General features: G+C 71.2%; 42 protein-coding genes and 2 pseudogenes (2 of these 44 only partly in view). 28 read left to right on the top strand and 16 right to left on the bottom strand.

The annotated features are described in order from the left end of the window. Positions 1–258 carry the final stretch of a pectate lyase gene (locus tag ACIRRY_RS14665; RefSeq protein ID WP_403972056.1) on the top strand. The gene continues 537 nt to the left of window position 1, outside the view, so the window shows 258 of its 795 coding nt (coding positions 538–795); its start codon lies beyond the left edge, outside the window; its stop codon occupies positions 256–258. Positions 259–322: 64 nt separating this feature from the next. Here the strand turns inward: ACIRRY_RS14665 and ACIRRY_RS14670 are convergent, their stop codons facing one another. After that, positions 323–1,078 carry a PaaX family transcriptional regulator C-terminal domain-containing protein gene (locus tag ACIRRY_RS14670; protein WP_403972058.1) on the bottom strand — a complete coding sequence of 252 codons (756 nt, stop codon included), beginning with the start codon at positions 1,076–1,078 and terminating at the stop codon, positions 323–325. A gap of 74 nt (positions 1,079–1,152) precedes the next feature. Between ACIRRY_RS14670 and ACIRRY_RS14675 the strand changes: the two genes are divergently transcribed. After that, positions 1,153–2,820: an acyl-CoA dehydrogenase family protein gene (locus ACIRRY_RS14675; RefSeq protein ID WP_403972060.1), complete on the top strand. Its 1,668-nt coding sequence runs from the start codon at positions 1,153–1,155 to the stop codon at positions 2,818–2,820. Positions 2,821–2,906: 86 nt separating this feature from the next. Further along, positions 2,907–4,936 (top strand): annotated as a pseudogene (locus tag ACIRRY_RS14680) (HEAT repeat domain-containing protein). A gap of 78 nt (positions 4,937–5,014) precedes the next feature. On the opposite strand, the gene ACIRRY_RS14685 reads toward ACIRRY_RS14680, so the two are convergent. Next, positions 5,015–5,608, bottom strand: a complete 594-nt coding sequence (locus ACIRRY_RS14685) for a hypothetical protein (protein ID WP_403972062.1) — start codon at positions 5,606–5,608, stop codon at positions 5,015–5,017. Positions 5,609–5,822: 214 nt separating this feature from the next. Between ACIRRY_RS14685 and ACIRRY_RS14690 the strand changes: the two genes are divergently transcribed. From ACIRRY_RS14690 to ACIRRY_RS14705, 4 genes are all read left to right on the top strand, one after another. After that, complete coding sequence (locus ACIRRY_RS14690; RefSeq protein ID WP_403972064.1) at positions 5,823–6,974, top strand: WD40/YVTN/BNR-like repeat-containing protein; 1,152 nt, start codon at positions 5,823–5,825, stop codon at positions 6,972–6,974. A gap of 133 nt (positions 6,975–7,107) precedes the next feature. Continuing rightward, a complete protein-coding gene (locus ACIRRY_RS14695; protein ID WP_317882255.1) occupies positions 7,108–7,785 on the top strand; it encodes a uracil-DNA glycosylase in 678 nt (225 codons plus the stop codon). Then, positions 7,782–8,771, top strand: a complete 990-nt coding sequence (locus tag ACIRRY_RS14700) for an N-acetylglucosamine kinase (RefSeq protein WP_403972066.1) — start codon at positions 7,782–7,784, stop codon at positions 8,769–8,771. The genes ACIRRY_RS14695 and ACIRRY_RS14700 overlap by 4 nt, the downstream gene beginning before the upstream one ends. 105 nt (positions 8,772–8,876) lie before the next feature. Then, entirely contained in the window at positions 8,877–9,800 is a 924-nt protein-coding gene (locus tag ACIRRY_RS14705; RefSeq protein ID WP_403972068.1) for a sirohydrochlorin chelatase, read from the top strand. Between the two features lie 108 nt (positions 9,801–9,908). Here ACIRRY_RS14705 and ACIRRY_RS14710 read toward each other — a convergent pair whose 3' ends face one another. Both ACIRRY_RS14710 and ACIRRY_RS14715 read right to left on the bottom strand, forming a co-directional pair. Then, positions 9,909–10,943: a lactonase family protein gene (locus tag ACIRRY_RS14710; protein ID WP_403972070.1), complete on the bottom strand. Its 1,035-nt coding sequence runs from the start codon at positions 10,941–10,943 to the stop codon at positions 9,909–9,911. A 354-nt stretch (positions 10,944–11,297) separates the two neighbouring features. Beyond that, a complete protein-coding gene (locus ACIRRY_RS14715) occupies positions 11,298–12,791 on the bottom strand; it encodes an FUSC family protein (protein WP_403972072.1) in 1,494 nt (497 codons plus the stop codon). Positions 12,792–12,961: 170 nt separating this feature from the next. On the opposite strand from ACIRRY_RS14715, the gene ACIRRY_RS14720 reads away from it, so the two are divergent. From ACIRRY_RS14720 to ACIRRY_RS14740, 5 genes are all read left to right on the top strand, one after another. Continuing rightward, positions 12,962–13,438: an Lrp/AsnC family transcriptional regulator gene (locus tag ACIRRY_RS14720; RefSeq protein WP_403972074.1), complete on the top strand. Its 477-nt coding sequence runs from the start codon at positions 12,962–12,964 to the stop codon at positions 13,436–13,438. Positions 13,439–13,501: 63 nt separating this feature from the next. Then, complete coding sequence (locus tag ACIRRY_RS14725; protein ID WP_403972076.1) at positions 13,502–14,185, top strand: HAD family hydrolase; 684 nt, start codon at positions 13,502–13,504, stop codon at positions 14,183–14,185. A gap of 79 nt (positions 14,186–14,264) precedes the next feature. Beyond that, positions 14,265–16,484 (top strand): hypothetical protein, encoded by a 2,220-nt coding sequence (locus ACIRRY_RS14730; protein WP_403972078.1) that lies wholly within the window; start codon positions 14,265–14,267, stop codon positions 16,482–16,484. Between the two features lie 201 nt (positions 16,485–16,685). Beyond that, entirely contained in the window at positions 16,686–17,366 is a 681-nt protein-coding gene (locus tag ACIRRY_RS14735; protein WP_403972080.1) for a class I SAM-dependent DNA methyltransferase, read from the top strand. A 54-nt stretch (positions 17,367–17,420) separates the two neighbouring features. After that, positions 17,421–19,223: a SpoIIE family protein phosphatase gene (locus ACIRRY_RS14740; RefSeq protein WP_403972082.1), complete on the top strand. Its 1,803-nt coding sequence runs from the start codon at positions 17,421–17,423 to the stop codon at positions 19,221–19,223. Between the two features lie 32 nt (positions 19,224–19,255). Here the strand turns inward: ACIRRY_RS14740 and ACIRRY_RS14745 are convergent, their stop codons facing one another. Further along, complete coding sequence (locus ACIRRY_RS14745; protein WP_403972289.1) at positions 19,256–20,737, bottom strand: MFS transporter; 1,482 nt, start codon at positions 20,735–20,737, stop codon at positions 19,256–19,258. A 224-nt stretch (positions 20,738–20,961) separates the two neighbouring features. Between ACIRRY_RS14745 and hutH the strand changes: the two genes are divergently transcribed. Beyond that, positions 20,962–22,647 carry a histidine ammonia-lyase gene (hutH, locus tag ACIRRY_RS14750; RefSeq protein ID WP_403972084.1) on the top strand — a complete coding sequence of 562 codons (1,686 nt, stop codon included), beginning with the start codon at positions 20,962–20,964 and terminating at the stop codon, positions 22,645–22,647. Beyond that, the gene (locus ACIRRY_RS14755; protein WP_403972086.1) at positions 22,644–23,543 is read left to right on the top strand and encodes an amidohydrolase; all 900 of its coding nucleotides are present in this window, start codon (positions 22,644–22,646) and stop codon (positions 23,541–23,543) included. The genes hutH and ACIRRY_RS14755 overlap by 4 nt, the downstream gene beginning before the upstream one ends. 22 nt (positions 23,544–23,565) lie before the next feature. Here ACIRRY_RS14755 and ACIRRY_RS14760 read toward each other — a convergent pair whose 3' ends face one another. Both ACIRRY_RS14760 and ACIRRY_RS14765 read right to left on the bottom strand, forming a co-directional pair. Then, entirely contained in the window at positions 23,566–25,026 is a 1,461-nt protein-coding gene (locus tag ACIRRY_RS14760; protein ID WP_403972088.1) for a glycoside hydrolase family 76 protein, read from the bottom strand. A 34-nt stretch (positions 25,027–25,060) separates the two neighbouring features. After that, entirely contained in the window at positions 25,061–26,674 is a 1,614-nt protein-coding gene (locus tag ACIRRY_RS14765) for a glycoside hydrolase family 27 protein (RefSeq protein WP_403972090.1), read from the bottom strand. Between the two features lie 204 nt (positions 26,675–26,878). On the opposite strand from ACIRRY_RS14765, the gene ACIRRY_RS14770 reads away from it, so the two are divergent. Continuing rightward, positions 26,879–28,060, top strand: coding sequence for a glycoside hydrolase family 76 protein (locus ACIRRY_RS14770; RefSeq protein ID WP_403972092.1), 1,182 nt, complete (start codon positions 26,879–26,881; stop codon positions 28,058–28,060). Positions 28,061–28,064: 4 nt separating this feature from the next. Here ACIRRY_RS14770 and ACIRRY_RS14775 read toward each other — a convergent pair whose 3' ends face one another. From ACIRRY_RS14775 to ACIRRY_RS14790, 4 genes are all read right to left on the bottom strand, one after another. Then, on the bottom strand, positions 28,065–29,096 hold the full coding sequence (locus tag ACIRRY_RS14775) for a LacI family DNA-binding transcriptional regulator (RefSeq protein WP_403972094.1): 1,032 nt from the start codon (positions 29,094–29,096) through the stop codon (positions 28,065–28,067). 92 nt (positions 29,097–29,188) lie between these two features. Then, positions 29,189–30,487: an ABC transporter substrate-binding protein gene (locus tag ACIRRY_RS14780; protein WP_403972096.1), complete on the bottom strand. Its 1,299-nt coding sequence runs from the start codon at positions 30,485–30,487 to the stop codon at positions 29,189–29,191. Between the two features lie 58 nt (positions 30,488–30,545). Then, on the bottom strand, positions 30,546–31,457 hold the full coding sequence (locus ACIRRY_RS14785; RefSeq protein WP_403972098.1) for a carbohydrate ABC transporter permease: 912 nt from the start codon (positions 31,455–31,457) through the stop codon (positions 30,546–30,548). Next, a complete protein-coding gene (locus tag ACIRRY_RS14790) occupies positions 31,441–32,310 on the bottom strand; it encodes a carbohydrate ABC transporter permease (RefSeq protein ID WP_403972100.1) in 870 nt (289 codons plus the stop codon). Before ACIRRY_RS14790 ends, ACIRRY_RS14785 begins: the two co-directional genes overlap by 17 nt. A 322-nt stretch (positions 32,311–32,632) precedes the next feature. On the opposite strand from ACIRRY_RS14790, the gene ACIRRY_RS14795 reads away from it, so the two are divergent. From ACIRRY_RS14795 to ACIRRY_RS14825, 7 genes are all read left to right on the top strand, one after another. Beyond that, positions 32,633–33,979 (top strand): glycoside hydrolase family 125 protein, encoded by a 1,347-nt coding sequence (locus ACIRRY_RS14795; RefSeq protein WP_403972102.1) that lies wholly within the window; start codon positions 32,633–32,635, stop codon positions 33,977–33,979. A gap of 400 nt (positions 33,980–34,379) precedes the next feature. Then, complete coding sequence (locus tag ACIRRY_RS14800; protein WP_403972104.1) at positions 34,380–35,915, top strand: acyl-CoA carboxylase subunit beta; 1,536 nt, start codon at positions 34,380–34,382, stop codon at positions 35,913–35,915. A gap of 79 nt (positions 35,916–35,994) precedes the next feature. Next, positions 35,995–37,737, top strand: a complete 1,743-nt coding sequence (locus tag ACIRRY_RS14805) for a fatty acyl-AMP ligase (RefSeq protein WP_403972106.1) — start codon at positions 35,995–35,997, stop codon at positions 37,735–37,737. Then, complete coding sequence (locus ACIRRY_RS14810) at positions 37,734–41,681, top strand: acyltransferase domain-containing protein (RefSeq protein ID WP_403972108.1); 3,948 nt, start codon at positions 37,734–37,736, stop codon at positions 41,679–41,681. The genes ACIRRY_RS14805 and ACIRRY_RS14810 overlap by 4 nt, the downstream gene beginning before the upstream one ends. Before the next feature lie 9 nt (positions 41,682–41,690). Further along, positions 41,691–42,680 carry an alpha/beta hydrolase gene (locus tag ACIRRY_RS14815; RefSeq protein ID WP_403972110.1) on the top strand — a complete coding sequence of 330 codons (990 nt, stop codon included), beginning with the start codon at positions 41,691–41,693 and terminating at the stop codon, positions 42,678–42,680. Between the two features lie 122 nt (positions 42,681–42,802). Then, positions 42,803–44,032 carry a PucR family transcriptional regulator gene (locus tag ACIRRY_RS14820; protein WP_403972112.1) on the top strand — a complete coding sequence of 410 codons (1,230 nt, stop codon included), beginning with the start codon at positions 42,803–42,805 and terminating at the stop codon, positions 44,030–44,032. 139 nt (positions 44,033–44,171) lie between these two features. Further along, entirely contained in the window at positions 44,172–44,813 is a 642-nt protein-coding gene (locus ACIRRY_RS14825) for a cutinase family protein (RefSeq protein ID WP_403972114.1), read from the top strand. A 78-nt stretch (positions 44,814–44,891) separates the two neighbouring features. Here ACIRRY_RS14825 and ACIRRY_RS14830 read toward each other — a convergent pair whose 3' ends face one another. The 4 genes from ACIRRY_RS14830 to ACIRRY_RS14845 form a co-directional block, all read right to left on the bottom strand. Then, entirely contained in the window at positions 44,892–46,661 is a 1,770-nt protein-coding gene (locus tag ACIRRY_RS14830) for a hypothetical protein (RefSeq protein ID WP_403972116.1), read from the bottom strand. A gap of 120 nt (positions 46,662–46,781) precedes the next feature. Further along, complete coding sequence (locus ACIRRY_RS14835) at positions 46,782–47,216, bottom strand: OsmC family protein (RefSeq protein WP_403972118.1); 435 nt, start codon at positions 47,214–47,216, stop codon at positions 46,782–46,784. An 86-nt stretch (positions 47,217–47,302) separates the two neighbouring features. Then, complete coding sequence (locus ACIRRY_RS14840) at positions 47,303–49,216, bottom strand: N-acetylmuramoyl-L-alanine amidase (protein WP_403972120.1); 1,914 nt, start codon at positions 49,214–49,216, stop codon at positions 47,303–47,305. A 141-nt stretch (positions 49,217–49,357) separates the two neighbouring features. Then, positions 49,358–53,149: a hypothetical protein gene (locus ACIRRY_RS14845; protein WP_403972122.1), complete on the bottom strand. Its 3,792-nt coding sequence runs from the start codon at positions 53,147–53,149 to the stop codon at positions 49,358–49,360. Between the two features lie 148 nt (positions 53,150–53,297). Between ACIRRY_RS14845 and ACIRRY_RS14850 the strand changes: the two genes are divergently transcribed. Further along, positions 53,298–53,765, top strand: a complete 468-nt coding sequence (locus ACIRRY_RS14850) for an RICIN domain-containing protein (protein ID WP_403972124.1) — start codon at positions 53,298–53,300, stop codon at positions 53,763–53,765. 346 nt (positions 53,766–54,111) lie between these two features. On the opposite strand, the gene ACIRRY_RS14855 is transcribed toward ACIRRY_RS14850, so the two are convergent. Continuing rightward, positions 54,112–54,534, bottom strand: a complete 423-nt coding sequence (locus ACIRRY_RS14855) for a YjbQ family protein (protein WP_403972126.1) — start codon at positions 54,532–54,534, stop codon at positions 54,112–54,114. 122 nt (positions 54,535–54,656) lie between these two features. Between ACIRRY_RS14855 and ACIRRY_RS14860 the strand changes: the two genes are divergently transcribed. The 5 genes and pseudogenes from ACIRRY_RS14860 to ACIRRY_RS14880 all read left to right on the top strand — a co-directional run. Next, the gene (locus tag ACIRRY_RS14860; RefSeq protein WP_315986669.1) at positions 54,657–54,740 is read left to right on the top strand and encodes a putative leader peptide; all 84 of its coding nucleotides are present in this window, start codon (positions 54,657–54,659) and stop codon (positions 54,738–54,740) included. A 127-nt stretch (positions 54,741–54,867) separates the two neighbouring features. Beyond that, positions 54,868–55,761 carry an ABC transporter permease gene (locus tag ACIRRY_RS14865; protein WP_403972128.1) on the top strand — a complete coding sequence of 298 codons (894 nt, stop codon included), beginning with the start codon at positions 54,868–54,870 and terminating at the stop codon, positions 55,759–55,761. Beyond that, positions 55,734–56,501, top strand: a complete 768-nt coding sequence (locus tag ACIRRY_RS14870) for an ABC transporter ATP-binding protein (RefSeq protein WP_403972130.1) — start codon at positions 55,734–55,736, stop codon at positions 56,499–56,501. Before ACIRRY_RS14865 ends, ACIRRY_RS14870 begins: the two co-directional genes overlap by 28 nt. Before the next feature lie 69 nt (positions 56,502–56,570). Continuing rightward, on the top strand, positions 56,571–57,596 hold the full coding sequence (locus ACIRRY_RS14875) for an ABC transporter substrate-binding protein (protein WP_403972132.1): 1,026 nt from the start codon (positions 56,571–56,573) through the stop codon (positions 57,594–57,596). A 1-nt stretch (position 57,597) separates the two neighbouring features. Then, positions 57,598–57,671, top strand: a pseudogene (locus ACIRRY_RS14880) (LLM class flavin-dependent oxidoreductase); it runs 1,068 nt beyond the window's last position.

The raw sequence follows: 57,671 nt of genomic DNA on the forward strand, positions 1-57,671 counted from the left end.
AAGACGCAGTACAAGCGCACGATCAACCTCAACACCATCGAGGCGACCTACAAGGGCAGCCGGATCGTCGGCATCAACACCAACTACGGCGACAGCGCGACCCTGAAGGCCATCACGATCGTCGGGGACACCAGCAAGAAGATGATCCCCTGCCAGAAGTACATCGGGAACAACACGGGCGCGGAACCGACGACCAACGGCACGGGTGCGGACGGGACTTATTGCAAGTACGCGTCCTCGGACATCACGTACAAGTGAGCCCCCCACGGTGACGGCGGCCGTACGAAGCGTCCCCGCACGGCGCTTCGCACGGCCGCTCCGGCTACGCCGGGTTCCCCAGCACGGCCGCGATCAACTCCCGTCGGTGGCGGGTGTATGCGGTGCGCAGGGCGGGGCCCGGCCAGTCGGCGGGCAGGAGTTCGGGGGGCAGGACGGGGTCGGCGAGCAAGTGCCGTACGGCGGCGGCGAGTACGGTGAAACGGTCGGTCGGGCGGTCCGCGGTGGCGGTGATCCGGTCGAGCAGCGTCTCGGCCGTCTTCGCCCAGGCGTCAAGTGGCCAGAGGTTCCCGGCCAGTTGGCGGGCGGGCCCCTCGGGGCGGGTGGTGAAGTGCCGGGCGACCGAGCCGAGTTCGTCCGGTCGGGGCCGTAGCAGATTGGCCGGGCGGAGCCAGACTCCCTCGCGGAGTTCCGCTAGCCGAAGGGCGGTCAACTCGCCACGCAGTTCGGCGCGTTCGGCGGGGCCGCGGCCGGTCGCGGTGACGACGGTCATCTCCCAGTCGCCGTCCCAGGGACGGGTCTCGGGGTGCACTGCGGCGTCCTGGCGGCGCTGGCGTTCCAGCAGCCGGTCGCTGAGGCGGTAGACCGCGTCCGTGCTGCGCAGGTCTCCGGCGGCCACCATCCGGCTGAGCGCGGCCCGCAGGGTGGAACCGGCCACGCCGAGCGGTTCGACCGCGCGCAGCAGATCCCGTACGGGCAACTCGGGCGGATGCGTGCCCAGCAGCAGGCTGAGGACGACCGACCGCGCGGACAGCGGGCGCAGGTTCGCCTCGCCGGGCCCTTCTGACACGTTCATGCGCATGGCCTCGTACTCTACGTGGCGATTCTCTTGTTACATCATTGATGCGACCGTTGAAATAGTGCAACACTGAGCGTATGGCCCAGACACTCGCGCACATGTCGCCGCAGCCGCTCAACGCCACGCACGACGTCACCAACCAGCCCCCGCCGCTGACCCCGTACGACGCCTCCGAGGACGCGGCCCTCCTTGAGGGGCTGCGCCGGGAGGGCGCCGGCTGGGCGGAGGAGGACGTACGGCGGCTCGGAAGGGCGGCGGGCAGCGAGGAGGCGCAGGAGTGGGGTGAGCAGGCGAACCGGCACGAACCGGAGCTGCGCACGCACGACCGCTACGGCAACCGGATCGACGAGGTCGAGTTCCATCCGAGCTGGCACCGGTTGATGGGCACCGCCGTGGCCGAGGGGCTGGCCGGCGCGCCCTGGGCGGACGAGCGTCCCGGTGCCCATGTGGCCCGTACCGCAGGGGGGTTGGTGTGGGGACACACCGAGGCCGGGCACGGCTGCCCGACCTCGATGACGTACGCCGCCGTCCCCGCCCTGCGCGCCACGCCCGAACTGGCCGCGGTCTACGAGCCGTTGCTGACCAGCCGGGTGTACGACCCGGTCCTGCGCGTGCCGACCGAGAAGCGCGGGCTGCTGGCCGGGATGGGGATGACGGAGAAGCAGGGTGGCTCCGACGTCCGGACCAACACCACGGCGGCCACCCCCACCGCCGAACCGGGTGTGTACACCCTGCGCGGACACAAGTGGTTCACGTCGGCGCCGATGTGCGACGTCTTCCTCGTCCTGGCGCAGGCCCCGGGCGGGCTGTCGTGCTTCCTGGTGCCGCGCGTGCTGCCCGACGGCAGCCGCAACGTGTTCCGTATCCAGCGGCTGAAGGACAAGCTGGGCAACCGCTCCAACGCGTCCTCGGAGCCCGAGTTCGACGGGACCGTGGCCTGGCTGGTCGGTCCCGAGGGGCGGGGCGTCAAGACCATCATCGAGATGGTCAACTGCACACGTCTGGACTGCGTGATGATGTCGTCGACGCTGATGCGCAAGACGCTCGTCGAGGCGGGCCACCATGTGCGCCACCGCGGCGCGTTCGGCGCCCGGCTGCTCGAACAGCCGCTGATGCGCAACGTGTTGGCCGATCTCGCGCTGGAGTCGGAGGCGGCCACGACGCTCACCCTGCGGCTGGCGGGCGCGGCGGACCGTGCGGTGCGCGGGGACGACGCCGAGTCGCAGTTCCGCCGGATCGCCACCGCCGTCGGCAAGTACTGGGTCACCAAGCGCGGCCCGGCCTTCACGGCGGAGGCCCTGGAGTGCCTCGGCGGCAACGGCTACGTCGAGGACTCGGGCATGCCCCGCCACTACCGCGAGGCTCCCCTCCTCTCCATCTGGGAGGGCTCGGGGAACGTCAACGCCCTCGACGTACTACGGGCGTTGACCCGCGACCCCGGCACGGCGGAGGCACTGTTCGCCGAACTCGCCCTGGCCCAGGGCGCGGACGCCCGCCTGGACACGGCCGTGACCCGCTTGAAGTCCCGACTCGCCGAGGCTACCGAGACGGGCGCCCGCCGCCTGGTGGAGCAGATGGCCCTCACTCTTCAGGCCTCCCTCCTGGTACGGCACGCCCCATCCGCCGTCGCCGACGCCTTCTGCGCGACCCGGCTGGCCGGCGACTGGGGGCACGCCTTCGGCACCCTTCCCGACTCCGCCGACCTCGACTCGATCCTCGCCCGCGCTCTGCCCGAAGGAGATTGACCCTCGGTCACCTCCCGATTCCGCTTCGTTGTCAGTGGTGTGGTGCAGACTCGCAATCGGTTGGCACCGCGCCTGGGGAGGACAACGTGTTCACGGGGATCGACGAGATCGACTGGGCCTCGCTGCGGCATGCGTACGGCAGCGCGGCGGACGTGCCCGGACTGCTCCGGGGACTGGCCTCACGGGACCCGTCGAGCGGGCGGACGCGCTCGACGGGATGTACGGCGCGGTACACCACCAGGGGATCGTGTACGACTCGACGCTCGCCTGCGTTCCGTTTCTGTACACGCTCGCCGCTTGCCAAGAGGTCGCGGACCGGGGCGGGTTGGTGGAACTCCTGGTCAGCATCGGACGAGGGCACGGTCCTGCGGAGGCGGCAGCGGATGCCGCCGTCCGCGCGGGGGCCGAGGTCTTCGCCGCGCTCCTCGGCGACCGGGACTCCGCCGTGCGCCGGGCGGCGCCCGAGGCCCTCGTCCGGTTCCTCGACCAACCCCCGCGCGTGCTGGGCCTGTTGCGGCAGCGCATCACGGTCGAGCGGGACGACCGGGTACTGCTCGCCCTCGCCGAGAGCCTCGGCCTGTTCGTACGACAGCACCCGTCCCACTCCGCCGAGGCGCTGGACACCCTGCTGATGCTCGGCACTCCGCCGTACGACCCCGGTCTACGGCTCGCCGCACTCGGTCAACTCGCGGGCTGCGCACCGGATCTGCTCCCCGCCGACCTGGTCCCGACCGTCGTCGAGCTGCTCGGGGAGCGGTCCGAGCAGCGCCGGTCGGGCCGCTCGACCGGGGACGGGACCGACGGCCCGGACACGGACACCCTCGCGGGACGGTTACGGCGGCTGCGGCCCTCGGACGAGGAGGGCGCGCTGCTGCTGCGGACGCTGCACACCGCGCTCGGCGGGCGGGTGAACGACCGGATCGCCCTGCTGGAAGGGCAGTTGAGCAGCCCGGACGCGGCCGACCGGTGCAACGGGGTGTGGATGTCGGCCGGGTTGTTCCGCGAGTGGCGGGCCGACTACACGGCACCCGTCGAGCTGATCGGTGCCCAACTGGGCGCGGGAGAGCACCCGTTGTCGTTCGGCGCGGTGGAGTCGGACCGGTTGCGCGACGCGGCGGTGTCGGTCCTGGGGGATCTCTTCCACCTGGCCGCGCCTGCCGCCGACCATCTCCACACTCTGGTGACCGCACGCCCCGACCTGTGGGTGCACCGCTGGGAACGCCGGCCCCCGACCCTGGGCGGTCCGCTCAAGTCCCTTGCCCGCAGCGGCGATCCACGGGCGACGCAGGTGCTGGCCCAGGTGCTCGCGCAACCGGTCGTGCCCGATGATCTGGGGCGCGTGATCGTCCACCTCGGCCGCTCCGCCGCACCGCTCGCCCCGGCGCTGCGACACCGGCTCGGCCGGGTGCCCCTCGACTCCCCCGAGACGTACGACCGTGCCGTACCGCTGCTGTCTGCGCTGACCGCGCTGGCCGATCGGGAGGCCGTGCCGGAGGTGGTGCGGTTGGTGCGCGGGGTGGGGGACGGGGTGCGGTCGAGGCACCGGGTCGTGGCGGCGGCGGTCCGGGCGCTCGACGTGTTCGGGGGTGAAGCGGAGGGGGTCGTAGCGGTGCTGCGGGGGTTGTTGGAGTCCGAGTGCGCCGGGCCGGCCGCCGGTGCTCTGTGGTCGGTGGAGGGGGATGCGTCGGCCGTACTGCCGGTGCTGGTACGGGAGTTGGCGGGGCCGGACGCGCAGCGGCGCCGGGCTGGCGCGGAGGCGGTGGCGCGGTTGGGGGCGTCCGGGCGGGCCGCGGCGCCCGGGTTGTCGCGGATGGTCGAGGCCGAGTGCGTGTGGGAGCGAACGGCGGGCGCGGCTGCGCTGTGGCGGGTCACCGGGGAGGTGGAGAGGGTGCTTCCGGTGCTGCGTTCGGCCTGGGTGGAGCATCCGGAGGTGCGGGGCGTTGTCGCCGCGTGTCTGGTCGACATGGGGGCGGCCGGGGCGCCTCTGCATGATCTGGTGGTAGCCGAACTCGCCGCTCCGCGACGGCATTTGGTGCGGTCGGGCGGGCACGGGAGTCAGGACGTACCGGCGGACGAGCGGTTGCTGGAGGTGTGCCGGGCGGTGGGGGCGGAGTGAGACGGGGCAAGCAGGTCGAGGGCCCCTGTATGCGGTTTCGCATGCCAGGGGCGCTCGGACGACTCCGGGCCGGGGTGTTCAGCCCGTCTTGCGCCCCCACAGCGGGCCGAAGCGTGCCCACTCCTCGTCCCACTGGTCCATGCGCCGGCGTTCGAGGCGGATGCGCAGGGCTCGGGCGCTGATGAACGGGACGGCCGCCGCGCCCAGTCCCAGGAGCGTGCCGATCAGTACGGCCCGCAACTGGGCCTGTGCGGCGCTGGCGGGCTTGGTGACCAGGTGTCCCTGCGGGTCGGTCCAGACCGTCACCGGAGTGCCGATGCCGCTGCCGGAGGGGACGCGTATCTGGCCGGTGTGCGAGGAGCCGTCCACGGCCGTCCAGCGGACCTTCGCCCAGAACGGTTCGCCGCTCGTCCCCTGGGAGTTGGCCGGGGCGGGGCCGGGCGCGTTCTGGGTCACCAGGGCGACCACGGGTTTCCACTCGACGCGTTCCTGGGCGAGCTCGTGTTCGACGGAATGCGTCGCGGTCAGACCGGCGAGCACACCGACGAGGACGGTGACCAGCCAGGCGCCGAGCACGATCCACGACTCCACCGCATCGGCACGGCGCTTGAGCGGATTGCGCCGCCATCGCCACAACCACACCTTCGGAACCCTCGGACCTCGGAACGCCATCGAAGGCATCCTCCTCATGAACGCACTGACATGCCGAACCGCCCTCCCATACGGGAGACGCCTCCTCGATGCTCAGGACGAATACCCCGACTCGACGTTCCCACGACTGCCCGGACTCGCGCAGGCACTTCGCGTGAGACCCCAGCGGATGCGCCCCTGAAGCCAGTTCCGACGCTCTGACCTGCGGTGATTCCGACTCCAGGGGTGACTGTCAGTGGTGGGGTGCAGACTGGCTGGTGATGGGGGCAAAGTCGCCAAAAACACGGTGGAGGTGGCCGGCATGACGGAGGTACTGCTCGCGGTGGGCACGCGAAAAGGCCTGTTCATCGGGCGTAGGCGGGGTGGGGTATGGGAGTTCGACGAGAGTCCGTACTTCAACGCGCAGGCGCTGTATTCGGTCGCCGTCGACACCCGCGGCCCCACACCGAGACTGCTGGCGGGTGGTGACAGCTCTCACTGGGGTCCGTCCGTGTTCCACTCCGACGACCTGGGCCGCACCTGGGCCGAGCCGGCGCAGCCTGCGGTCAGGTTCCCGAAGGACACCGGGGCTTCGCTGGAGCGGGTGTGGCAGTTGCACCCGGCGGCCGCCGAACCCGACGTGGTGTACGCGGGCACGGAGCCGGCCGCGCTGTTCCGCTCCGAGGACCGCGGCGAGAGCTTCGACCTCGTCCGCCCCCTCTGGGAGCACCCCACGCGTTCGCGATGGGTGCCGGGCGGCGGCGGAGAGGGACTGCACACGGTCCTGACCGACGAGCGCGACCCTCTGGCCGTGACGGTGGCCGTCTCGACGGCCGGGGTGTTCCGCACGGGCGACGGGGGCAAGCGCTGGGAACCCTCCAACTCCGGGGTCTCCGCGGTGTTCCTGCCGGATCCGGACCCGGAGTTCGGGCAGTGCGTGCACAAGATCGCGCAGGACGCGGCGACCCCGGACCGGCTGTATCTGCAGAACCACTGGGGTGTGTACCGCAGCGACGACGCGGGCGCGCACTGGACGGACATCGGCGCGGGCCTGCCGTCCACGTTCGGCTTCGCGGTGGCGGCCCACCCGCATCGCGGTGACACGGCGTACGTGTTCCCGATCAACGCCGACTCCGACCGGGTGCCCGCCGATCGCCGGTGCCGGGTCTTCCGTACGACGGACGCGGGCCGGAGCTGGGAGCCACTGTCGGCGGGGCTGCCGTCCGAGGACCACTACGGCACGGTGCTGCGCGACGCGATGTGCACGGACGGCGCGGACCCGGCGGGCGTGTACTTCGGCAATCGCAACGGCGAGGTGTTCGCGTCGGACGACGACGGGGACAGCTGGCGGCAGTTGGCGTCCCACCTCCCGGACGTGCTGTGCGTGCGCGCGGCGGTCCTCGCATGAGGGCGGGAGCTTCCGGGACGACAACTCCCAGGAGGGGAGCCTTCGTTCAGAGAAGTCGACGGTTCGGTCGTTCTCGGTCCGGCTTCGACCACCGGTTGATCGCCGGGCCCTGTACCGCAGTAGGGTGACGCCCGTGGCACCACGACCGTTGCATGAGATCGTCGAACCGGGCTGGGCGAAAGCCCTGGAACCCGTGACCGGACGCGTCGCCGAGATGGGGGACTTCCTTCGCGCGGAGATCGCCGCCGGACGCACCTACCTACCGGCCGGACCGAATGTCCTGCGGGCCTTCCAGCAGCCCTTCGACGACGTCCGCGTCCTGATCGTCGGGCAGGACCCGTATCCGACTCCGGGGCACGCGGTGGGGCTGTCGTTCTCGGTGGCCCCCGAGGTACGTCCGCTGCCCCCGAGCCTGCTCAACATCTACCGGGAGCTGAACACGGACCTGGGCCTGCCCCAGCCGTCCAACGGCGATCTGACCCCGTGGAGCCAGCAGGGGGTGCTGCTGCTCAACAGGGCGCTCACGACCGCCCCGCGCAGTCCGGCCGCCCATCGCGGCAAGGGCTGGGAAGAGGTCACCGAGCAGGCGATACGGGCACTGGCGGGGCGCGGCAAGCCGTTGGTGTCGATCCTGTGGGGCCGTGACGCCCGCAATCTGCGTCCCCTTCTCGGCGATCTGCCCTCGGTGGAGTCCTCCCACCCGTCCCCGATGTCGGCCGACCGCGGCTTCTTCGGCTCCCGCCCCTTCAGCCGCGCCAACGACCTGCTGGTCCGGCAGGGTGGACAACCGGTGGACTGGCGCCTTCCGTGACGATTCCCGGGTTCCTCGCCGTGGACTCAGGAGGCTCCGGGCTCCGTGTCGTCGTGGGCGAGGTCGGTGGTGGCCGGAGATCCGGCCCACTGTCCTCAGGGGAACCCGTTCGGACCGGTGCCCGTGGGATCGACGCCGGGCATCTCATGGAGCAACTAGTCCCCATGGTACGGGCGTTGGCCGAAAAGGCCGAGGTGTCCGAGGTGGGCACGGCGGTGATCGGGGCCGCCGGGCTCGCCACTCTGGGGGATGAGTTGCGGGCCGAGTTGCCTGGCGCGCTGGCCCGGGAGTTCGGGGTGCGGACGGTCGCACTCGCCGCCGATGCGGTCATCGCCTACGTGGGCGCCCTCGGGGCGCGGCCCGGTGCCGTGGTGGCCGGCGGGACCGGGCTCATCGCGATCGGTACCGACCTCGCGGGCTGGCGACGGGCGGACGGCTGGGGACATCTGCTGGGCGACTGCGGTGGCGGGGCGTGGATCGGGCGGGCCGGGCTGGAGGCGGCGCTGCGCGCCCACGACGGGCGGGACGGTGGTTCCGGAGCCCTGTTGAGCTGTGCCGAGGAACGGTTCGGGGCGATGGCGGGGCTGCCGGGGCAGTTGTATCCGCGGTCGGACCGGGCCGCCGTACTCGCCTCGTTCGCGCCCCTCGTCGCCGAGTGTGCCCCGGACGATCCGGTGGCGGCCGGCATCCTGCGCGCCGCCGCCCGGCACATCGCCGAGTCCGCGGTCGCGGTCTGTCCGGCTGCCGGCGAGCCCCACATCGCGCTCACCGGTGGCCTGTTCAAGATGGGCGAGCCCCTTCTCACTCCCCTGTACAAGGAGTTGGCGAAACGCCTGCCGTGGGCACGGTCGGTCACGGCGGAGGGTGATCCGCTGGACGGTGCGGTGCGGATCGCGCGGGATCTCGCGGCGGGCGCCCTCGTGCTGCCGTGTGACGACGTGATGTTGTCCGTGGTGGGTCCGGACGACCCCAAAGGGACAAGGTGATCAGTTCTGATCCGTACGTAACTCATCAGACAAAACAGGACGGATACCGCTCACCTGCACCCTCCCCGAACAGGGATGCCCAGGAAGCCAGTAACATGCCTCGCCATGAGCTCCCCCACTGGGCCCGCGTCCGGCCTGCCAGTACGAATGCCGCGACCTCGCCAGCCCGGGCGGCACCGCCGACCCGAGCAGCTGGCGGCTCCCGAGGGCGCGCCCGCGCTGGTTCTCGCCGTGCCGGGCCCGCCCAGCGCGGCCACGCGCAGCCTCGCCGAGGAGGTCGTGAGCATCGCGCGCTCCGAGCTGCCCGGTCTCGACGGCCGCATCGGTTATCTCGACGGGGACGACTCCGAGTTCCCCACGCTGACGTCCGTGCTCGCGCACGCCGCCGAGGAGCGCACCGCCCGCTTCGAGCAGGCCAGGGCCGCCGGTGCCGACGTCAAGGAGCCCGACGGGCCGGTGGCGATCGTGGTGCCGCTGCTCGCCGGTCCGGACGGCGCGCTGCTGCGTCAGGTCCGCCAGGCCGTCATGGACAGCCGGGTCGCGGCCGATCTGACCGATGTGCTCGGCCCGCACCCGTTGCTCGCCGAGGCGCTGCACGTGCGGCTGTCGGAGGCGGGTCTGGCCCGCGCCGACCGCGCCCGGCTGTTCACCGTGGCGACCGCCGCGGACGGCATCATCCTCGCGTCCGTGGGCGGCGAGGAGGCCGTGCAGGCGGCCGGTATCACGGGCATGCTGCTCGCCGCGCGCCTCGCCGTGCCGGTGATGGCGGCGGCGCTGGACCAGGAGGGTTCGATCGCGGCCATCGCGGAGCAACTGCGCTCCTCGGGTTCGCAGCAACTCGCGCTGGCGCCCTACCTGATCGGCCCCGAGATCGACCCTCGGCTGCTCCAGGGCGCCGCCGCCGAGGCCGGCTGTGCCGCCGCCGAGGCGCTCGGCCCGTACCCGGCGATCGGCAAGCTCGCGCTCGCCAAGTACACGACGGCGCTGGGTATCGCCCCGCCGCAGCCGCAGGGCGCTCCGGTCCGCTGATCCACCCGACCCACCCCGCACACGGAACGCCGTAGCGCCGAAAGGGCCCCTCCTCACGCGGGAGTGGGCCCTTCGGCATGTCGGGGAGTCCTGGCGGCGACTGTCGGGTCAGTCGAAGACCACGCAGGACGCGGCGGGCACCTTGATCGCGCCGCCGCGTCGCGGGACGCCCGTCGCGGGGTCGACGGTGAACCAAGTGACGTCGCCGGAGCGCTCGTTCGCCACGTACAGATGTCCTCCGGCCTCGGTGAGCGCGCGCGGCCAGTGGCCTTCGCAGGGCACCGTCCCGATCAGCCGCAGCCCCTCGCCCTCGACGGCGAGCACGGAGAGCACGTCCTCGCCGCGGGTCGCCGTCCAGACGAAGCGGCCGTCGGGGGAGGTAACGATGCCTGATGGGTAGGCGGCGTCGCCGTCCGGAGGGCCCGGCAGTACCGATGTCTCGGTCAGCGGCTTCAGTGAGCCGCTCTCGGCGTCCCAGCGGCAGACCGTGACGGTCGGGGTGAGTTCGTTGAGGACGTAGGCGAGACCGCCGTCCGGGTGGAAGGCCAGGTGGCGGGGGCCCGAGCCGGGCCTGAGGGCGATCTCGCGATGCAGTACGGGACGCCCGTCCTCCAGCGTGCACACCCGCACGGAGTCGGTGCCGAGGTCGACGCTGACCGCCCAGCGGCCGCTCGGGTCGGGCTGGACCTGGTGGGCGTGCGGAGCGTGCTGGCGCTGATCGTGCGGGCCGGAGCCGGTGTGCCGGAGCTGTCCGGAGGAGCGGCCGGCCAAGGTGCCGTCCGGGCGGACCGGCACCGCCGTGACGCTGCCGGAACCGTAGTCGGCGGTCAGGACGTGCCCCGCGAACAGGCTCAGGTGGGTCGGTCCCGCGCCCACGCGCACCGGCGTCCCGAGCAGTTCGGGCTTGTCGTCGGTGACGCGGTACGCGGCCACCGCGCCCTCGGCCGTCTCGCTGACGGCGTAGAGGATGCCCCCGTCGGGTGCCAGCGCGAGATACGAGGGGTCGGGAACGCCGTCGACACCGCTCAGGACGGTCAGCGCGCCGCTGTCCGCGTCCACGGCCGCCGTGACGACACCCGGGCCGCCCGCCGCCGTGAACGACCCGATGAAGGCCCGTCGTTCCCGCCTGTCGCCGTCTGTCACCGCTGTCCCCTCTCGGTCATTGCTCCGGTCCGTACTACTCCGGGCACCGCACCGGTACGCACTCCGGTCACAGCTCCGGTCCGTGCTGTCGGGGGTGACGGTAGCAGTCGATCATGACCGGTCTAGACCAAAGTGCCGAGTCTGTTCCAGCGGGGCCTTGCGGACCGTGCGCCCGGGGACCCGGCGAGTGCGGTGCGGGCGTGTTCCGGGGAGTGGATGTGGGCCGCCGTGGGTTCCCGTGCGGCCGGGTCGCAGCGACCGTGAGGCGTGCCGTTGAGCCGTCGGTGAGGGGCTCGCGTCCGGCCTCCATGCGCGGCGGACGGATCTCGCGGGCATCCGCCGGACCACACCTGCTCACGCCCCGACAAGCCGCCTGGCGGACCGTGCGCGCAGCGGCTCCGCCAGTTCCCCGAGTGCGCGTTCCAGGCCGTGCAGGTGGGCCAGCGCGGGCTCCGTGGGCGGCCGGGACAACGTGGTCGTCAGGCGTGAGGTGTCGCCGTCGGTGAGCGACTCGACCGCGGCCTCCACGCGCCAGCACGCGGCGGCCAGGCGGGCGTCGTGGGAGGCCTCGGGGTCGGCGGCCACGGCGGCCAGGCCCCGGATCTCACGGGCGCAGTCGTCGAGCAGGGCGAGCACCCGGCGGGCCCGGCGCTTGCGGCCGAGTGCGGGGTTCAGCGGATGTACGAGGGGTGCGACGGAGAGCCGTACCCGGCCGAGGAGTTGTTCGAGTTCGGCGGCCTGTGCGGCGGGGTCGGCCGTCGGGGAACCGGCGAGGCGGGCGGCGGCCTCGGCGGTGCAGGTGTGGACGCAGCGCAGGGCGCGTTGGATCCAGGCGTCGGTGGTGGTGTGCGTGGTGACAGGGAGGACGAGCAGGACGGCCAGTACGGCGCCGAGCGCGCCGACCCCGGTCTCCGCGAACCGCAGTGCCAGCAGGCCGGGGTCCAGGACGCCGAGAAGGCCGTAGAGCAGCTCCGCCATCAAGGTCACCGAGAGCATCATCCATGTGTAGGAGACGGCGGCCGAGTAGAAGATCAGGAAGACGCAGACGGCGACCAGGATCGCGGTGGGGACGGGGGCGCCGTGGACCGGTACGGCGACGAGCAGGCCCAGGGCGATGCCGAGGACCGTGCCGAGGACGCGACGGAAGCCTCGGACCACGGTCTCGCCGCGCGAGGCGGTGTTGACGAAGATCCACCAGGTGGCGCCGACGGCCCAGTACCAGCGCTGCCCGGACACCAACTGGCCGACGACCAGGGCGAATCCGGCGCCCGCGGTCGCCTGGACGGCCTGTCGGGTGGTCACCCGGGCCAGACCGCGCCCGGTCGGTGGGGCGGGTACGGCGGGCGGGGGCAATCGGCGCTCGTAGGACCACAGGCCGAAGCGGACGGCCGCCGCGGTGAGCACGGAGAGGGCCACGGCGGCGTAGAGCGCGGGCAGTTGGCCGGTGGTCGCGTGCAGGAACTGGGCCACGAAGAAGGTCATGAACGCGAAGACGCCGAGGCTGTGGCCGCGCGGTCCCCAGCGGCGGGCGTAGACGCCGGCGCCGACCACCGCGAGGAAGGTGAGGTCGCGGGCGACGGGGTGGTCGTGCAGTTCGGCCGCGGCGGCGAGCACCGGCAGGCCCACGCAGGGCAGCAGCGCGGTGGTGACCGCCTGCCCGCGCACCGTGGCGTCCGTCACCGTGAACAGGGCGAGCAGCGCGGCGAGACCGCCGGTCACGGTGCCCGCGAGGGACTGCCCGGTCAGCCCGCAGACGACGACCGCCAGGCCGATGCCGAGAACGGCCCGCGCGGCGAAACGCAACCGCGCCCGCCCCGGGTCCGGAGCCACGAACACCCGCTTCAGCACTGCTTCCCCGCCCCTTGCGCACGCCCACACAAAAAAGGCGCCGCGGAGGTCCGCAGCGCCATCGACCCGCCCATCACAACATCACCTGACAGGCTGGCTCAAGTGACCTCCAGATCACTGGACCATTGGCACAGCAGATCTCAAGTGAGCCATTGGTACAGTCAGGCCTCATGAGCGTGGACGAACTCGACACCCGCATCCTGAGGCTGCTCCTGGAGCAGCCGCGTACCAGCGTGCGCGAGTACGCCCGGCTGCTCGGGGTCGCGCGCGGCACGCTCCAGGCGCGGCTCGACCGGCTGGAGCGGGACGGGGTGATCACCGGCACGGGTCCCTCCCTCTCCCCCGCCGCGCTCGGGCACCCGGTGCTCGCGTTCGTGCACATCGAGGTCACCCAGGGGCATCTCGACGAGGTCGGGGACGCGCTGGCCGCCGTGCCGGAGATCGTCGAGGCGTTCTCGATCACCGGCGGCGGGGATCTGCTCACCCGGGTCGTGGCGCGGGACAACGGTCATCTGGAGGATGTGATCCAGCGGCTGATCAGCCTGCCCGGGGTGGTCCGCACCCGGACCGAGATGGTGCTGCGCGAGCGCGTACCGCACCGTCTGCTGCCGCTGGTGGAGGCGGTCGGCCGTGCGGCCGGCAAGTGACCGCTCCCCATCCCCCCGGCATCCCTTTCGGCATCCCTCGGGATCCCTTGGCATCCTGATCCCATGAGCGATCCCGGCGGCCTCTCGGTCATCTTCGATCTCGACGGAACACTCGTGGACAGCGAGCCGAACTACTACGAAGCCACCCGCCAGACCCTCGCCGAGCACGGCGTCCCGGACTTCACCTGGGAACAGCACGAGCGCTACGTCGGCATCAGCACCCAGGAGACCCTCGTCCTCCTGAAGGAGCGCCACGGTCTGAAGGCACCGGTGGAGGAGCTGCTCGCGGAGACGAACCGCCGTTATCTGGCGCTGGCCCGGGCCGCCACGCGTGTGTACCCGGAGATGCGGAAGTTCGTGGAGCTGCTGGCGGCCGAAGGGGTGCCGATGGCGGTGGCCTCGGGTTCGTCGCCGGAGGCCATCGAGGCGATCCTGACGGGCACCGGGCTCGACGCGTCGTTGCGGACGGTGGTCTCGGCGGACGAGGTGGCGCGGGGCAAACCCGCGCCGGACGTCTTCCTGGAGGCCGCGCGGCGGCTGGGGGCGGCTCCGGCCGACTGTGTGGTGCTGGAGGACGCGGCTCCGGGCGCGGCGGCGGCGCACGCGGCCGGGATGCGCTGCATCGCGATCCCGTACGTGGCCGCGCAGGCCGACGCCCCGGAGTTCGCGACGGCGGGACTGCTGCTGCGGGGCGGTCAGACGGAGTTCAGCACGCAGGGCGCGTACGACTGGCTGACGACTGGCTGACCTGACTTCCAGAGCGACGGGAAAAGGTCTGGGAGAAACCCGAATGCGCCCGCTTGTTCGGTTCTGGGACCATGCCGGAATGATCGACCGACTCGAACCGCTGGTCCTCCGGCACACGTTCCGCGTCCCTCTCCCCTCGGTTCCCGTGGGTGAAGGCGTCACGGCTCCCGTGGGCGAGGGTGCCACCGCTCCCCTGGGCCAAGGCGCCGTCGCCGCGCGGCAGTTCGACGCCGCGCTGCTCACCGCGGGCTTCAAGCTCTCCACGGATCTGCGGGAACGGCTGTCGAGGCTGCCCGAGGAGACGGTCGTCCGCCTCGCCGGACGCACCCTGCGGACCGTCCGCGAGCTGGTCGGCGATCATGTCCGGCACAACGCCTACTTCATCGACTTCCCGAAGAACGTGCCCGCCACCGAGGACTTCTGGATGAAGTGCCTTCTCGACGCGCTCGGCGACGAGAAGACCCGCGACGGGACGCTCGCCCAGATGTGGTCCGGCGTGGTGAACCTGCTCAGTCTGCCGACCTACGGCAGGTACCAGCACACGTACGCGGAACTGCTCGCCGCGCAGGACGAGTTGATCGCGGCGGCGGGCGACCGGCTCACGGTGCTGCACCCGGGCGGCGACCTGGCCGACGAACTCACCGCGCTGTACCTGGCGTTGGCCGGCAGCACCACGCCCCTGGGCGAGGAGCACCAGTGCGATCTGCGGGCCCTGGCCGAGCGGTGCGCCGAGGGACCGCAGCCCGAGGCGATCCCGGTCCGGGAGAACCGCGCGCTCGTCAACCAGGCGCGCCTGAAGGTCGGTTCGGAGCTTCTGCTGGACACCGTCACCGATGTGCTGCGGCTGTCCTGCGCCCTGTCGGACGGCGATGTGTCACTGCTGGCGCCGACCCGCTTCCGGTCGCCGTCCCGCCCGGTCCGGCGGGCCCTGCTCGCGGCACTGGACTCGGTGGTCGCCGCGTCGCCCGCCAAGCTCGCCGACGTGACCGTGCACCGCGAGGCGTGGAAGCGGCTCGGTGAGCGGCTGCACCCGCACGAGTACCCCCGCTGGCCGCACGCCGCCGAGGTGTTCGCGGTCGCGCGCGGCGAGCGGAAGGCACCCTCGTTCGACGGCCGGGTCGAGGAACTCCTCGCGGCGGACGACCTGTTGGGAGCGGTGGCGCTGCTGAGGGCCGCGCCCGGCAAACTGTTCCGCGCGCTGGACCGGCTGCTGCGCACGGCGCGCACGCAGGAGGAGCGGGACGCCGTGGTGGCCGCCGCCGAGCAGGTCGCGCCCGCGGTGTCGGGCCGGGTCGTGCTGTCGGTGCGCGAGCATCTGCACAACAGGGCCCGGGAGACCGGGGAGTTGCGGGTCTTCGTGAACCGGCGCGGCCGGGCCTGGGTGACCGACGACGAGCGGTCGGCCGTAGGACCGGTGGAGCGAGCGCGGCTGATTGCCGTGCTCGATGAGGAGACGCGGCGTCGACTGCCTTCTGTGGAGCGGCTGTTGGTCGATCCGGAGGTGCTGGACGTGGCGCTGCCGTTGAGCGGGAGGGCGACGGCGGCGGGGCTCGGGGTGCTGCCGCGTGGGTCGTTGTCGGCGGTGGAGGGCGAGTTGCTGCGCTTCTTCGTGTACTGGAAGGAGACCGAGCGGCGCACCGACTTCGACCTGTCGGCGCTGATGCTCAACGCCGACTACTCGACGAACGCGTGGCTGTCGTACACCTCGCTCACCGAGGTCGAGGGCGAGCACTCCGGTGACATCACCGAAGCGCCGGACGGGGCCTCGGAGTTCATCAATCTGCGGCTGGGTGCCGTACGCGGGGCGTTCGTCGTGCCGCAGGTCAACATCTTCTCGGGTGAGGGCTTCGAGGAGGTCGAGGAGTCGTTCTTCGGGTTCATGCTGCGCGAGGGCGAGCAGCTCGGGCGGCCGTTCGAACCGCGCACCGTGCGGATGAAGTCGGAGCTGCGCGGTGCGGGCCGGGTCGCGCTGCCGCTGGTGTTCCTGCGCGGGGACGACGGTGGCTGGCGGGCGAAGTGGCTGCACCTGTATCTCAAGGGCAGCCCGTCGGCGAACCGGGTGGAGCAGAACCGGGTGACGGTGGCCAACCTGCTGCGCGGCATCGTCGAGCGTGAGCAGCTCACCGTGCGCCATCTCGTCGAGCTGATGACCGGGGAGGAGACCACGGTGACGCTGTGGGACGGCGAGACGGTGCCGGACGGACCGGTCACCTACATCGGTCTGCGCCGACCGGACGAGCTGCCCGAGGGTTCGCGGATCGTGACTCCCGAAAATCTGCGCGACCTGATCCCCGCCTGACTGATAGCGTCGGTCGCGGCGAGGCCATGAACGGGCTTCCTTCTCAATCCTTCCTGCAAAGAATCCAGTCCGTTCGCTTTCCTCGCCCTCGACGTTCCATGAGGGGTGCCCCCAGGGCGCCCCTCACGTTCTTTTTCCGCCCAAACCTCACTTCACCCACTTGTGGGACAATCCTCTATGCGCGGATGAAAGGCCACTTCAGTGAGCGGAACGAACGACGGGTCGGACTACGCGGGCCTACGGCTCGACCGCAGCGGTCAGGCCGAGGCCTTCGACGCCATCGGGGACCGGTACGACGAGGCCTTCCCGCACAAGGAGGGCCAGATCGGCGCGGGTGACTGGCTGGTCGAGTCCCTCGCTCCGGGCTCCCGCGTGCTGGACCTCGGCTCCGGCACGGGCGTGCCGACCTCCCGGCAACTGGCCGCCGCCGGTCTCGAGGTCGTCGGCGTGGACCTGTCCGCCCGGATGGTGGAGCTGGCCCGGGGGTACGTCCCCACCGCCACGTTCCACCAGCTCGACCTCGCGGAGCTGCGCCCGGACGGCCCCCGTGACCTGGGCCGCTTCGACGGCGTCGCCGCGTTCTTCTCCCTGCTCATGCTCCCGCGCGCGGAGATCCCGCTCGCCCTGCGCACGATCCACCACCTGTTGACCCCGGGCGGCCTGTTCGTCCTGTCGATGGTGGAGGCCCATGTGGACGACTTCGAGATCCCCTTCCTCGGCCACACGATCAGGGTCTCCGGCTATCTCCTCGAAGACCTGCACAAGATCCTCGACACGGCCGGCTTCGAGATCATGAAGGAGACCTCCTACACCTACGCCCCGGCGGTCGCCGACGTCCCGCCCGAGGAACAGGTCTTCCTGTGCTGCCGACGGCGCGACTGACGCCGTAGCACCGACACGGCGGCCGAGGCCGCACCAGTGGACGGGACGAAGCGTGTGACGGAGCACCCCAGCCCTCGTGAAGGCCCCGCCGGATCCGCCCGGCGAGGCGTCTCGTCGGGCGGCCCGGCACCCGTCGTACCGCTCGGCCGGACGCCTGTGCGGCACATGGACCGGCTCCAGTACCTGGATGTGGCCACCCGGCGGATCGCCCGCGGGATGGACCTGGACGAGACGCTGCGGGAACTGCGGTGGGCGGCGGTGCCCGCCTTCGCGGACGCGATCGTGATCCATCTGCACGATCCGCTGCCCGTCGGGGACGAGAAGTCGCCCACGGCCGTCGTCCTCCAGTTGCACAGCATCGACCGGGCGCCGGAGGCCAGGACCGCGCTGCTGATGCCGCACGCCGAGTACGGGGACGTGACCGAGCGGGTACAGCCGGTGCTCGACGGCCGGCTCGCGAAGCTGCTGCTGGCCGGGCAGCCGGCTTTCGGTGACACACCGGGCATCGACCTCGCGGTGACCGAGTTGCTGGGACCTGCGGCGAGCGCGCCGGGGACGCTGCCGCCCGGCCGCCGGCTGATCATCGCCCCGCTGCACGGCCGCCACCACGTCATGGGCACCGTCGTCCTGCTGCGCCGCCCCGGCCGCTCCGGATTCACCGCCGACGACCTGCTCGTCGCCTCCCAACTGGCCACCCACACCGCCATCGGCGTCCAGAAGGCGGTGATGTACGGCCACGAGGCCTCCGTCGCGGACACCCTCCAGCACACGATGCTCCCGTCGTCGCTGCCCGAGCCGACCGGCATCCGACTGGCCAGCCGCTATCTGCCCGCCTCGAAGACCGCGCAGGTCGGCGGCGACTGGTACGACGCGATCCCGCTGCCCGGCAGCCGGGTCGCGCTGATCGTCGGCGACGTCATGGGCCACTCCATGACCTCCGCCGCGATCATGGGCCAGTTGCGCACCATCGTGCAGACCCTCGCCGGCCTCGACCTGCCCCCGCACGAGGTCCTTCACCACCTCGACGAACAGGCCCAGCGGCTCGGCAGCGACCACATCGCGACCTGCCTGTACGCGATCTACGACCCGATCTCGCACCGCCTGCTCATGGCCAACGCCGGCCACCCGCCCGCCGTGCTGCTGCGCCCGAACGGCCACGCCGAGGTCCTCCAGGTCCCGCCGGGCGCACCGATCGGCGTCGGCGGTGTGGTCTTCGAGTCCGTGGAGATGCCGGCACCCACCGGCACCACCCTGGTCCTGTACACCGACGGCCTGGTCGAGTCCCGTGACAGGGACGTGGGGACGGGTGTCGAGGCCCTGCGCACACATCTCCGCTCCACCCCGCACCGACACCGTCACTCCTCGCTGGAGCGCCTGTGCGACCGGATCCTCACCGCGCTGGCGCCGGGCGCCCGCGACGACGACATCGCGCTGCTCACCGCCCGCTTCGAGGGCTTCCCCCCGGACAGCGTCGGCTACTGGCACCTCGACCCCCACCCGCTCACCGCCGGCCAGGCCCGCCGGCTGACCCGCAGGGTGCTGCGCCGCTGGGGCCTGGAGTCCCTGCTGGACACCACGGAACTCCTGGTCGGCGAGGTCGTCACGAACGCCGTACGGTACGCCTCGCGCCCCATCTCGCTACGGCTGCTGCGCACCGACGTGCTGCGCTGCGAGGTGACCGACGACTCGCCCCAGGTGCCCCGGATGCGACAAGCGGCACCCGGCGACGAGGGCGGGCGTGGCCTGTTCCTCGTAGACCGGCTCGCGCAGCGCTGGGGAGCGACGCGGCTGAGCACGGGCAAGGTCGTGTGGTTCGAGCAGCAGATCCCGAAGGACCCGCATTATCACGGGAGTTGACGACCAGGCGGACGGGGAAGGGGAGTTGACGCTCAGACCGGTCCAACTCCCGTGCCGCCCTTGAGGCGTTCGAGGTCGGAGGGGCGGACCTGGATCACGACGACGGCGATCAGCGCGGCGACGACGGTGAAGATCGCCGCCATGACGAACGCGGCCGAGACACCGGCGGTGAGGACGTGATCGCCCCAGGTGCCCGGGAGTTGGCCGGTGTGCTGGAAGCGGAGGCGTTCGGCCGGGGTCGCCTGGCCGAGGAACGCGGGGATCTGGTCCTTCGCCTCGTTGCGGCTGGCTGTGCCGAACATCGTGACCAGGATGGACAGTCCGAGTGAACCGCCCACCTGCTGCATGACGTTGAGGAGTCCGGAGGCCGCGCCGGTCTCCTGGACGGGGACGTCGGACAGCGCCATCAGGGTCAGCGAGACGAACTCCATGCCCATGCCCAGGCTGAACACGAGCATCGGGCCGAGGACACTGCCCAGGTAGGTGGAGTGGACGTCCGTCAGCGTCAGCCAGGACAGTCCGGCCGCGGCGAGGACCGCGCCGACGACCATGAACGGCTTGGGGCCGTAGGTCGGCAGGAACCGTGAGGCCAGGCCCGCGCCGACCGCGATCACGGCGCTGACCGGCAGGAAGGCGAAGCCGGCCATGAGCGGGCTGAAGCCCAGCACGTCCTGCACGAAGAGCGTGAGGAAGAAGAACATGCCGAAGATCGCGGCGGCGAGGCAGAGCATGATGCCGTACGTCCCGGCCCGGTTGCGGTCGCGGAACATGTGCAGCGGGGTGATCGGCTGCCGGGAGCGCCGCTCGACCAGGACGAACAGGGCGAGCACGACCACGGCCGCGGCGAACGAGGTCAGGGTGAGCCAGTCGCTCCACCCCTCCTGCGCGGCCCGGATGAAGCCGTACACCAGCAGCACCATGCCCACGGTCGAGGTCAGCGCGCCGGTGAGGTCGAAGCGGCCGGGATGGCGTTCGGACTCGCGGATCCAGCGCGGGGTGGCGAGGACGATGAGCAGTCCGATGGGCACGTTGACGAAGAGCACCCACCGCCAGTTCAGCCACTCGACGAGGATCCCGCCCATCAGCAGTCCGATCGCGCCGCCGCCGGCCGAGACACCGGCGAAGACCCCGAACGCCCGGTTGCGTTCCGGGCCTTCGCGGAACGTCGTACTGATCAGGGCGAGCGAGGTCGGCGAGGCGATGGCACCGCCGACGCCCTGGAGGGCGCGGGCGGCGAGGAGTTCACCGGAGTTCTGCGACAACCCGCCCAGCAGGGAGGCGAGGACGAAGAGCAGCACGCCGAACACGAACACCCGCCGCCGGCCGAGAATGTCACCGGCCCGGCCACCGAGCAGCAGCAGACCGCCGAAGGTGAGGGTGTACGCGTTGACGACCCAGGCCAGGCTGGTGGTGGAGAACCCCAACGAGCTCTGGATGTGCGGGAGGGCGATGTTCACGATGGTGATGTCGAGGACCACCATCAACTGACAGGACGCGATGACCAGCAACGCCATCGTGCTTCCGCCACCGCCCGGTTCCCGGGTGGTGGTCCGTCCTGCGGAGGCTTGCTGAGGACTGCTGCTCATGGCGGTTCGCACTCGCGAGAGGTCAGTGGAACGGATCCGTCCACTGGATGCCCACCGTTCGACGGTACGCCCGCCCCCTGCTCCCCACCACTCGATCATCCCGGCCCCAGCCGCTAGGTTCACACATGACAGGACATGGGGAGAAGCCATTGGTGACCGAGGTCGTCGTCGACGGACGGACGCTGTCCTACGGCGATGTCGTCGCCGTCGCCCACCATGGTGCCCAAGTCACCCTGGCGGACGGGGTGTTGCCGCGTCTGGCGCGTGAACGGGCCGTCGTGGACGACATGGTCGACCGACAGGTGCCGACGTACGGCCTGACGACGGGACTCGGTGCCCGCTCCTCCTACGCCCTGCCCCGCGCGGAACTGGACGCGTTCAGCGTCCGCACGGTCCGGGGTCGGGCGAACGCGGTCGGCGACCCGCTGCCGGTTCCGGTCGTACGGGCGGCCCTCGTCTCCCGGGTCAACGGCCTCGTGGGCGGCGGCAGCGGGGTGCGGCCGGAGATCGTACGGCTGCTGGTGGAGCTGCTCAACGCGCGGCTGCATCCGGTGATCCCCGAGGTGGGCTCGATCGGCGCGTCCGATCTGTGCCAGCTGGCGCACGTCGGCCTGGTCGTCGTCGGCGAGGGCAGCGCCGAGTACGACGGCGAGGTGCTCGACGGCGCCACGGCCCTGCGCCGAGCAGGTCTCGCCCCGGCTCGCCTCGGCCCGAAGGACGGCCATGTCCTGTGCAGCGCAAGCCCGTTGGCGGCCGGCCTCGGCGCCCTCGCCCTGCACGAGACGGCCGCGCTCCTCACCCTGGCCCAGGCGATCACGGCCTTGACCTACGAGGGCTTCCGGGCCAACACCAGCCCGCTCGACGCCAGGGTACTGGCCCTGCGCCCGGCTCCCGGCCAGTCCCGGGCGGCCGGCGAACTGCTGTCCCTGCTGGCCGGGGGCGAGTTGACCGACCCCCGCAACGCCCGCCGGGTCCAGGACCCGGTCAGCCTGCGGTGCGCCGCGCAGGTGCACGGCGCGGGGTACGCGGCACTGGCGTTCGCGGACGCGGCGCTGATGCCGGAGTTGAACGGGTGCGGGGACAATCCGGTGGTGCTGCCGGGCGGTGCCGGGGATGGCGTTGAGGAGTTGAGCGGTGCCGGGGACGGCCCGGAGGTGCCGACCGGCGTCGGCGCCAGTCCGGGGACACCGCCCGGTACCGAGGACACCCTGGAAGCGCCGACCGACACCAGCACCAGCACCGAGCCGCTGGCACCGGCCGCCACCGGCGAGATCCTCTCGTCCGGGAACTTCCACACCCCCGCCCTGGCCCTGGCCTACGACACCCTCGCGCTGGCCCTGACCCAGACCGCCGCCGTCTCCGCCGAGCGCATGCGCAGGCTGCTCGACCCGGCCGTCAGCGGACTGCCCGCGAACCTCTCGCCGTACGGTCCGGAACGCTCCGGCTTCGCGCCGCTGGTCAAGACGGCGCAGGCGCTCGTCGCCGAGGTGCGGATGCTGTCCGTACCGGTGTGCACCGATCCCCGACAGGGCGCGGACGCCGTGGAGGACGACTCGACCAACGCGGCGCTCGGCGCCCGGCGGTTGACGACGATGCTCGGGCGACTGCGTCAACTCCTCGCGGTGGAAGCCGTGGTGGCCGCGCAGGCCGTGGATCTGGCGGCACCGGCCGCGCTGGGCCGGGGGCCCGAGTACCTGCACCGGGCGATCCGCAAGGTCGTGCCCACGCTCACCGACGACCGCCCGCACGGGGTGGACGTGGAGACGGTGAGCCGCGACATCCTGAGGTCCGACGACGTCCGCAGCACACTGAACTCCTGGGCGAAAGAAGCGACATGACCAACGTCGACGTACACCAGCATCTGTGGACCCCCTCGCTGGTGACGGCGCTGCGCGCGCGCCGCGAACCGCCGTACCTGGACGGCTGGACGCTGTTCCTGGACGGTGAGCCGCCCTTCGAGATACCGCCCGCCGACCACGACATCGACCTGCGCGCGGACCTCGCCGCCGCCGACGGTCTCGGCCGGGTCCTCGTCTCACTGTCAGCCCCGATCGGCGTGGAGTGGCTCCCCGAGGCGGAGGCACGGCCCCTGCTCGACGCCTACCACGACGGCGTGGCGGCGCTGCCCGAGCCGTTCGGCGCCTGGGCCGCGGCCTGCGTACGGGACATCGACGCGGACGCGACCGCCAAGGACCTCGACCGGGGCTTCGAAGGACTCCAGCTCCCCGCCGACTCCCTTGCCGACGCGGCCGGTTACGCCCGCTGCGCGCCACTCCTCGATCTGCTCGAAGAGCGCGACCTCCCGCTCTTCGTCCACCCGGGGCCCGCGGTGGGCTCCTCGGCCGACCCCGCCTGGTGGCCCGCGACGGTGCCGTACGTCCAGCAGATGCACGCCGCCTGGTACGCCTTCCGCGCCTTCGGCCGCCCTCGCCATCCACGCCTCCGGGTGTGCTTCGCCCTGCTGGCCGGGCTCGCCCCGCTGCACGGCGAGCGACTCGCGGCCCGGGGCGGACAGCAACAGAAGGGCGACCAGGGCGTGTTCGTCGAGACCTCGTCCTACGGCCCGACCGCCGTCGAGGCGACCGTCCGCGCCCTCGGCGTGAACGCCGTGGTCCAGGGCTCGGACCGCCCGTACGCGGAACCGCCCTACCATCCCGGGTACGGCCTGGGCGGCGCGGCGGCGTACGCCTTCCGCATCGCCAACCCGAGGAGACTGCTGACCGGCCAGGGGTGACGGAGGTCGACGTGACGAACCGTCAGTTCGCCGCGTTCATCAGGTCGAGCGCGCTCTGCTGCCGGGCCGCGTCGGTGGAGTCCACCGGTCCGGCCCAGTGCAGCCCGTACGCGTCAAGGGAGTTGCGGTCGTTCGCGTACGCGGTGTCGGCCTGGCGGCGGATGTAGGTGGTGTAGGGGCGGTCGGAAAGACGGGAGTTGAAGGCGCCGAGGCCCCGGATGTACGCACCCTTGAAGGACGGTCCGTCGCCGCCGCAGCCGCCCGTCTCGCACGGCTCCCGCAGGATTCCACCGGAGTTGAGGGCCGTCGACGTGGTCGAGGCGTCACCGATCTGACGGCCGGTGGTGAGGAGAGCGGAGTCCCCGGTCGCCCGGTACAGCTCCGACAGCCCGCCGAGCAGCACGCCTTGGTTGTACGACCATGTCGTGTCGCCGTTGTTGCCGCAGGTCGCGAGGTTGATGCCGTCGTTGACGAGATGGGAGCCGTTGATCATGCCGGTGCCCTTGAACCACGACCACTCGGCGTTCGCCCGGCCGAGATACGTCGTGTCGCCCGCGATGCGGTTGTGCAGGGCCGCGTTCAGCTCCAGGTAGAGGGAGTTGGCGATGGCGTTCTTGTAGGTCCTGGCGGTGCTCCACCACACGCCGCCGCCACAGGTCGAGTCCCAGTAGCGCGCCATGTAATCGGCGTCCGCGCGGGCGGTGTTGAGGTACCGGCTGTCACCGGTGAGGTCGTACGCGTCGACCCAGGCCAGTCCCCACCAGCCGGTGTCGTCGATGTAGTCGTTGGTGAAGTTGCCGCCCTGGGCGGAGAGGTTGCGGTCGTAGGTGTTGGCGATCGCGTACTTGTAGCTGCCCATTCCGGTGACGCGGACGTTGTCGATGAGGGCGGTCAGGGCGTTGGCCGAATTCCACCAGCCGGTGGTGTCGAACAGGCCGGTGCCCAGGTTGTACGACTGCATCAGCGCGGTGGCGGCGGCAGTTGGGCGGCTTCCCGCGTTCCACGTCGTCCGGGCCCACGGTGTGCAGGCGATCTCGGCCCGGTCCCCCGCCTTGCCGCAGGCGCGCAGGGCGCCGACGCCGAGGGCGTTCCAGTCGTCGACGTTGTACATCAGGGTGCGCCAACCTCCTTGCCCCGCAGGGATGGTGGTGTCGCCGAGCTTGCTGCCCGAGCTCCAGGTGCGGCCGCCGTCGAAGGAGCGGTCGAGCCAGACCTCGTCGCCGGGGCTGCCGTTGGTGATCGAGGCCCAGCCCATCGCGTCGGTGTCGTCGAAGTGCAGGGCGATGGCGCGGGAGTAGATGGTGGCCGACACCGGCTGCCGGTCCCCCGGGGACAGGGCCGGGTCGCGGGCGTCGCAGTACCTGTTGCAGATCGTCGCCTCGGCGGCGGCGCTCGCGACGCCGGTGGAGACCGGCACGAACAGGGCCAGGACCGCGATCAGACCGGTCCCGACTCGCCTGATGCGTCTTGCAGTTGAGGTCATGCCGGCTCCATCGAGGTGGGGGGAAAGGGAGCGGTCAGCCCAGGCGCCACTGCTGGTTGGCGCCGCCGTTGCAGGACCAGAGCTCCAGTGCGATGCCGTTCACGTTGCCGGCCGCCTGGTCACCACCGGTGACGTCCAGGCAGAGGCCCGACTGGGTGCCGGTGATCGTGCCGTTGGGGTTGAGGCTCCACTTCTGGTTGGCGCCGCCGTTGCAGGTGTAGAGCTGCACCTTGGTGCCGTTGCTGGTCTGGTTGTTGTAGGCGTCCAGGCACTGGGTGCCGCCGTAGAGCCGGAGTTCACCGGCGGCGGTGATGGTCACGGCCTGGTTGGTGCCGCCACCGCAGTCCCAGATCTCGATCTTGGTACCGGGGGTGGTCTCGCCGTTGTAGGCGTCGAGGCAGCGGTTGGAGGAGGCACCGATCAGGGGGTGGGTGGTGCCGACGCTGGTCCCGCTGCCCGCGGAGACCCGGTACATCACCGAGCCGTGGCCGGGGACGCTCGCCGAGATGGTGCCGGTGGTACTGCTGATCACGTGCGACCAGAGGTTGTTGAGCCGGTACGAGGACGCCGAGGGGAGGCCGGCCGCCGTCGCCGAGGTGGTGATGGTGGCCGCCGAGGAGTTCTCGTTGAAGAGGACCACCGCGACGTCGCCGTTGGCGAGAGGCTTGGAAAGGACGTGCAGGCCACCGGAGTTGGAGATCTCGGTGCCCTGCTTGCCCAGGGAGTCCTGGTCCACGGCGATGACGTCCTTGTTACCGTAGAGGGAGAGCGTGGCGGCGGTGGCCTTGCGCAGGTCGGTGCCCGCGATCAGCGGTGCGGCCATCTCCGACCAGAGGCTGAAGTGGGCGCGGTCCTCGGTGAACGACATGCCATTGCCGACCTCCAGCATGTCCGGGTCGTTCCACGCGCCCGGCTTGGCGTACGCGGCGAGTTTCACGTTGGCCTTGTAAATCGACACCACGGTCGAGAAGTTGACGTTGATGTCGTCGGTCGTGCGCCAGCTGTTGCCGACGCCCGCGCCCCAGGTCCACACGTCGGCCAGGCCCCAGTTGCAGAGGCTGTAGACGATCGGACGGCCGGTGTTGGCCAGCGCGTCGCGCATCGCGGTGTAACGCTGCTGGTCGGGCACGTTCTGGTGGTTGCAGTTGTCGTACTTGAGGTAGTCCACGCCCCAGGCGGCGAAGCTGTCGGCGTCGGTCTGCTCATGGCCGAGGCTGCCGGGGTAGCCGGCACAGGTGGCGGTGCCGGCGCTCTCGTAGATGCCGAGCTTGAGGCCCTTGCCGTGGACGTAGGCGGCGGTGCCGCTGATGCCGTTCGGGAACTTGACCGGATCGGGGACGAGTTGGCCCGCCGCGTTGCGGGCCGAGGTCATCCAGCAGTCGTCGATGTTGACGTACTGGTACCCGGCGTCCTTCAGCCCGGAGGAGACGAGGTAGTCGGCGGTCTGCTCTACGAGTTGCTCGGTCACGTCGCAGCCGAAGGCGTTCCAGTCGTTCCAGCCCATCGGGGGCGTCCTGGCGAGGCCGTTGTCGAGGGCCCGCGCGGGCGGCGCGGCCCGCAGCACCAGCAGGGCCGGGACGACGGCCAGCAGCAGCACCATCGTGAGGGCGACGCTCAGACGTCTCCTGAGGAGCGACGGAACGGTCATGTCGAGGTCTCCTGTTTCGCCGTGTGGGGCCGGACGAACTCACCGTTGGAAACGTAACCATCGTGAAGGTTCCATCAGCGCGGGCACACCGTCAATGGTCCGGACCAAAATGTCCCGGGAGTGAACTACCCGTGTCGTCCAAGGCGTTGACGACCTCATGAGTCGATGACAACGTTTCCATCACCCGCACCCTTGGAGGCCCTCATGTCCTCGCGCCCCTCCCTGCGTCCTTCCCGGCGAGTGATGATCGGTTCCGGTCTGGCCGCGCTGACGGCGACGGCGGCCACGCCCGCGCTCGCATCCGAACGCCCAAGCGCCGCAAGGGCGTTGTCCCGTGCCACGTCCCTCTACTCCGCGCTGGGAAGACACTTCGACACGGCCGACGGCTCGGGGCTGGTCCGCGAGCAGATCCCGGCGGCGAGCGGCGACAACCCGTACTCGTACGAATGGCCCTTCTCGCAGGTGCACATCGCCGCGCTCGATCTCAGCGCCGTGGACGGGCGGTTCGAGCCGGAACTGACCCGCCGGGCGGCGGCACAGGAGCACTACTGGAACGCCGGTGGCGGGACGACGAAGCTGCCCGGTTACGCCTCCTACCCCGTCGCGCCGTACGGGGCGGGCGGTGACATGTTCTACGACGACAACGAATGGGTCGGGCTGGCCAAGGTCCAACGGCATCTCCAGACCGGGGACGCCGCCGCGCTGGCCCGCGCGAAGGAGATCTTCGCCCTGGTGAGGTCCGGCTGGGACACCGACAGCGGTCATGCCGCGCCGGGCGGGGTCTTCTGGACCCAGGCCGACTGGAGCCACGACCGCAACACCGTCTCGAACATGCCGGGCGCCCAACTCGCCCTGCACCTGCACCAGATCACCGGCGAGGCCGACTACCTGGACTGGGCGAGGCGCTTCCACGACTGGACGAACACACACCTCCAGAGCCCAAGTGGCCTGTACTGGGACCACCTCGACCTGCAAGGCACCGTCGAGAGGACCCTCTGGTCCTACAACCAGGGCGTGCCGGTCGGCGTCGCCGTGCTGCTGCACGAGATCACGCGGGACCGCGCCTACCTGCGCCAAGCGGAGCGCGTTGCCGCCGCCGCGTACACCTACTACGTCACGCAGGGACGGCTGTTCACACAGCCAGTGTTCTTCAACTCGATCTTCTTCAAGAACCTGCTGCTCCTGGAGTCGGTGACCGGGAAGGACACCTACCACCGGGCGATGGCCGAGTACGCCGACCAGGTGTGGGACACGATGCGCGACCCCGCCACCGGCCTCGTGCACTTCGACTCCGCCGGTGGCACCCAGGCCATCCAGCAGGCGGCCCTCGCGCAGATCTACGCCGTGCTCGCCTGGCCCCGCGCCAAATGGCGGACGCTGTACTGACCCCCTACGGGTGTCGGATCTCCCCCGTGCCGCGCGCGATCAACTCGACCGGGAGGACGGTGCGGTGGGAGGGGGAGTCGTCGCCGTCGATGCGGTCCAACAGGATGTGGGCGGCGCGGCGGCCGAGTTCCTCGGTGTCGGAGGTGACGACGGTGACCGGGGTGGCGAGCATGTCGGCGAGCTTGAAGTCGTCGAACCCCACGACCGCCACCGGGAGTTGGACCTCACGGCAGGCCCGCAGGACACCTTCGGTGAGGAAGCCCGTGGTGGAGAAGACCGCGGTGGGCGGGTTCGCCGAGGTGAGCAGGGTGCGGGTGGCGGCCTCGGCCTCCTCGGAGGTGCCGCGGCGCAGGGTGACGACCAGGCTGTTGTCGGTCTCGATGCCGGCGCGGCGCAACGCCTTGCGGTAGCCGCGCAGTCGGCGGCCGGTGCTGTAGTACGAGGGCGCGACGAGGATCGCGATACGGCGGTGGCCCTGGTCGATGAGGTGCTGGGTGGCCTTGTGACCGCCGTCCTCGTTGTCGACCAGGACCACATCGGCCTCGGCACCGGTGGCCGGCCGGTCGACGAAGACGATGGGCACGTGGTCGTGGCCGTTGATCTCGTTGAGGAAGGCGTGGTCGCCCTGGTCGGGGACGATGATGAGCCCGGCGACCCGGCGGCCGATCAGCTCGCCGACGGCCCTGCGTTCGACCTCGGGGTCCTCGTCGGCGGTGCTCAACAGGACTGCGTAACCCGCCTCGTTGGCGACCTCGACGGCCGCCTTGGCGAGGGAGGCGTAGAACGGGTTGGTGAGGTCGCCGAGAAGAAGCCCGATGGTCATGGAGTTCTGGCCGGGGCGCAGCGAGCGGGCGATCTCGTTGCGCTGGTAGCCGATGGCGGTGATGGCCGCGTTCACACGCTCGGCCGTCTCCTCGCGGACCGTGCCGATGCCGTTGACGACGCGGGAGACGGTGACGACGGCGACTCCGGCCCGCTCCGCGACATCGCGCATCGTGGGCCTGGTGTTCTGGCGGTGCGGGGGACGACTGCTCACGTGAGTTGAAGACCAACCTTCCATCGCGTACCGGGGCCGGGACCGCTCCCAGGATACGTTTCGGGTCCCGGCCCGCCGCTCGGCGCGGGGCGCTAACTGTTGTTCTTGATCACATCGTTGATCTTGTCGGTCATCGTCTGGAGGTCGGACAGCGGCTTCTTGCCGTTGAGGATGTCCGGCCAGTAGGCGGTGATCAAGTCGTTCGACTGGCCGGCCCACTGGGTGGTGAAGCGGACACCGATGGTGGTCGGCGTGTTCAGTCCCGCCTTGACGGTGGCCGCGACGGTCGTCTGCCCCGCCTTGTCGAGGGCGCCGAAGTAGGCGCTCTGGGACGAGAGATAGGCCGGGGCGGCGACCGGGGAGTCGGGCAGCACCTTGGTCCACACCGTGGAGTCGAGGTACTTGAGGACCTTGAAGGTGGCGTCCGCGTTCTGGGTGTACGACGGGGTGCAGATGCCCACGGCGTCGTACAGGGTGGCGGGCTTGGTCACCTGGGGCAGGGGCGCGAAGCCGTATTTGATCTTCGGCTTGTCGGTGAGGAAGCCGGCAGCCAGCCACTGGCCGCTCCACAGCATCGGGATCTGTCCGGCGGCGAACAGGCCCTGCTGGTTGCTGATGTCGTAGCCGGGCGGTGCGATGGCCCCGCTCCTGATGCCGGCCACGACCTTGCGGACGCCTTCGGTGTACGTCGCGTCGATGGTCGTCCTGGTGGGCTGGTGCACGTTGTCGGCGAAGGGGGCGCCACCCGCCGACAGCGCGTACGTGCTGAGGGAGAAGGGGCCGTCCGTGGAGGTCAACGCGTCTGCCACCAGACCGTACTTGGCACCCTTGGCGTGCAGTTTCGCGGCTGCGGCGAACATCTGGTCCCAGGTCCAGCCGGCGGCGGGCACGGTGATGCCGGCGGCCTCGAAGGCGTCGACGTCGTACCAGATGCCGTAGGTGTTCAGCAGCGAGGGGACGCCGCCTATCTTGCCGTCGGCGGTCTTCCAGTTCTTCATGGTGGACGAGACGAAGCTGCTCGCGCCGAAGTCGGTCGAGCCGGAGAGCCGGGAGGCCCAGTCGGTGAGGAGGCCCTGGCTGGTGTACTGCTGCTCGGTGTCGTTGCCGCACCAGAACAGGTCGGGGAGTTTCTTGGCCTGGGTCAGGGCGGCGAGCTTGTCGCTGTAGTTGCCGTTGGGGGTGTCGATCCGCCTGACCGTGATGTTCGGGTCGTGGAAGCCGGTCAGGGCCTGGTCGATGGCCTTGTTGGTGGCGGCGGACTCCCAGGTCATGAGGGTGACCGTGACCTTGCCGTCCGACTGTTTCCCGGACGAGCCGCCGCAGGCCGCCGTCGCGAGCAGTCCCCCCGCCGTCAGCAACGCTCCGGCGAGACGGGTCCATCGTTTCATCATGGCCTCCTGGTACCTGGCTGGTGCACGGCTCGTGGAAGGGGTCTGAACAGGCTGCGGTTCAGCGCTGGTTGACGGTGCCCAGGGCGCTCAGGCCCTGGATGAAGTAGCGCTGGGCGACGAAGAACACGATCAGCGGGGGGAGCATGTAGAGCAGGTTGGTGGCCATGTAGAGGTTCCAGTCCGGGGTCTGGCCGGCGAACTGGTTGACGAAGGAGGCCATGCCGACGCTCAGCGGCCACTTCTGGGACGAATACAGGTAGATCAATGGGTTGAGGTAGTCGTTCCAGGACATCTGGAAGGCCAGGATTGACATCGTTATCCAGGCGGGCTTCGTGATCGGCAGCATCACGCTCACGAAGATCCGGACGTGGCCCGCGCCGTCGACCTTGGCCGCCTCGTCGATGGAGTGCGGGATCGACAGGAAGTACTGGCGGGCCAGGAAGATGAAGAGCGGGTTGCCGCCGAGGAAGGCCGGGACGATCAGCGGCAGCCAGGTGTCGTACCAGCCGATGTCCTTGAAGAGTTGGAACAGCGGGATGATGCCGACCACCGGGGGCAGCAGCATGCTGCCGACGAAGACGTAGAACCACAGCTTGCGGCCGGGGAAGCGCAGCCGGGCCAGGGCGTAGCCGGCCATCATCGAGGTCAGCACCCCGCCGATCACCGAAAGACCGGTGATGACAACGGAGTTGAGCAGCAGGCGCGGGAAGTGGATGACCTTCGGGCCGTCGACGAAGTTCTTGAAGTGGAACTCGTGGGGCAGCAGGCGCGGCGGGACCTCGAAGACCGCCGAGGGACCTTTCAGGGCGACGGTGAGCATCCACAGGATGGGCAGGATCATCACCGAGCTGATCAGCAGCGCGGTCGCGTACCAGGACGCCGTGCGTACGGTCCTGCCGCGCGGCTTGGCAGGGGCGGTTGTCTTCGGCGCCGTCGTCGGCGCCCTCGTGACGTCAGGAGACGTGGTCACTGTAGGTCCAAATCGACGAGAAGCGGGCGGTGGCGGCGATCACGACGACGATGACGAGGAAGAGCACCCACACCTGGGCGGAGGCGTAGCCGAACTGGGAGACCTGTCCGAGCCGGGGGAAGCCGTTGTCGTAGATCGACAGCATCAGGGTCCTGGTGCTGAACCCGGGGCCGCCCTGGTTGTCCGGCGAGAGGATCTTCGGCTGGTTGAACGCCTGGAGGGCCGTCACCATCTGGAGGACCACCTGGAGGACCATGATCGGGCCGATCAGCGGCAGGGTGATCCGGAAGAACACCGTGCGGGGGCCGGCGCCGTCGAGCCTGGCCGCCTCGTACAGCTCGGTGGGGACCGCCTGGAGTGCGGCGAGGAAGATGATCATCGTGGAGCCGACGCTCCACAGCATGACGATCACGATCGACGGCATCGCCGAGTCGTCCCCGGACAGCCATTCGCTGGTGGGCAGCTGGAGCCAGTGCAACACCTGGTTGGCCAGGCCGACTTGGGGGTTGAACACGAACTTCCAGAGCGTGATGGTCGCCACCACGGGCAGCACGACCGGCAGATAGCACAGGGTGCGCAACAGGCCTACGCCCCGCATCCGTTGGTTGCAGAACACCGCCAGGGCCAGCCCGATGATCAGCGACATCGGTACGTACAGGACGACGAGCAGCAGCGTGGCGCGCACCGAGGGCCAGAAGGACGGGTCGGTGGTGAACATCCGGCGGAAGTTGTCGAGGCCGACGAACTTCGGGTCCGTCAGGCCGTTGTAGGTCGTCAGCGCGAAGTAGGCGGACCGGAACAGCGGGTAGACGACGAACGCCGTGAAGCCGATGAGCGCCGGTGCCAGGAACACATACGCGGCCAGGGTGTCCGAGGACCTCTTGGGTGGTCGGCGCCATGGGCGTCCGAAGCGACCCGGGCTCCCCCGGTCCGGCGGCCGGTCCACGGGTGGTGCGGTGGTTCTCGTCTCTTGGTGCGGAGCGGTTGTCACCCGCGCTCACCTTCTTCTTCCGAGGAGTTGACGAAGACCCGGACCGGGGCCGACCCGACCGTCTGGTGGTTGCCGACCGCCTCAAGGTAACGTTTCCATTCCCTGGCGATCACACCGTGGCGCACGCCACATGAGGGAGTCAAGAGGTGCGATGGTAACGTTTCCCGGATCAACATCCGGAACAGTGTGGGCAGTTCCGGAGTCGCTGAGCACGCTCGGGCGTCGGCTGGCGGGTGAGTTGCGGGGTGGTCCGGCGGGGGGCATTGTCGAGGGGTGTCTGACCAACACCTGGACGACGTCGATGAGTTGGGGCACTCCGTCGGGCTACGGCCCGGAGGTGTTCGTCAAGACCGGCGACATTCCGGCGATGTGGCTGCGGGACAGCACGGCGCAGGTCCGCCCCTATCTCGCCGTGGCGACGGACCCGGAGGTCGGAGACGCCCTGGCCGCCGTCTCACGCCGCCAGATCCGCTGTGTCCTGCTGGATCCGTACGCCAACGCCTTCAACGACGGCCCCACCGGCGCGCACGGCGAACCCGTCGACCGTCCCGCGCCGGGCGACTGGGTGTGGGAGCGCAAGTACGAACTCGACTCCCTGTGCGCGCCGTTGCAGCTCGCGTACGCGCTCCGGCGGGCGACGGGTCGCGAGGACCATCTCGACGAGGAGTTCCATCGCGCCGCGTGGCTGATCGTGCGGTTGTGGCGGGCGGAGCAGTCCCACGCGGACTCGCCCTACCGGTTCGTCCGGCCGTCCGGCCCGTTCGCCGGAGACACTCTTCCCCTCAACGGCCGTGGTGGGCGGGTCGGTTGGACCGGCATGACCTGGTCGGGCTTCCGACCGAGCGACGACGCGTGTGCCTACGGCTATCCGGTGCCGGCCAACGCGCTGGCGTCGGCGAGCCTGCACGGGTTGGCCGAGCTGGCGGCGGCGGTGCTGGACGACACCGAACTCGCCCATGAGGCCTGCCGGTTGGCGGACCAGATCGACGCCGGGATTCTGGCACACGGGGTGGCCTCCCTGGACGGCACCGGGGTCCTCGCCTACGAGGTCGACGGCCTCGGCGCCGCGCTGCTCTGCGACGACGCCAACCTCCCGAGCCTGCTGAGCCTCCCGCTGAGCGGCTGGTGCGCGCCGGAGGACCCGCTGTACCGGGCCACTCGCCACTTCGCACTCTCCGAGGGCAACCCTTCCTATTTCAGCGGGAGTTACGCGTCCGGGATCGGCAGCACGCACACGCCGGACCGCCACGTCTGGCCGCTGGCGATCGCCACCGCCGGTCTCACGGGCGACGCGGACGAGGCGGCGCGAGCCCTGGAGACCCTGGCCGCCACCACCGCCGGAACCGGCCTGATGCACGAGAGCTTCCATGTCGACGCACCCGGCCGGTTCACCCGGGACTGGTTCGGCTGGGCGAACGCGATGTTCTGCGAGCTTGCGCTGGAGTTGTGCGGGGTGGGAGTGGGGCCTTTGTTTCCGGTGCATCCACGGGCGTTGCCGGGGGCGCAGGGCGCGGGCGGCGGGTCGGGGTGAACGTGCGTCTGCGGGTCGGCCCTCGGCACAGAGCCGATCGTCACGCCCGTGTGCGAATTACGCCGCAAGCGGTGAACTCCGCGTGCCGAGCCGCCCCTTGAGGACCGGCTCCGGGCCGACCGCCAGCGCCGACGCCGCCGCGCTCCCTCGAACCAGCACACGCGGCACAGCGGACTGCTGTTCCTGACCCCGTTCTCCCGCCGACCGTCAGCACCGCGCTCCGCACCTTTCGCCGTCTCCTCGCCGATCCGTTGTCACCTCAGGACGAACCTCCGTCGCCCGGGACTCAACTCCCGCAAACAGAACGGGGATCCCTCGGCCCGCTCGCGGATCACTGCCATATTCGAGAACCACTTCGGAGGTGGCTGTGACGCTAGAGGCGACGACATCCCTGACGGCAGTGACAGATACGGCGGACCGTACCGCCGGACGCATCGCCGACCTGGCACTCCGCAGGACGCGGGCGACGGTTGCGGCCGCACCGAGAAGACAGGGCGCTCTCGGTGCGCGGGAGCGGATCGAACGGCTGCTGGACTCGGGGTCGTTCGCGGAGACCGGTGGGTTCGTGCGGGCCCGGGCCGTCGGGGACGGGGCTCGACGTCCCTATGGCGACGGGGTGGTGACCGGATACGGCACAGTGGACGGTCGGCCGGTCTGTGTGTTCGCGCAGGACTCCACGGTCTTCGGCGGCAGCATGGGCGAGGCCTTCGGCGAGAAGACCGTGGCCCTGATGGAGCTCGCCCTGAAGACCGGCTGCCCGGTCGTCGGACTCAACGACTCCGGCGGCGCCCGTATTCAGGAGGGCGTCAACTCGCTCGCTCTCTACGCCGAGTTGGTGCGCCGGAATGTGAAGGCGTCCGGGGTGATCCCGCAGATCTCCGTCGTCCTGGGCCCGTGCGCGGGCGGCGCGGCGTACTCCCCCGCGATCACCGACTTCACCGTGATGGTGGACGGCGCCTCGCACATGTTCGTCACCGGCCCCGACGTCATCGAGGCGGTCACCGGCGAACGCACCACCGCCGAGGAGCTGGGCGGCGCCCGCACCAGCAACTCCGTGAACGGCAACGCCCACTTCCTGGCCGCCGACGAGGAGGACGCGCTCGACACCGTCCGCGAGCTGCTGTCGTACCTTCCCGCCAACAACCTTGAGCGGCCACCGGAGTTCGCGCCCGGTTCCGTCGCCGACGGGGCCCCGCTCGACACGGTGGTGCCCGACCGGCTCGGGCAGGTCTACGACATGCGGGACGTCCTGCACGTGGTCGTCGATGACGGTGAACTGCTCTATGTGCAGGAGCTGTTCGCGCCGAACATCATCTGTGCGCTGGCTCGGATCGAGGGGGCGAGTGTCGGGGTCGTGGCCAATCAGCCGCTGCACTCGGCGGGTGTCCTCGACATCGACGCCTCCGAGAAGGCCGCGCGGTTCGTGCGGTTCTGCGACGCGTTCGGCATCCCGCTGCTGACCTTCGCCGACGTCCCCGGCTATCTCTCCGGCGTGCGCCAGGAGCGGGGCGGGATCATCCGGCGCGGCGCCAAACTCCTCTACGCGTACGCCGAGGCGACCGTCCCGAAGGTCACCGTGGTGGTGCGCAAGGCGTACGGCGGCGGATACGCGGTGATGGGCTCCAAGCACCTCGGCGCCGACCTCAACCTCGCCTGGCCCACGGCGCGTATCGCCGTCATGGGCGCGGAGGGCGCCGTGGGCGTCCTGCACCGCCGCGAACTCGCCGCCTCGGCCGAACCCGAGGCGCTGCGGGCCGACTTGGTCGCCGCGTACGAGGCCACGCACGGGACGCCGTACCTCGCCGCCGAGCGCGGATACGTCGACGACGTGATCGCCCCGCGCGACACCCGCGCCCACGTCGGCCGTGCCCTGCGCGCGCTGCGCGGCAAGCGTGCCCCGATGCCGGAGCGACGGCACGGCAACATCCCGCTCTGACCGCACCGACTGCCCTGCCAGCCCTGTCAGCTCCGACCCCTCTGACCGCTCTGTTCCGCGATGTGAGGAGCCACGCCCGATGGACAGCCGCCGTCCCCCGCTCGCGCCCGCGTACCGGACTCTGCCCGAGTACGTGCGGCACTGGGCCGAACTCACCCCGGACCGCCGGGCGTTCACCTTCGTCGACCATCCGGCCGCCAACTCCCGTGGTGTGCACCGCACGCTGACCTGGCAGCGGCTGGACCTGCGCGTGCGGGCACTGGCCGCCCGGATCGCCGAGCACGCCGAACCCGGTGCGCGGGTCGCCCTGTTGTGCCCGCAGGGGACGGACTACATCACCGGTTTCCTGGCGGCGCTGACGGCCGGAACCGTCGCCGTACCGCTGTATCCGCCCGGTCTGCCGGGACAGGGCGACCGGCTCGTCGGGGTGTTGGGCGACGCGCGCCCCTCCGTCGTGGTGACCACCGGGCGCGTCCTCGCGGAGGTGACCGACTTCTGCGAACGCGTCCATGTGCCGGTCCTCGCGGCGGATCGGGTCCCTGACTCCGCCGCCCTCAACTGGCGGGCACCCGCGCCCGATTCGTCCGCGACCGCCTACCTCCAGTACACCTCCGGCTCCACCCGCGCCCCGGCCGGCGTGGAGATCACCCACGCCAACGTCGTCGCCAACGCCCGCCAGGCGCTGGCCGCTTACGGTGCCGACGCGCATCCGATGACCTGCGTGGGCTGGCTGCCGCTCTACCACGACATGGGGCTGGTGCTGAGCGTCGCGGCCCCGGTCGTCCGCGGTCTGCTGTCGGTGCTCATGGATCCGGCCGCGTTCCTGCACGAACCGGTGCGCTGGCTACGGCTGTTGGCCGCGCATCCGCAGGCGTTGAGCGCCGCGCCCAACTTCGCCTACGACTACTGCGCCTCCGCCGTCACCGGGGCGCAGAAGGAGGGGCTGCGGCTGGACGGGATCGCCGCGCTGATCAACGGCAGCGAACCCGTCCGGCCCGGCACCGCCGACCGTTTCCACGCCGCGTTCGCCGCACAGGGGTTGGCGGCGGAGACGCACTGTCCGTCCTACGGGCTCGCCGAGGCCACCGTCTTCGTCAGCGCCGCCCGGCCCGGCCGGCTGCTCGGCAGGTTCGCCCTCGACCGCGACGCCCTCACGGCCGGAAAGGCCCTGCCCGCGCGGCCGGATGACCCAAGAGCCGTGCTGCTGGCGGGATGTGGGACGCCGGTCGGTCAGCGCGTGTGCGTCGTCGATCCCCTCGCCCATGCCGTGCTGGCCGAGGGGGAGGTCGGGGAGATCTGGGTGCAGGGTCCCAACGTGGGCCGCGGCTACTGGAACAACTCCGCGCAGACCCGGCACGTCTTCGACGCCGCGCTCGGCGAGGACGTGCCGGGCAGTTGGCTGCGCACCGGTGACCTCGGGACCGTCCTGGAGGGGCAGTTGATCGTCACCGGCCGGCTCAAGGACCTCATCGTCGTCGACGGCCGCAACCACTATCCGCAGGACGTGGAGGCCACCGCCCAGGACGCGCATCACGCCGTACGGCGCGACCGGCTCGCCGCGTTCGGGGTGCCGGGCGGCGCGGGTGAGCGGGTGGTCGTCGTCGCCGAGCACGCGCGGACCATCCGCCTCGCCGACATCGACGTACCGGCCCTGACACGTGCCGTACGCGCGGCCGTCTCCGCCCGGCACGGGCTACGGCTCGCCGATGTCGTCCTCGTGCCGCCGGGCACCGTGCCCCGCACCACCAGCGGCAAGGTGTCGCGCGCCCTGACCCGCACCCGGTACCTGGAGGGCGCGTACGCGGCGGAGACCGTCGTATGACGGCCGCCGACGCGAGATCGCTGCTGCGGCGCCGCATCGCGCAACGGGTCGCCGAGTGGAACGGCACCCCGGTCGACGACGTCCCCACGGACCGACCACTTGCCGACCTCGGCATGTCCTCGCGCGAAGCGGTCGTGCTGGCGGGCGAGTTGTCCTCGCTGACGGGCCACGAGTTGCCGGCGACCCTGCTGTGGGAGGCGCCGACCGTGGACGCGCTGGTGGAGCGGGTGTGCGGTACGGCGGCGACACGTGTCACACGGGAGAACCCCGCACCGGTGACACCCGGCGAACCCGTCGCGGTCATCGGCGTCGGTTGCCGACTGCCGGGCGGCGTGCGCGGTCCGGCCGACTACTGGCGGCTGCTCATCGACGGCGTCGACGCGATCGGCCGTGTCCCCGAGGACAGATGGGGCGACTTCACTGCGTTCCCGCCCCCCGAAGCGCCTTTGTACGGCGGGTACTTGGACGACATCGCCGGGTTCGACGCCGACTTCTTCCGCATCACCCCGCGCGAGGCCGCGGTGATGGACCCGCAGCAGCGCATTCTCCTGGAGGTCGTCCGCGAGGCCCTCGACCATGCCGCCGTGCCCGCCACCGCCCTGGCGGGCACGGCCACCGGCGTCTACGTCGGCGTCTCGGCCCCGGAGTACGGACAGCTCACGGGCGCCGACGCCGCAGCCGTCGATCCCTGGGCCCCGGCGGGCGCGGCGCTCAGTGTGACGGCGGGCCGACTGGCGTACGTGCTGGACACGCGCGGGCCCAACATGGCGGTGGACACGGCCTGTTCGTCCTCGCTGGTCGCCGTGCACCAGGCCTGCGTCGGCCTCCGCGGCGGCGAGACCGACACGGCGATCGCCGCCGGGGTCAACGTCCTGCTGTCCCCCGTCGTCGGCGTCGCCTTCCAGCGGGCGGGCGCGCTCGCCCCGGACGGCCGCTGCAAGCCCTTCTCCACGGCCGCCGACGGCATCGGTCGCGGTGAGGGCTGCGCGGCGGTGCTGCTGAAGCGGCTGTCCGACGCGGAGCGGGACGGCGACCGCGTGCTCGCGGTCATCCGGGCGACCGTGGTCAACTCCGACGGCCGCTCCAATGGTCTCCTTGCCCCCAACCCCGCTGCCCAGCAAGACCTGTTGACGAGCGCGTACGCACGGGCCGGACTCACCCCGGCCCACGTCGACTACGTCGAGGCGCACGGCACCGGCACCCCGCTCGGCGACCCGATCGAGGCGGGCGCTCTCGGTGCGGTGCTGGGCGCGGGCCGTGACCCCGAACAGCCGTTGCTGCTCGGCTCGGTGAAGGGGAACCTCGGCCATCTGGAGTCCGCGGCGGGCATCACCGGCCTGGTGAAGACGGTCCTCGCCCTCCACCACGACCTCGTCCCGCCCTCGCTGCACGGCGACACCCTCGACGACGGCCGGCTGCGCGTGGTCACCGAGCCCGAACCCTGGCCCCGCTACGGCGGTACGGCCACCGCCGGCGTCTCGGGATTCGGGTTCGGCGGCACCAACGCCCATGCCGTACTGGGGGAATGGCGGCCCGCGCTCCTCCCGGTCGATGAGCCCGGCACCCTCCGGGTCGAGGAGCCCGTCGCTCGCCTCCATCTCCTCTCCGACGTCGACACCGAGCGGGTCCGCGACACCGCGTCCCGTATCGCCGCGTGGCTCCGCACGCCCGAAGGGAGCGCCGCCCGTCCCGCCGATGTGGCGCGCACACTCGCGGGTCGGGCGGGACGCGGGCCGGTACGTGCCGCGGTCGTCGCGGGTAGCGGGAACGAACTGGCCGATGTTCTCGGTGCGTTGGGGCAGGGCGGCCAGGACGCTCGGGTGGTGACCGGCGACCGTGATCTCGTGGGGCGCGGTCCGGTGTGGGTGTTCTCCGGGTACGGCAGCCAGTGGACCGGCATGGGGCGCCAACTCCTTCTGGAGGAAGGGGCGTTCGCCGCCGCCGTCGGGAAACTCGACGCGCAGGTGGCCGACGTGTTCGGCTTCTCCCTCCAGGAGCACCTGGCTTCCGCCGGGGATCTCGACCGGCTGGAGGTCGCCCAACCGGTCCTGTTCGGCGTCCAGTTGGCGCTCGCCGAGGTGTGGCGGTCGTACGGCGTCGAGCCGGTCGCCGTGATCGGTCACTCCCTGGGTGAGGTGGCCGCCGCCGTCTGCGCGGGCGCGCTGGACGTGGCGGACGCGGCCCGGATCGTCGCCGTACGGGCTCGGCTGCTCGGGCGCCTGCAGGGTGGCGCGATGGCCGTGGTCGACCTGGAGGACGGTGAACTGGCCACTCTGGAGCGGGACTTCCCGGGTGTTCATGTGGCCGTGCACTCCTCGCCCCGGCAGAAGGTCGTCACCGGTGACGAGATGGCCGTAGCCCGGCTGGTGCGTGGGCTGGAGGAGCGAGGGCGGGCCGCCCGGGCGATGCGGGTCGTCGGCGCCGGGCACTCACCGCAGGTGGAACCGCTGTTGCCGGAGCTGGTCGACGCCCTCGCGGACGTCCGGGGCCGGTCTCCGCGCACTCCCGTCTACTCCACCGTCCTCGACGAGCCGCGCGGCGCCTGCGAGTTCGACGCCGAGCACTGGGCCGCCAACCTGCGTCGGCCGGTACGCCTGGACCGGGCTCTCGCCGCCGCCGTTGCCGACGGACACACCGCCTTCGTCGAGATCTCGCCGCATCCGGTCCTCGCCCGGGCCGTCGCCGACAACGTGCCCGGCGCCCTCATCCTCGGCACGCTGCACCGCGACGCGGCCGGATCTCCCGCGTTCCTCTCGGAGTTGGGCGCCTTGTACGCGGCGGGACTGGACCTGCCGCTGCCGTCCGGCCGCGTCATCGACCTCCCGGCACCACGCTGGCGACATGTCCGGTACTGGTGGAACGACGGCCGGACTCCCATCGCGGCGACAGCCGCGCACCGCTGGGCCGAGCCGTCCCCAGCCCCCTTCCCGGAGGACTCGGTGGCCGCTCGCCTCAGCCACCACATCGCCACCGTCACCGGTCATCCGGCGGCCCGTATCACCCCCACCACAGCACTGACGGACCTCGGCCTGGACTCCCTCATGGCCGTCCGCGTCCGTACCGCCCTGGAACGCGACTTCGGCGTCGAGCTGCATCTGCGCGAGTTTTTCGAGGCCACCACGCTCGCCGAACTGGCTGACCGCGTGGGCCAGTTGACGGACTCGACACACCCCCCGCTCTTCCTCTTCCACGCCGCCGGCGGAACCACCGACGTCTACCGCGCGCTCGCCCAACACCTGGGCGCCGACCGTCCGGTGCACGGACTGGACCGGATCGACGACGCCCGCACCGTGGCCGAGAAGGCGCGCCGCTATGCCGAGGAGATCATCGCCGCCCACCCCGACGGGCCCTGTCTATTGGCTGGTTGGTCCTTCGGCGGGTTCGTCGCCCAGGAGACGGCGCGTCAACTCAGCGCGTCCGGGCGGGAGGTCGGACTCGTCGCGCTCATCGATGCCGTACGTCCCCTCCCCCGGCCGGACCGCGTCCGTACCCACCTCACCGGCTTCGCCCGGCACATCGCCGACACCTACGGGGTCCAACTCGCGCTGCCCTACGACGAACTCGTGGCGATGGACGACGACCACGAGCGCATCGACCTCGTGCTGCGCACCCTGCGCGAGGCCGTGCAGGTGCCGCCGGCCGCGTTGGAGCATCAGCGTGCCTCGTACCTGGATCTGCGGATCGGCGAGGCGCACCGGCCGGGACGGTACGACGGCCGGGTGGTCCTGTACCGGGCCACCGAACCGGCTCCGCACACCGTGCGCGACCCGGCGTACGAACGGGACGACGACGCGCTCGGCTGGGGCGAGGTGTGCTCGCGGCTGACGGTCGTACCCGTGGCGGGCCATCACCTGTCGCTGCTCGACCCGCCGTACGTCGACGAGATCGCCGCCCATCTGCGGCGGGTGCTCGCCTCGCCGGGCGGACCCGCCGAACCGGACTGAGGAGCCGCCATGCCCTGCCATCGCCCTGCCGGAACGTCCCCGAACGCCGACCGGCCGCACCAATCCCCCGTCGGCCTGTCCCGCCGTACGGTCGCCCGGGCCACGGCGGCCACGGGACTGGCCGCGCTGTTCGGCACCACGGTCTCAGTGGGCCGGGCGCGGGCCGCGACCCAGGTCTCGGCGCGCACCTTCGACCTGTCCGTGTCCTCGCCCGCGCTGGGACGCAGCGCGCCGGTGCGGCTGATCCTGCCGTCGGACTTCGCCGCGCAGCCCGGTCGGACGTATCCCGTGCTGTATCTGCTGCACGGGGCGCACGACGACTACACGTCCTGGACGCGGGAGACGGACATCGAGGCGTTCACCGAGGGCCGCGACCTGATCGTGGCGATGCCGGACGCGGGTCCCACCGGCATCCCGAGTGCCTGGCGGTCCGGCCCGGACTACGAGACCTTCCAACTCCAGGAGGTTCCGGCGCTGTTGGCCCGCGACTACCGGGCGTCCGGGGTGCGGGCCGTCGCCGGGGTGTCCACCGGGGGCTACGGCGCGATGGCGCACGCGGCCCGTCACCCGGGGGCGTTCACCGCCGCCGCGTCGTACAGCGGCATCCTCGACACCACGGCGCCCGGGGTGCCCTCGCTGGTGGACGCGATCGTGGCCCGCGAGAGTCTGGCGCCGCTGTCCTTGTGGGGCAATCCCCTGCTGGACGCGCTGACTTGGCGCGTCTTCAATCCGCGCGCACAGGCAGGCGGGCTGCGCGGGACGCCCTTGTACGTGTCCAACGGCAGTGGTGTGGTGGGAGGTTCGGGCGACTGGCTGCCGGAGGCGTTGGAGAGTCTGCTGTGGCCCTCCGCGCACAGTTTCGCCGGTGTTCTCGCGCTGCTCGGGATTCCGGTCACGACGCACTTCTACTCGGGCGGTGGACACAGCTGGGCTTACTGGAAAGGGGAGTTCACCGCCTCGTGGCCGATGCTCGCCGGTGCGCTGGGGCTGCCGGAGTGATGTCGGTGCAGCCGGGGCACGGAACGGAGCGCAGGGAACGTCCGTCCAACACGGGACGTCCCCCTCGTCCCACGGGCAACGGTCCGTGGGCGAGCCGCCTCCGGGGGAAAGGAGTGTCCGTCGTGGCTGTCCCCACCCCGCGCGGAGTACCCACCGAGCCCGGAACCGCGCTGGTTCCCCCCGACCTGGCCGAGTTGCTGCGCGCCCAACTCGCCGCCGTCTCCAGCGAGGTGGAGGAGGTGGTGCGCAGTCAGGTGCCCGAGTACGCGCGGCCGACCGACGGGACCTACCGCGAGAACCTCAGGTCCGGGGTGGTGCAGGCGCTCACGCTGTTCGTCGACCACATCGCGGACCCGCACGGCCAGAACGCCGCGATGGCGGCGGCGTACTACGAGGAACTCGGGCGCGGCGAGGCCCTGGAGGGCCGCAGCCTGGAGGCGTTGCAGTCGGCGATTCGCGTGGGCGGGCTGCACGCCTGGCGGCTGATGGGCCGTACGGCGGAGGAACTCGGCCTGGATTCGGCGGTGGTGGCCGCGCTGGGCGAGCTGGCGTTCCGGACCGTGCACGAGGTCGCGGAGGCGGCCGCCGCCGGGTACGCGCAGGCGCGGTCCCGCAGCGCGGGCGAGGTGGAGCGGCGGCGTCGAAAACTGCTCGAACTGCTGCTGGGCGAGGGGCCGTTGGCACCGGAGACGCTGCAGGACCTGGCGCACGGCGCGCGGTGGCGAGTGCCGTCGCGGGTCGCCGTGATCGCGCTGGCGGGCCCGGCGGACCCGCGTGCGGAGGACCGGCCGCCGGCGATGCCGGGCGCGCTGGCGGACATGGAGTCACGGCCGCCGCGGGTGCTGGTGCCCGATCCGGAGGGCTACGGCCGGTTCGGCGGGCGGTCGTTCGTCCTCGGCCTGGGCGGACGCCCTGCGGCGATCGGTCCCACGGTCCCCGTCGTCGAGGCCGCGCGGTCCCTGCACTGGGCCACGCGGGCGCTGGGGCTGATGGGTCGCGGGGTGCTGCCCCGGCAGGGCGTCGTGCTGTGCGCCGACCATCTCTCGACGCTGCTGCTGCACAGCGACGAACCGCTGCTCGCGCAACTGGAGTTGCGGGCCCTGGCGCCGCTCGACGCCGCTTCCGAGGGTCAACGTCCGCGGCTGGCCGAGACCTTGCTGGCCTGGCTGCTCAGCGGCAGCAACGTCCCCGATGTCGCCGCCCGGCTCCATATCCACCCGCAGACGGTCCGCTACCGCCTGCGCCAGCTGGAGAAGCTCTTCGGCGCTTCCCTGCACGACCCGGGAACCCGGCTCGATCTGATCCTCGCGCTGCGTTCGGCGGAATTGCGGGAGGGTGAGCGGGACTCATGAAGCGACCGCGACTCACGAGCCGACAAAAACAGAGACGGTTTCTGAATTCCCGTCCATAACACTGGTAATGGGAACGCGAATACCTTCGGGAGAGTCCTTTCCACAGGCGCTGCACGCGCCCCACCCTCAAAGGATTCCCATGCGTATTCGATTATGCCTCGCCGCGCTCTCGCTGGCCGGCGGGGCCGGGCTCGCCACCCTCTCCGCACCCGCCGCATCGGCCGCCGCCTGCTCGGATCTCGATGTGGTGGCGGCCCGCGGCACCTTCGAGCCGGGCACACTCGGCCTGATCGTCGGCGACCCGGTGTTCTCCGCGCTCCAGCAGAAAATCACCGGAAAGTCGCTCTCCAGCTATGCGGTGAACTATCCCGCCGACCTTTCCCTCACGTCCGCCGCGACGGGAAACCTCGATGTGGTGAACCACGTCAACGCGCAAGCGGCGGCCTGTCCGAATCAGCGTTTCATTCTCGTCGGCTATTCGCAGGGCACGAACGTCGTCGACAACTCCATCGGCATCAGCAGCGACGGCGCGGTGGTCGGCAGTCCGATCGTGGCGACCATCCCCGCCGCGCTCGCGCCGCGAGTCGCCGCGGTGCTGCTGTTCGGCAACCCGATCCGGGCCCTCGGCAAGAGCGTCACCGGCACCTACCGGAGCCGCACCATCGACTTCTGCGCCAACGGTGACCCCATCTGCCAGAACGGCGGAACCGACGTCCTCGCCCACCTCGGTTACACCTCCGACGCGGGCGCGGCGGCCACGTTCGCCGCGGGCAAGATCTGAGCCGTAGCAGCGGAGCCGCAACAGCGCTGTGGGGCCCGGGAGTTGAACCTCCCGGGCCCTACTGGTGTGCGGGGCAGGCTACTTGGGCGACCGGGCGAAGGCGGCGAGGCTGCTGGAGACGAGCTCGGGGCGGCCGTTGTTCTGGACGGGCGCCGCTGTCAGGACGTCCAGGTGCTGGTAGCCGGGGGCGATCACGGGGTGCAGGTCGGCCGGGATGTGACCGGCGAGCAGCCCGTCGCCCGCGAGTACGGTGAGTGTCGGGTTGGCGGTCAACCCGCCCGGGTGCACGAGGAGTTGCTTCACCTGGGGTGAGGTCGCCAGCTCGATGTCGGTGACCAGCTTCGTCGGGAAGTACTGCTCGGTGAAGTCCAGCGGCTGCTCCCCCATACTGCGGGCCAGTTCGTGGATGTCGGTGACTTCCTTGGACGCGTCGGTGAAGGGGGTCCCGTTCGCCGACCGGTACCCGGGGTCGTCCGCGGCGCCGACCCGGTCGTAGTTCCGCCAGGTGTAGAGCGGGCCGTGCGGCTGGGCGGGGATGGCCTTGTACTCGACGCCGAAGAGCTGCGACTGGTCCGAACTCCCGTTGGCGGTGGGGAAGTTCTTGTCGGTGAGCGGTCCGCCGTCGAAGAGGCCGACGCTGCTCTGGAGGAACGCGAGGGGGACGGAGTTGTCGTCCATGAGGGCGCCGAGAACGGCGTCGTTGGTGAGCCGGAAGTCCTTCACCGCGGGTGAGCCGGTGAGGAAGGTGGCGGTGTCCCTGGAGAACAGGAAGCGGTTCGTGGCCTCGATGTTGACGTTGGAGGGGAGGTAGGCGGGCAGGTCGGCCTCGGCGGCGGGGTTCTTCGCGGCGCCCAGGCCGGCGATCGCGAGCAGGGTCATGGTCTCGGGGTTGAGTAGCACGGGTGCGGACAGCGAGCGCGAGAGGAGACCGCTGTCGAGCCCGGCCTGGACGACGCCGTAACCGAGCCCGATGTCCGGCAGGTTGGTGTCGTCCGGGATGCTGCCGCTCAGGTCCGCGAGCGAGGTGGAGATCGTCGTGTCGAGGGCGAAGTACCCGGCGCACTGGTTCTGTCCGGCGTCCGCCGTGGTGGCGGGGTCGCCGTCGAAGTCGGCCGCCGCGAAGTACCCGGTGATGACGCCGCCGAGCGAGTGTCCGCCGCACAGCACCTTGCTCCGGCGCAGCCCCTGGTCGGGCAACTCGGCGACGAGCAGGTCGTATTCGTCGCGCACGGTCTGCTGGATGCCGAGCTTGGCCATCCAGCCGAGTTGGTCGTTGCCGACGTACCCGGCGAAGGTCCGGCCGCCGACGGCCTCGCCCCGGTAGTAGTAGTCGACGGCCGTGTGCTGGTCGCCGGAGGCGATACCGGTCGGATCCTCAAGGCAGTTGGAGCGCCGGTCCAGGGCCCAGAACTCGATGTGCCGCCCCTGCGCGGCGGCTTGGGCGACCGTGTCGCGGGCGACGCTGTCGAACGCGCCGGCCCCCTCCAGGATGCCCGGCTGGGCCACGAGGATCCGGTCGGCGTCGGCCGCCGCGCTCGGGCCGTCGGCGGCGCGGTAGCGCAGATACGACAGCCAGTCGCACGCCCCCGGACGGGCGCCGAACGACTGCGGTAACGGCACTTTCACCCGCACCACCGACTCGACCACACCGTCGGCGGGATGCGTCGAGGCGACCGGGGTCTCGGTGCGCGCGCTCGCGCCCTGCGCCTGCGGGGCGGCCCCGGTGAGCACGCCCGCGGTCAACAGCGCCGCGAGCGCGGCACCGCGCCACGTCCTTGTCCGTCCTGCGCCGCGAAGTGCCCGTCCTGTGCGGGGACTTGTCCGTCCTGTGCTGCGACTCGTCTTCATGGCCGGACCGTAGGACGGCCGGGACCACGGGATCAGGCGGTGCTCACAAGAACGCAGCGCCCGGCGAGCCGCTTGTCACCGGCCCGCAGAGAACGGGCCGGTGCGAACGGGCCGGTGGGATCAGGCGTCCTTGATCGTCGCGGTGACGGGCGTGCCGGTCTCCACCGTGCGGCTGACCGTGCACAGCCGGTCGTGGGAGACGGTGACGGCGCGGGGCAGGATCGCGCGGGCCCGGTCCCCGGCCTCCCCCTCCGGGAAGGTCACGGCGAAGGTGACCGCGAGGTCGGTCATCCGGTTGCCCAGATCGTCGCTGACCTTGTTGCCGGTCACGGTGACGGTGAACCCGTCCGGCTCCGCGTGCCGTGTGGTCGCCACGTCGACGTCGGCGGCGGTACAACCCCCGATCGCGGCGAGCAGCAGCTCGACCGGGGTGAACTCGGTGGCACCGCCGGCGGCGGTACCGAAGTCGAGGGTGCCGCCGCGGGCGTTGGTCGCGGTGAAGCGGCCGGGAGCGGTGCGGTCTACGGTTACTTGGCGCAGGGGGTTGTCGGTCATGGTGGGGATCTTTCCAGAGAGCGCCACCGGATCCCGATGCCGGCCGGTGCGGGCAGGTCGTGTCCGCGCTGCCCGCACCGGACCCGTCAGGACACCTGCGAGGCGTCGACCAGGACGACCCGGTGGTTGTACTGGACGGTGTAGTACTTGGCCGCCCCGGTGACATAGGTGTCGCCCGAGACGAAGAAGTCGTCGGCGCTGACCGGCGGTTGGGTGGCGACGTAGGCCTGGCCCGCCGGGAAGGCGTAGAGGGTCAGGGGCTTCTGCGTGGACGGGGACAGGCCGGCGGGGTACTCCGACGCCTGGGGGTAGCCGGAGCCGTAGAGGGTCGCGGGCTGGTCGCCGGAGTGGAGGACCGTGGCGTCGGGCGCGGCGCAGGTGTTGATGCCGTGGGGGTTGTAGAACCACACCTTCGCGCCGCTGAACCAGATGGCGGTCCAGTCGCCGTCGGTGTCGGCGACCACGAACCGCTGGCCCGCCTCGACGGTGCTGCCCCAGTCGTGGATCGAGTCGGTGCCCGCGCTCGCGCCGGGGTGGATGGCGGGGTCGGCGAACAGGGGCGCGTCGGCGCTGGGCGCGGTGCGCACGGGGAGGAAGTTCGACGGTGCGGTCTGCTCGGTGCACTCGGTGGTGGCGCCCGTGGGGTCGTCGGGCGGGCAGACCTGGACGGTCTGCTCGTTGGTCGAGAACCGCGGGCTGATGGTGACCGCCGAGCCCACCCTCGGGACACGCCGGGCGGCGCTCTGCGCCTGGGCCGCCTTCGCCGGGGCGACCATGTTCATGAAGGCCGTCCAGTCCCAGTAGGGGCCCGGGTCCCAGTGCATGCCGGTGAGGTAACTGTCCTGCGGGCCGGGCACGTTGTCGTGGCCGATGATGTGTTCGCGGTCGAGCGGGATGTCGTACTTCGCGGCGAGGTACGTCACCAGATCGGCCGTCGCCTGGTACTGCGCCTGCGAGTACCAGGTGGCGCCGTGCGCGGCGTAGCCCTCGTGCTCGATGCCGATCGAGTGCATGTTGAACCAGTAGTTGCCGGCGTGGAACGCGATGTCCTTGGTGTGGGTCATCTGCGTGACGGCCGCGTCCGAGGCCCGCATGACGTAGTGCGCCGAGTCGCCGGACCCCGCTGTCTGGAAGGTCTTGATCGCGGCGTCGTAGGACGACTCGGTGTCGTGCAGGACGATGTACTTGATCCGCACCCCGTCGTCCGGCCGGCCCGCCACCTGCCCGTTGGAGGCGGCCGCGGCGAGGAAGGTGCAGTCGACCGTGGGCGGGCACTCCGTGTCGGTGGCCGTGGCGGCGGCTTTCAGGTTCAGTTCGGACAGCTGTCGCGTCTCGGGGCGGACTGCTCGCCGCGCCGGGAGTTGGACGTGCTGTCCGTCAACGGTGGTGCGCGAAGCGCCTGTTGACACGGTCTTGAAGACGCGGTCGGCGAAGAGCTGTGCGGCCTTCCGGTCCGACGACTGGCTGTACCTGGCCACCGCTCCGTACCAGTCGGCCGGGTCGGCGGATTCCTTCCCCGTCAACTCCCGCTCGTACGAGGCGAGCAGGGCGGCGCCGGCCCGGATGTTCTCGCGGTCGTCGGTGCGCAGTCTCGCCGTCGGAGTGCCGGTGAGTCCGGCCGCCGTGTGGAGGGTGTGCAGGGCCGGGTCCGAGGTCAGCTCGGCGAGGTCACCGCGGCCGACGGCACCCGCCGAACCTTCGGACAGCATCGTGGCGGTGACGTCCGTGAGGTTCATCGGGCCGTAGCCGCCCGAGGTGTTGTACTGCCCGTCGTGGTCGTCCCACCCCGACTCCTGGTACGACACGGCCAGCAGCACGGGCAGCGGTACGCCGAACTCCTTTGCCGCGTCGGCGAACGAGGCCTGCCGGTCGGCGGCCGGGGGCTGCGCGGCCTGTGCCGTCGACGGCAGAACGGCGAGACAGCCCGCGGCCACGGTGCCGCCGGCCAGGATCGCGGCCAGCGCCTTGCGGGGTGAACTTCTACGTGACGATTGCTGCAAGGATCTTCCCTTGTGTCCGGTGCTCTACGGCAGACGTGCGGCGCGACGACTGCCGGAACCACTGTGCGGAAGTCTCCGGCATCGCCGACCGGACTTGGCAACTCCCTTGCCTGACAGGCGAGTCGGCGCCTGTCCGGGGTCTCAGTCGAGGGCATCGCAGGGCGGGTCGAAGTCCGTCGCCGGAAAGTACCGTGCCCATTCGGCTCTGGTGATCCTCGGGTACGCGTTGTCGCAGACGCGGGCGGCGACCCGGTCCAAGTCGGTGTCCCAGAGCCGGAGCGTGAAGTCGTTGCCGCCGGTGGCCAGGGTGTCGCCGTGCGGGCCGAACGCCACGGCCGGTACCGGGTTCGCGTGGCCGGTGAGGACGGCGGGCGCGGTCGTAGTCGTATCGCGTACGTCCCACAGAAGAGCCTTGCCGTCGGCCGCGCCGGCGACCAGTCGGCGACCGTCCGGGGAGAAGGCCAGGGAGTAGAGCCAGGAGCCGGACGGCCGTAGCCGCTTCAGCGTCCGCGGGCGGCCGAGGTCGCCGACGTCGATCAGCCAGACCGTCCGGTCCGGCCGGTGGATCGCGGCCAGGCTCCGGTTGTCGGGGCCGAACGTGCCGTCGGTCAGCTGCTCCGACCGTAGCGGGGACGGGAGTTCGCGGAGGCTGCGCGGATTGCCGATGTCCCAGAACCGCAGGGAGCCGACGTTGCCCGTGCTCGTCACCAGCGTGCGGCCGTCCGGCCGGAACGACGCCATCGTGACCTCCGGCCCGCCCTCGGCGATCCGGCTCAGCGGCCGGGGACGGCCGGGGTCGGCCAGGTCCCACAGTCCGGCCCCGTGCTGCGCCCATACGACGAGCAGCCGACCGCCGGGATCGAAGGCGGCCCCGGCGACCTCGCCGGTGTGGCAGGGGAGGACCGACCTGAGCCGTGGTCGTCGTGGGTCGGACACGTCCCAGACGCGGACGGTGGTGTCCTCGCTCGCGGTGGCGAGGGTGCGCCCGTCCGGGCTGAAGGCCACGGACCTGACGAACCTGGTGTGTCCGCGCAGGACCGCCAGCGGCCACAGCGCCCGGCCGCCGGTGACCTGCCACAGCCGTGCGGCGCCGTCCCAACTGGCGCTGGCGAGCAGCCGGCCGCCGGGGGCGAACGCGAGGGACGTGACGACGTCGTCGTGGGTCGCGAGCGACAGGTCCCGCAGGTCCAGCAGCCGGTCGGCGTTTGCGAGCACACGGCCGTCCGGGCTGAACACGGCCTGGTAGGCCCCGCCGGGAATCGCGCTGACGCGCTGGGGACGGTCCGGTGCGGTGAGGTCCCAGAACAGGGTCGACCCGCCGACCGAGACGAGGGTGCGGCCGTCGGGGCCGAACACCACCGACCAGACGATCGCCGTATGACCGAGCAGGACGGTCGGTGGCCGTGCCTGGGAGCCGTCGTCGCCGAGGTGCCAGATCCGTGCGGTGTGGTCCCAACTGCCGGTCGCCAGGCTCCGGCCGTCCGGACTGAACGCCACCGAGGTCACGATGTCGGTGTGTCCGCGCAGCACGTCGAGTCGGCGTGGCTCGGCCGGATCCGTGACGTCCCACAGTCTCGCGGTGGTGTCGCCGGTGGTCGCCAGCGTGCGCCCGTCCGGGCTGAACGCCGCCGAGGTGACCGCGCTCGTGTGGCCGGGGAGGGTGGCCAGCCATCGGGGATGCCGGGGATCCCGTACGTTCCAGAGCCGGGTCACGCCGTCGGTGTGTCCGACGGCGATCAGGTCGCCGCCGGGCCGGAACGCCAGCCACAACGGTCCGGCGGTCGACTCCGGCAGGGTGCTCAGCGCGGCGGGAGCCCGGGGGTCCGTCACGTCCCACAGCCGCACCGACCGTTCGCTCGCCGTCGCCAGCACACGACCGCCCTGCCCGAACGAGACCGACAGCATCCGCCAGGGCTGGTGCAGGACCGCGAGCCGGACGGGACGGTGGGCGTTCCGCACGTCCCACAGCCCGACTGTGCGGTCCCAACTCGCGGTGGCGACAATCGGGTTCCGGGGAGCGAAGGCGGTCGAGACGACCTCGGCCGTATGGCCGGTGAGACGGCTCGTGTACGGCGTCGCGAAGGTGTTCCTGAGCTGATCACGGACGTCGGCCGTGGGCGCCAGCCGGTAGGCGGCCAGGTTCAACTGCGCGGCCAGCGCGGGGTTCTCCTGTCGTAACTCGACCGCGTCCGTGGCGACCTTGCGGGCGATGGCCACGTTGCGCTGCCGGACTGCCGAGTTGCGCGAGCCGACGGCCAGCACGCCGGTGGTGACCGCGGTGATCACCAACACGGTGAGCAGCGTGACCAGTTGGCGCAGGCGGACCGTCCGCCGTCTGGCCGCCGCCAGTTCACCGGCCTGCGCGTCGCCGCTCGCGTCGAGGAAGCTCCGTTCCCTGGACGTCAGTTGGCCGCCCGCCGCGCTGGCCAGGTCCAGGGCGGCGGACAGGCGGGCCCCTCGCCACAGCGCGTGCGGGTCGCGGCCGTGTGCCTCCCAGTCGGCGGTCGCGTCGGTGAGCTGCCGGTGCAGGAGCAGCCGTTCCCGGTCCTCGGTGAGCCAGCCGCGCAGTCTCGGCCAGCACCGGATGATCGCCTCGTGGGTGATCTCGACGTACCGCTCGTCCAGGGTCACCAACCTTTGCCGGGCGAGGGATTCGAGTACGAAGGCGGTGTCGGGGCCCGGGTCCAGCTCGTCCGGGGTGATGCGGCGTCTGGTGTCCTCGGTCGCGTCGCCCAGTGCCGTCAGCCGGAGGAACAGCGATCGGGCGAGGTCCTGCCGTACCGGTGACAGCGCGCGGTAGGCGGTCTCGGCGGTCCGCGCGAGCGCGTGCTGGATGCCGCCGGCCGCCAAGTACCCGTCCAGGGTGAGGCGGTTGCCGCTGCGGCGGCGCCAGGTCTCCACCATCGCGTGCGAGACCAGGGGCAGCGCACCCGGCTGACCGGTCGCGTCGGCGACCACGGCCGCAAGTAGCGGTCCGGTCACCGTGCAGCCGACGAGCCCGGCGGGCCGGGTGACGGCCTCGCGCAGTTCCTGGCTGCTCATCGGGCCGACGGCGAGCTGCGCGTCGCGCATCGCCTCGACCAGCCGGGGATCCTGGACGCAGTGGCCGTAGAAATCGGCGCGGACGCCGAGCACCACCCGGGTCCGGCTGGTCGGCGCGGTGGTCGCGGCCGTCAACTGGGCGATGAACGCGTCTCGTTCGTCCCGGTCGCGGCAGAGGGTGAAGACCTCCTCGAACTGGTCGACCACGATCAGGGTGTCGACGTCCGGTGCGTGGTCGACCATGGTCTGCCGGATCCGCAGGTGCAGTGCCTCGGGATCGGCGCGCAGTTCGGTCAGCAGCGCTCCGGGGGCCTCGCCCGTCAGCGCGGCGAGGCGGACGGCGCACTCCTCCAGTGGGTGCGGTCCCGGCGTGAGGAGCAGCACCGGCCAGCCCGCCGCCCGCGCACGGGCGACGAGCCCCGCCCGCAGCAGCGAGGACTTCCCCGAACCGGACGGCCCGAAGACCGTCAGGAACCGCCGTTCCCGCACCCGCGCGAGCACCTCGTCGGTCAGCCGCTCGCGCCCGAAGAAGCGGTCGGCGTCCTCGGGTTGGAACGCCGACAGTCCGGCGTACGGCGTGCCCGGCCCGCCGGGTTCCGCGGGCCCGTCGCCTTGCGCGACCGCGGCGATCTCGGCGGCTACCGTGTGCCAGCGGGCCTCCCATGCGCGGCGGTCGCCCTGGCACGCCTCGACGTAGGCGAGCGTGACGCTCAGGCTCGGGAACGCGCGCCCGCCCGCGGCGTCGGACAGCGTGGTGGACGAGTAGTGCGCCCTCTTGGCCATCGTCCGGTACGGCGGCCGGCCCGCCGTCTCGCGCAGCTTCCGCAGCTCGGCCGCGAAGCCCGTGAGCGGACCGGCGTCCAGGTCAAGCGGCCGTTCGGCGCGTGGCATGGCCTTCCCCTTCCGTGCCCTTCCAGAGCCGGAACGCGCGCTGGTTGTCCGGCTGTTGTTGTCCGGCGCCGACGCCCCGGCGCCGGACAACCCTCGGCGCGTAGCCATGAGTCAGCGCAACCGCGCACCGGATATGTGGAGGGACACCATGAAGGCTGCGAAACAACTGGTGCCGCTGCTGGCGGCGATCGGGCTCACGATCGGCGCTCTCGTGACGGCACTGCCGGCACACGCCGCGGCACCGCTGCTCAGGTCCAACCTGAACGGGAAGTGCGCCGACATCTTCATGTTCCACAACGAGAACGGCGCCTCGACCGTGACGTGGGACTGCACCGGCAACACCAACCAGCAGTGGCGCTGGGACGGCGAGCAGATCCGTTCGGGCATGAACGGCAAGTGTCTGGAGATCTACGCCGCCGTTCCCGGTGACCAGGGATCGGTGAGCATGTGGGACTGCAACGGCGACAGCCACCAGAAGTGGTACCGCAACGGCGGCGAGATCCGCAGCCGGATGAACGGCAAGTGCCTGGACATCCTGGGCGGCCGGCCTGAGAACGGCCAGCTCCTGGTGAGCTGGAGCTGCAACGGAGCGAGGAGTCAGAGCTGGGACTTCTGAACGACGGCCCGGCCCGGCACTCCAAGTGCCGGGCCGGGTCACGGTCGTTCGCGCACGGTACTCGCGTCGATCGCACACGGGACGAGCGTCGCGTATCGCGTGGGAGGCGGGGGCGGAACGGTCCGCTGTCACCCGGACGGGTTGTCCCCGCCCATCACGCGCAGGCCGTCGTCGGTATAGGTCCAGCTCTGCCCGTACGGGTTCGGGCGGCCGTCGGAGAAGTCGTAGGTGTAGCACTGGGTGTCCGTGACGGCTCCGCCGTCCTGCGCGTCGTAGCCGAGGGACAGGTCAGCGACGGTGCCGGCGACAAGAAGATGTCAATCCCGCACTCGTCACGCCTGGGGCCTCACCCGAGGAACGACAACCGAACCATCCGGTCCGGATTGTCCCTGTTCGTGTCGACCAGACACACCGACTGCCACGTCCCCAACTCCAGCCGTCCGCCCATCACCGGCAGCGTCGCATGCGGGGGTACGAAGGCCGGGAGGACGTGGTCGCGGCCGTGGCCGGGGCTGCCGTGGCGGTGCCGCCAGCGGTCGTCGGCGGGGAGGAGGGTGTGCAGGGCGGCGAGCAGGTCGTCGTCGCTGCCGGCGCCCGTCTCCAGGATCGCGACGCCCGCCGTGGCGTGCGGGACGAAGATGTTGAGCAGGCCGTCGCGGCCGGTCGCAACCTCCCGGAGGAAGGCCTCGCAATCGCGGGTCAGGTCCATGACCCGCTCCCTGGAACCGGTGGCGACGTTGAGGACTCGGGTGGTGAAGGCAGCTGACATGTCTCCATCCTGACCCATCCGTCGGGCTCCCCGTCCGAGCGACTGCCCGGTCCGTGATACGAGGGGTCCAGTCCGCGAGACACCGTTGACCGTGGCACGCCATCTGACCTAGTTTCGGCCGCATGTTGCGTTCAGTTCTGCTCACCACGCGCGGTCACATCGACCTGCTGCGGGTGGCCTCCGCCGCGTGTTGCCGCGGCTGCTGACGCCTTCTTCCGCCTCACCCCCTCTCCTCCCGCACTCCGCTGCGCCCGCGCACACCGGCGTGACGCGGCGGCGTTGAGGCGTATCCCCTTCCTCACCGGACGCTCTCCCCCACTCCGTGGAGCACCCATGAGCATCAGCCATGCCCCACCCGACTCCTCCGGGCCCGACATTTCCCGTATATCCACTGCGAAGGCCGACGCGGACGCTCCCTCTCCCCTCGAACTCGTCCCCCTCGTCCCCACCTCCGCCCGCCGCACCCGCGTCCCCCGCTGGCTGCGCCGCACCACCGGCCCGCTCGTGCTGCTCGCGCTGTGGCAACTCCTCAGCAGCACCGGGGTGTTGACCTCGGACGTGCTCGCCTCGCCCGGACGGATCGCGCACGTCGGCTGGGATCTCGTCGACAGCGGTTCGCTGACCTCGGCCATGACCACCTCGCTCCAGCGGGTCGCGATCGGCCTGCTGCTCGGTACCGTCATCGGCACCGGACTCGCCCTGGTCTCCGGCCTGTTCAGGATCGGCGAGGACCTGGTCGACGCCCCCGTACAGATGCTGCGGACCGTGCCCTTCGTCGGGCTGATCCCGCTGTTCATCATCTGGTTCGGCATCGGCGAGGCGCCCAAGGTCGCCATCATCACGCTCGGGGTGACCTTCCCGCTCTACCTCAACGTCTACGCCGGAATCCGGGGCGTGGACAGCCAGTTGATCGAGGCTGGGGAGTCGCTGGGGCTGTCCCGCTGGGGGCTCGTACGGCATGTGGTGCTGCCGGGTGCGCTGCCCAACGCGATGACCGGGCTGCGCTACTCCCTCGGCATCGCCTGGCTGGCGCTCGTCTTCGCCGAGCAGATCAACGCGGACGCCGGGATCGGCTTCCTCATGGTGCAGGCGCGGGACTTCCTGCAGACCGACGTGATCGTGGTCTGCCTGATCGTCTACGCCTTCCTCGGCCTGCTGGCCGACTTCGTCGTCCGAACCCTCGAGAGGCTGCTGCTGCAATGGCGACCGACGTTCACGGGCCGGTGAGCACACAGGCGGCGGCCTCCTCGCCGACGACCACGCCGGCCGTACGGGTCGAGGGGCTGACCCGCTCCTTCGACGGCCGTCCCGTCATCGACAAGCTCCAACTCGACGTACGGCAGGGCGAGTTCGTGGCGCTGCTGGGCCGCAGCGGCTGCGGCAAGTCCACGTTGCTGCGCATTCTCGCCGGGCTGGACCGGGACATCGAGGGCACCGTCCTCGTGCCGCGCCGCAAGGCCGTCGCGTTCCAGGCGCCCCGGCTGATGCCGTGGAAGAAGGTGTGGCGCAACGTCCTGCTCGGACTGCCCGGCAAGCCCGAACGTGCCGTCGCCGAGCGGGCGTTGGCGGAGGTCGGGCTCGGGGACCACGCCGACGCCTGGCCCAAGACGCTGTCCGGTGGTGAGGCGCAGCGTGCCTCGCTGGCCCGTGCCCTGGTGCGCGAGCCCGATCTGCTGTTGCTCGACGAGCCGTTCGGCGCGCTCGACGCCCTCACCCGTATCAAGGCCCAGCGGCTGGTGGGCGAACTGTGGCAACGGCGGGGCTGCGCCGTCCTGTTGGTGACCCATGACGTCGAGGAGGCGGTGCTGCTCGCCGACCGGGTCCTGGTGATGGACGACGGTGTCATCGCGCACGAGCAGCGCATCGACCTCGACCGGCCGCGCGACATCACCGACCCCCGGTTCGCCGAACTGCGCGCCGGACTCCTGGAACGCCTCGGCGTCGACACCGCCGCCGAAGCCGCCTGAACTCCCCCACGTATCAACCCGGTTCAACCCAGTTGCCGAGACCAGATACCGAGAACGGACTCCCCCCTCATGCGACGAAGCCTCGTCCCCGCCGCCCTGCTGCTCCCTCTCGCCCTCCTGCTCACCGCCTGCGGCGGGAACTCGGCCGCCGAGACCTCGACCGGTACCGACGGCAAGGGCTCGCTCACGCTCAACGTCGGTGACCAGAAGGGCGGTTCGGAGGCGGTCCTGCGGGCCGCCGGTGAACTCAAGAACCTGGACTACAAGATCAAGTGGTCCACGTTCACCTCGGGCCCGCCACTCCTGGAGGCCGTCAACGCCAAGGCCGTCGACATCGGCGGTGTCGGCAACACCCCGCCGGTGTTCGCCGCGGGCGCGGGTTCGAAGATCAAGGTGGTGGCCGCCTGGCACGGCACGTCCGAGGGCGACGCCGTCCTCGTGCCGAAGGACTCGAAGCTCACCGCGCCGCAGCAGCTCAAGGGCAAGTCCATCGCCGTGGCGCAGGGTTCGTCCGCGCACTTCCAACTCGTCGCCTCCCTCAAGGCGGCGGGGCTCGCGCTGAGCGACGTCAAGGTGAAGTACCTCCAACCGGCCGACGCGCTGGCCGCGTTCACCTCCGGCAAGGTCGACGCGTGGGCGGTGTGGGACCCGTACACCTCGCAGATCCTCCAGGCCGAGCAGGGCCGCGTGCTCACCACCGGTCAGGGCGTGACCAACGGTCTCACCTTCCAGGTGGCGGCGCCCGGCGCACTCCAGGACACGAAGAAGGCCGCCGCCATCAAGGACTACCTCGACCGGCTGCGGCGGGCCCAGACATGGGTGTTCACGCATCAGGAGGCGTGGGCCAAGGTGTGGTCGAAGGACACCGGGCTGCCGTACGAGGTGGCGCTGGCGTCGGTGAAGCGGACCAACTCCACCCGGGTCTCGGTCGCCGTCGACAAGCCGCTGATCGCCTCGGAGCAGCAGATCGCCGACACCTTCACCCAACTCAAGCTGATTCCGCGGACGGTGGACTTCGCCGAGTTCGTGGACACGCGCTACAACGGCGGCCTGCCGGCCTCCACCTCCGCTCCGCGCACCTCGGGAGGTTCGTGACATGGGCGTACGTCTGCACTGGTTCCTGCCGACCGGCGGCGACGGCCGTACGCTCGTCGACCGCACGCCTACGGG

Origin of the sequence: Streptomyces sp. NPDC101776, from assembly GCF_044766845.1 — a bacterium.
GTDB lineage: Bacteria > Actinomycetota > Actinomycetes > Streptomycetales > Streptomycetaceae > Streptomyces.

Excerpts from the sequence above, each read along its gene's own strand:
- ACIRRY_RS14670 (WP_403972058.1), bottom strand. The coding sequence starts at position 1,078 with ATGCGCATGAACGTGTCAGAAGGGCCCGGCGAGGCGAACCTGCGCCCG.
- ACIRRY_RS14675 (WP_403972060.1), top strand. The coding sequence starts at position 1,153 with ATGGCCCAGACACTCGCGCACATGTCGCCGCAGCCGCTCAACGCCACG.
- ACIRRY_RS14685 (WP_403972062.1), bottom strand. The coding sequence starts at position 5,608 with ATGGCGTTCCGAGGTCCGAGGGTTCCGAAGGTGTGGTTGTGGCGATGG.
- ACIRRY_RS14705 (WP_403972068.1), top strand. The coding sequence starts at position 8,877 with ATGAGCTCCCCCACTGGGCCCGCGTCCGGCCTGCCAGTACGAATGCCG.
- ACIRRY_RS14720 (WP_403972074.1), top strand. The coding sequence starts at position 12,962 with ATGAGCGTGGACGAACTCGACACCCGCATCCTGAGGCTGCTCCTGGAG.
- ACIRRY_RS14725 (WP_403972076.1), top strand. The coding sequence starts at position 13,502 with ATGAGCGATCCCGGCGGCCTCTCGGTCATCTTCGATCTCGACGGAACA.
- ACIRRY_RS14730 (WP_403972078.1), top strand. The coding sequence starts at position 14,265 with ATGATCGACCGACTCGAACCGCTGGTCCTCCGGCACACGTTCCGCGTC.
- ACIRRY_RS14745 (WP_403972289.1), bottom strand. The coding sequence starts at position 20,737 with ATGGCGTTGCTGGTCATCGCGTCCTGTCAGTTGATGGTGGTCCTCGAC.
- ACIRRY_RS14755 (WP_403972086.1), top strand. The coding sequence starts at position 22,644 with ATGACCAACGTCGACGTACACCAGCATCTGTGGACCCCCTCGCTGGTG.
- ACIRRY_RS14760 (WP_403972088.1), bottom strand. The coding sequence starts at position 25,026 with ATGACCTCAACTGCAAGACGCATCAGGCGAGTCGGGACCGGTCTGATC.
- ACIRRY_RS14765 (WP_403972090.1), bottom strand. The coding sequence starts at position 26,674 with ATGACCGTTCCGTCGCTCCTCAGGAGACGTCTGAGCGTCGCCCTCACG.
- ACIRRY_RS14770 (WP_403972092.1), top strand. The coding sequence starts at position 26,879 with ATGTCCTCGCGCCCCTCCCTGCGTCCTTCCCGGCGAGTGATGATCGGT.
- ACIRRY_RS14780 (WP_403972096.1), bottom strand. The coding sequence starts at position 30,487 with ATGATGAAACGATGGACCCGTCTCGCCGGAGCGTTGCTGACGGCGGGG.
- ACIRRY_RS14805 (WP_403972106.1), top strand. The coding sequence starts at position 35,995 with ATGGACAGCCGCCGTCCCCCGCTCGCGCCCGCGTACCGGACTCTGCCC.
- ACIRRY_RS14810 (WP_403972108.1), top strand. The coding sequence starts at position 37,734 with ATGACGGCCGCCGACGCGAGATCGCTGCTGCGGCGCCGCATCGCGCAA.
- ACIRRY_RS14815 (WP_403972110.1), top strand. The coding sequence starts at position 41,691 with ATGCCCTGCCATCGCCCTGCCGGAACGTCCCCGAACGCCGACCGGCCG.
- ACIRRY_RS14825 (WP_403972114.1), top strand. The coding sequence starts at position 44,172 with ATGCGTATTCGATTATGCCTCGCCGCGCTCTCGCTGGCCGGCGGGGCC.
- ACIRRY_RS14830 (WP_403972116.1), bottom strand. The coding sequence starts at position 46,661 with ATGAAGACGAGTCGCAGCACAGGACGGACAAGTCCCCGCACAGGACGG.
- ACIRRY_RS14835 (WP_403972118.1), bottom strand. The coding sequence starts at position 47,216 with ATGACCGACAACCCCCTGCGCCAAGTAACCGTAGACCGCACCGCTCCC.
- ACIRRY_RS14845 (WP_403972122.1), bottom strand. The coding sequence starts at position 53,149 with ATGCCACGCGCCGAACGGCCGCTTGACCTGGACGCCGGTCCGCTCACG.
- ACIRRY_RS14850 (WP_403972124.1), top strand. The coding sequence starts at position 53,298 with ATGAAGGCTGCGAAACAACTGGTGCCGCTGCTGGCGGCGATCGGGCTC.
- ACIRRY_RS14855 (WP_403972126.1), bottom strand. The coding sequence starts at position 54,534 with ATGTCAGCTGCCTTCACCACCCGAGTCCTCAACGTCGCCACCGGTTCC.
- ACIRRY_RS14860 (WP_315986669.1), top strand. The coding sequence starts at position 54,657 with ATGTTGCGTTCAGTTCTGCTCACCACGCGCGGTCACATCGACCTGCTG.
- ACIRRY_RS14865 (WP_403972128.1), top strand. The coding sequence starts at position 54,868 with ATGAGCATCAGCCATGCCCCACCCGACTCCTCCGGGCCCGACATTTCC.
- ACIRRY_RS14870 (WP_403972130.1), top strand. The coding sequence starts at position 55,734 with ATGGCGACCGACGTTCACGGGCCGGTGAGCACACAGGCGGCGGCCTCC.
- ACIRRY_RS14875 (WP_403972132.1), top strand. The coding sequence starts at position 56,571 with ATGCGACGAAGCCTCGTCCCCGCCGCCCTGCTGCTCCCTCTCGCCCTC.